The sequence below is a fragment of the Parabacteroides sp. merdae-related_45_40 genome, assembly GCF_001915675.1.
The window spans coordinates 1-45,432 of record NZ_MNQY01000035.1 but is presented as its reverse complement, the minus strand read 5'-3'; the positions used below and the strand labels follow the sequence as shown (position 1 = coordinate 45,432).

The 45,432-nt window shown below is 44.0% G+C and carries 38 protein-coding genes and 2 tRNA genes; 13 read left to right on the top strand and 27 right to left on the bottom strand.

Annotated features, from left to right (window positions below; all coding sequences use genetic code 11):
- Positions 1 to 117 precede the first annotated feature (117 nt).
- From BHV83_RS02965 to BHV83_RS02955, 3 genes are read right to left on the bottom strand one after another with little or no spacing between them, the layout of a single operon-like run.
- Entirely contained in the window at positions 118 to 1,425 is a 1,308-nt protein-coding gene (locus BHV83_RS02965) for a glycoside hydrolase family 57 protein (RefSeq protein WP_005636409.1), read from the bottom strand.
- A gap of 16 nt (positions 1,426 to 1,441) precedes the next feature.
- The gene (locus BHV83_RS02960; protein WP_005636407.1) at positions 1,442 to 2,710 is read right to left on the bottom strand and encodes a glycosyltransferase; all 1,269 of its coding nucleotides are present in this window, start codon (positions 2,708 to 2,710) and stop codon (positions 1,442 to 1,444) included.
- 14 nt (positions 2,711 to 2,724) lie between these two features.
- Positions 2,725 to 4,665, bottom strand: coding sequence for a glycogen debranching enzyme N-terminal domain-containing protein (locus BHV83_RS02955; RefSeq protein WP_286756170.1), 1,941 nt, complete (start codon positions 4,663 to 4,665; stop codon positions 2,725 to 2,727).
- A gap of 321 nt (positions 4,666 to 4,986) precedes the next feature.
- Here BHV83_RS02955 and BHV83_RS02950 point away from each other — a divergent pair, with 321 nt between their 5' ends.
- The 4 genes from BHV83_RS02950 to BHV83_RS02935 all read left to right on the top strand — a co-directional run bounded on the left by BHV83_RS02950 (position 4,987) and on the right by BHV83_RS02935 (position 9,856).
- Positions 4,987 to 7,077 carry a M3 family metallopeptidase gene (locus tag BHV83_RS02950; protein WP_286756168.1) on the top strand — a complete coding sequence of 697 codons (2,091 nt, stop codon included), beginning with the start codon at positions 4,987 to 4,989 and terminating at the stop codon, positions 7,075 to 7,077.
- A 139-nt stretch (positions 7,078 to 7,216) separates the two neighbouring features.
- Entirely contained in the window at positions 7,217 to 7,651 is a 435-nt protein-coding gene (locus BHV83_RS02945; RefSeq protein ID WP_022321553.1) for a dCMP deaminase family protein, read from the top strand.
- 11 nt (positions 7,652 to 7,662) lie between these two features.
- A complete protein-coding gene (locus BHV83_RS02940; protein WP_286756164.1) occupies positions 7,663 to 9,396 on the top strand; it encodes a S41 family peptidase in 1,734 nt (577 codons plus the stop codon).
- Positions 9,341 to 9,856 carry a 5-formyltetrahydrofolate cyclo-ligase gene (locus BHV83_RS02935; protein ID WP_229034071.1) on the top strand — a complete coding sequence of 172 codons (516 nt, stop codon included), beginning with the start codon at positions 9,341 to 9,343 and terminating at the stop codon, positions 9,854 to 9,856. Before BHV83_RS02940 ends, BHV83_RS02935 begins: the two co-directional genes overlap by 56 nt.
- 1 nt (position 9,857) lies before the next feature.
- On the opposite strand, the gene BHV83_RS02930 is transcribed toward BHV83_RS02935, so the two are convergent.
- From BHV83_RS02930 to recF, 3 genes are read right to left on the bottom strand one after another with little or no spacing between them, the layout of a single operon-like run.
- Complete coding sequence (locus BHV83_RS02930; protein WP_119215465.1) at positions 9,858 to 10,253, bottom strand: YkvA family protein; 396 nt, start codon at positions 10,251 to 10,253, stop codon at positions 9,858 to 9,860.
- 15 nt (positions 10,254 to 10,268) lie between these two features.
- Positions 10,269 to 10,562, bottom strand: a complete 294-nt coding sequence (locus BHV83_RS02925) for a DciA family protein (RefSeq protein WP_005636393.1) — start codon at positions 10,560 to 10,562, stop codon at positions 10,269 to 10,271.
- Entirely contained in the window at positions 10,559 to 11,662 is a 1,104-nt protein-coding gene (gene recF / locus BHV83_RS02920) for a DNA replication/repair protein RecF (protein ID WP_005636391.1), read from the bottom strand. The genes BHV83_RS02925 and recF overlap by 4 nt, the downstream gene beginning before the upstream one ends.
- Before the next feature lie 135 nt (positions 11,663 to 11,797).
- On the opposite strand from recF, the gene BHV83_RS02915 reads away from it, so the two are divergent.
- The 5 genes from BHV83_RS02915 (at position 11,798) to BHV83_RS02895 (ending at position 13,886) form a co-directional block, all read left to right on the top strand.
- Positions 11,798 to 12,484 carry a tetratricopeptide repeat protein gene (locus BHV83_RS02915; protein ID WP_005636389.1) on the top strand — a complete coding sequence of 229 codons (687 nt, stop codon included), beginning with the start codon at positions 11,798 to 11,800 and terminating at the stop codon, positions 12,482 to 12,484.
- A gap of 76 nt (positions 12,485 to 12,560) precedes the next feature.
- Positions 12,561 to 13,043, top strand: a complete 483-nt coding sequence (ribH, locus tag BHV83_RS02910) for a 6,7-dimethyl-8-ribityllumazine synthase (protein ID WP_005636387.1) — start codon at positions 12,561 to 12,563, stop codon at positions 13,041 to 13,043.
- 55 nt (positions 13,044 to 13,098) lie between these two features.
- A tRNA-Tyr gene (locus tag BHV83_RS02905) sits at positions 13,099 to 13,181 on the top strand.
- A 10-nt stretch (positions 13,182 to 13,191) separates the two neighbouring features.
- A tRNA-Gly gene (locus tag BHV83_RS02900) sits at positions 13,192 to 13,264 on the top strand.
- A gap of 298 nt (positions 13,265 to 13,562) precedes the next feature.
- Complete coding sequence (locus BHV83_RS02895; RefSeq protein WP_005636380.1) at positions 13,563 to 13,886, top strand: hypothetical protein; 324 nt, start codon at positions 13,563 to 13,565, stop codon at positions 13,884 to 13,886.
- Here BHV83_RS02895 and BHV83_RS02890 read toward each other — a convergent pair.
- The 20 genes from BHV83_RS02890 to BHV83_RS02795 form a co-directional block, all read right to left on the bottom strand.
- Positions 13,883 to 14,086, bottom strand: a complete 204-nt coding sequence (locus tag BHV83_RS02890) for a hypothetical protein (RefSeq protein WP_005646539.1) — start codon at positions 14,084 to 14,086, stop codon at positions 13,883 to 13,885. The genes BHV83_RS02895 and BHV83_RS02890 overlap by 4 nt on opposite strands.
- A 428-nt stretch (positions 14,087 to 14,514) precedes the next feature.
- On the bottom strand, positions 14,515 to 14,826 hold the full coding sequence (locus tag BHV83_RS02885) for a DUF4491 family protein (protein WP_005636376.1): 312 nt from the start codon (positions 14,824 to 14,826) through the stop codon (positions 14,515 to 14,517).
- Positions 14,827 to 15,003: 177 nt separating this feature from the next.
- A complete protein-coding gene (gene secG / locus BHV83_RS02880) occupies positions 15,004 to 15,375 on the bottom strand; it encodes a preprotein translocase subunit SecG (protein WP_005636375.1) in 372 nt (123 codons plus the stop codon).
- Positions 15,376 to 15,382: 7 nt separating this feature from the next.
- The gene (locus BHV83_RS02875) at positions 15,383 to 16,150 is read right to left on the bottom strand and encodes a DUF8458 domain-containing protein (protein WP_286756154.1); all 768 of its coding nucleotides are present in this window, start codon (positions 16,148 to 16,150) and stop codon (positions 15,383 to 15,385) included.
- A 2-nt stretch (positions 16,151 to 16,152) separates the two neighbouring features.
- Positions 16,153 to 16,665, bottom strand: coding sequence for an LptE family protein (locus tag BHV83_RS02870; RefSeq protein ID WP_005636371.1), 513 nt, complete (start codon positions 16,663 to 16,665; stop codon positions 16,153 to 16,155).
- A gap of 3 nt (positions 16,666 to 16,668) precedes the next feature.
- Complete coding sequence (locus BHV83_RS02865) at positions 16,669 to 17,856, bottom strand: sigma-54 interaction domain-containing protein (protein ID WP_122122237.1); 1,188 nt, start codon at positions 17,854 to 17,856, stop codon at positions 16,669 to 16,671.
- A 99-nt stretch (positions 17,857 to 17,955) separates the two neighbouring features.
- Positions 17,956 to 18,783: a lysophospholipid acyltransferase family protein gene (locus tag BHV83_RS02860; RefSeq protein WP_005636368.1), complete on the bottom strand. Its 828-nt coding sequence runs from the start codon at positions 18,781 to 18,783 to the stop codon at positions 17,956 to 17,958.
- 6 nt (positions 18,784 to 18,789) lie between these two features.
- Positions 18,790 to 19,677: a CDP-alcohol phosphatidyltransferase family protein gene (locus BHV83_RS02855; RefSeq protein ID WP_005636366.1), complete on the bottom strand. Its 888-nt coding sequence runs from the start codon at positions 19,675 to 19,677 to the stop codon at positions 18,790 to 18,792.
- A gap of 7 nt (positions 19,678 to 19,684) precedes the next feature.
- The gene (locus tag BHV83_RS02850; protein WP_022321985.1) at positions 19,685 to 20,413 is read right to left on the bottom strand and encodes an SDR family NAD(P)-dependent oxidoreductase; all 729 of its coding nucleotides are present in this window, start codon (positions 20,411 to 20,413) and stop codon (positions 19,685 to 19,687) included.
- An 8-nt stretch (positions 20,414 to 20,421) separates the two neighbouring features.
- Entirely contained in the window at positions 20,422 to 20,892 is a 471-nt protein-coding gene (locus BHV83_RS02845; RefSeq protein WP_005636362.1) for an FAD synthase family protein, read from the bottom strand.
- A 311-nt stretch (positions 20,893 to 21,203) separates the two neighbouring features.
- The gene (gene pdxA, locus BHV83_RS02840) at positions 21,204 to 22,304 is read right to left on the bottom strand and encodes a 4-hydroxythreonine-4-phosphate dehydrogenase PdxA (RefSeq protein ID WP_286756146.1); all 1,101 of its coding nucleotides are present in this window, start codon (positions 22,302 to 22,304) and stop codon (positions 21,204 to 21,206) included.
- 87 nt (positions 22,305 to 22,391) lie between these two features.
- Positions 22,392 to 23,423, bottom strand: coding sequence for a DUF4837 family protein (locus BHV83_RS02835; protein WP_022321987.1), 1,032 nt, complete (start codon positions 23,421 to 23,423; stop codon positions 22,392 to 22,394).
- Positions 23,424 to 23,481: 58 nt separating this feature from the next.
- On the bottom strand, positions 23,482 to 24,513 hold the full coding sequence (gene rlmN, locus BHV83_RS02830; RefSeq protein ID WP_286756143.1) for a dual-specificity RNA methyltransferase RlmN: 1,032 nt from the start codon (positions 24,511 to 24,513) through the stop codon (positions 23,482 to 23,484).
- A gap of 111 nt (positions 24,514 to 24,624) precedes the next feature.
- A complete protein-coding gene (locus BHV83_RS02825; RefSeq protein ID WP_122205776.1) occupies positions 24,625 to 26,763 on the bottom strand; it encodes a peptidylprolyl isomerase in 2,139 nt (712 codons plus the stop codon).
- A gap of 97 nt (positions 26,764 to 26,860) precedes the next feature.
- Positions 26,861 to 28,117 carry a hemolysin family protein gene (locus BHV83_RS02820; protein WP_122205777.1) on the bottom strand — a complete coding sequence of 419 codons (1,257 nt, stop codon included), beginning with the start codon at positions 28,115 to 28,117 and terminating at the stop codon, positions 26,861 to 26,863.
- Positions 28,117 to 28,857: an LPS export ABC transporter periplasmic protein LptC gene (gene lptC / locus BHV83_RS02815; protein WP_005636349.1), complete on the bottom strand. Its 741-nt coding sequence runs from the start codon at positions 28,855 to 28,857 to the stop codon at positions 28,117 to 28,119. Before lptC ends, BHV83_RS02820 begins: the two co-directional genes overlap by 1 nt.
- A 2-nt stretch (positions 28,858 to 28,859) precedes the next feature.
- Positions 28,860 to 30,224, bottom strand: coding sequence for a tetratricopeptide repeat protein (locus BHV83_RS02810; RefSeq protein ID WP_005636348.1), 1,365 nt, complete (start codon positions 30,222 to 30,224; stop codon positions 28,860 to 28,862).
- Positions 30,225 to 30,253: 29 nt separating this feature from the next.
- A complete protein-coding gene (gene bamG / locus BHV83_RS02805; protein ID WP_005636347.1) occupies positions 30,254 to 31,543 on the bottom strand; it encodes a BamG family beta-barrel-assembly machinery protein in 1,290 nt (429 codons plus the stop codon).
- Complete coding sequence (locus BHV83_RS02800; RefSeq protein ID WP_081446981.1) at positions 31,530 to 32,309, bottom strand: type III pantothenate kinase; 780 nt, start codon at positions 32,307 to 32,309, stop codon at positions 31,530 to 31,532. The genes bamG and BHV83_RS02800 overlap by 14 nt, the downstream gene beginning before the upstream one ends.
- A gap of 75 nt (positions 32,310 to 32,384) precedes the next feature.
- Positions 32,385 to 36,407, bottom strand: a complete 4,023-nt coding sequence (locus BHV83_RS02795) for a glycoside hydrolase family 2 TIM barrel-domain containing protein (RefSeq protein ID WP_286756127.1) — start codon at positions 36,405 to 36,407, stop codon at positions 32,385 to 32,387.
- A 761-nt stretch (positions 36,408 to 37,168) separates the two neighbouring features.
- Here BHV83_RS02795 and BHV83_RS02790 point away from each other — a divergent pair.
- The 4 genes from BHV83_RS02790 (at position 37,169) to BHV83_RS02775 (ending at position 44,311) form a co-directional block, all read left to right on the top strand.
- Positions 37,169 to 38,368 carry a lipoprotein N-acyltransferase Lnb domain-containing protein gene (locus BHV83_RS02790; protein WP_005646511.1) on the top strand — a complete coding sequence of 400 codons (1,200 nt, stop codon included), beginning with the start codon at positions 37,169 to 37,171 and terminating at the stop codon, positions 38,366 to 38,368.
- A complete protein-coding gene (locus BHV83_RS02785; RefSeq protein ID WP_119215468.1) occupies positions 38,341 to 39,966 on the top strand; it encodes an alkaline phosphatase family protein in 1,626 nt (541 codons plus the stop codon). The genes BHV83_RS02790 and BHV83_RS02785 overlap by 28 nt, the downstream gene beginning before the upstream one ends.
- Before the next feature lie 102 nt (positions 39,967 to 40,068).
- Entirely contained in the window at positions 40,069 to 43,428 is a 3,360-nt protein-coding gene (gene secA / locus BHV83_RS02780) for a preprotein translocase subunit SecA (RefSeq protein WP_005636340.1), read from the top strand.
- 145 nt (positions 43,429 to 43,573) lie between these two features.
- On the top strand, positions 43,574 to 44,311 hold the full coding sequence (locus BHV83_RS02775; RefSeq protein WP_005636339.1) for a tetratricopeptide repeat protein: 738 nt from the start codon (positions 43,574 to 43,576) through the stop codon (positions 44,309 to 44,311).
- A gap of 136 nt (positions 44,312 to 44,447) precedes the next feature.
- Here the strand turns inward: BHV83_RS02775 and BHV83_RS02770 are convergent, their stop codons facing one another.
- Entirely contained in the window at positions 44,448 to 45,266 is an 819-nt protein-coding gene (locus tag BHV83_RS02770; RefSeq protein ID WP_005651037.1) for an MBL fold metallo-hydrolase, read from the bottom strand.
- Positions 45,267 to 45,432 lie beyond the last annotated feature (166 nt).

Below are 45,432 nucleotides of genomic sequence, written 5' to 3'. Positions count from 1 at the left end.
CTAAAGATACAAAATCTTCAGGTTATAACAAAGCCCCAGCTTGTGAAAGTCGGGGCTTTGGGCATAAAAAAGAAGGTGAGAATTTTGACACACCTTCTTTCATTTATTACTTTACCTTTATTCAGCAGCCGTTTTTTTCGCTGCTTTTTTCTTATACTTATCAAGCTCTTTCTGTAACTTTTCAATCTCTTCACCCTGGTTCTTAATCGTTGTAAGAAGCGAATTCAACTCTTCGTTCTCTATCTCAACAGGATACAAAGCATCTACACGGCTGATAAAATCACCTAATATATTCATATAATTGGTAAACGCATCATACGGAGAATCATAAATACCACGATTAAGCCAAATTCCAGTTTTCTTGGTTGTCATAAAACGGAAGTTATTGCTTGCCTGCAAATAGTCCCAGTCCTGCTTGATGCGGCGATCATCACATAAATGAACACGACCAGCCACACTATACAATTTATTAAACGCCTCACGCTGCATCACATTACCCAGCCAACAACTCGTATCTCTTTCCTCATCGGCCCATGACATCGGATAAGGAACATCGACTTGATCTACAGACTTGAACTTTGTCACGATTTCAGACGGAGTCGAGAATGAAATGCCCTTTTCTTTCGCACAAGCCGGCAAAGCCTTCATGAACTGCAGGATATTCGAAGACAACGGTTGTGCAATACCCAAGGCAGAAAGCTCCATAAAAATATTGATAACCTGTTCTTCTTCCGGTAACCCCGCAATCCAACCGATATATTTATCTGCAAATAACGGATATTCGCTCCAATCCGAATTAGAGAAACGCAGACTAATGTCGTCCGACAGTTTGAAATCACGAAGCAAAATCTTCAAATTAGGATTATAGGCACAATGGTACACATAATGCGGGCTCTTCCATCCCAACACATGTTTGGCACCTTCGGTCAAAATACCCTTAAATCCCATACTTGCAACAACCGATCCAATCTCATTCGAATAAATCAAGCTGGAATTACGGAAAACCTTGGGAGTTTGTCCAAAAACTTGTTTGATCTTCGCACTCATTCTGGAAACTTCTTCACGGAAACATTCTTCATTAGCCAAAGAAGAAAGCCCATGAGAATAAGGTTCGCACAAAAATTCGCAACAACCTGTGTCATTCAATTGATGCAACAGGTCTATCACAGCGGGAGAATAGATCTCCAACTGTTCCAAAGCCACACCCGAAATAGAAAAAGCGACTTTAAAAGCTCCTCCGTTATTCTTTACCATTTCAAGCAAAGTGGTCAATGCCGGAATATAAGAACGCTCTGCAATCTCCGTGATACTGCGTTCATTTTCATAATCATCATAATAGTAATGATCCGTACCGATATCGAAACAACGATAGCGTTTCAGATGTATGATTTGATGTATTTCAAAATAAAGACAGATTGTTTTCATATCTAATGTTGTTTTATTATTTACCGTAATTCTTTAAGACATTCTCATAAAGAGCGCGAATACGCAAGCCGACTTTTTCCCATGTGATGCCATCGACCTCTTTCTTTCCTTCCACCTGAAGATATTCGAACAAAGACGGATTCGTGCAGATCGAATAAATAGCGTCAGCCATTGCATGAATATCCCAATAGTCCGTCTTAATCACCTTGTCGAGAATTTCCCCACAACCGGACTGTTTGGAAATAATGGAAGGTGTTCCGCACTGCATGGCTTCCAACGGGGCAATCCCGAACGGTTCGGAAACAGAAGGCATCACAAAGACGTCACTGTTCTTGTAAGCTTCATATACCTGCCTTCCACGTTGAAACCCGGGAAAATGGAAACGGTCGGCAATTCCACGCTCGGCGGCCAAATTAATCATAGCGTCCAGCATATCACCCGAACCTGCCATAATGAAGCGGATATTACGTGTACGTTTCAAAACAAGCGCTGCTGCCTCGACAAAATATTCCGGTCCTTTTTGCATGGTGATACGTCCCAGGAAAGTCACGACCTTTTCCTTTTTATGCTCCGGACGAGGAATGTCCAAAAGTTCTTGCGACAACGGATAAACCGCATTATGCATGGCAAAACATTTCCGCGGATCCTGATGATACTCCCGGATAACCGTCTGCCGTGTCAATTCAGATACACACATAATACAATCCGCATAATCCATACCGTTCTTTTCCGTTGCGTATACGGTCGGGTTAACCTTTCCGCGTGAACGGTCGAAATCGGTTGCATGAACATGAATGCAAAGAGGCTTACCACTCACCATCTTAGCATGCACGCCAGCCGGATATGTCAACCAATCGTGGGCATGAATAATATCAAATTGCTGCTGGCGAGCAACGACACCCGCTATAATCGAGAAATTATTGATCTCGTCATGCAGGTTAGCAGGATACCCTCCGGCAAACTCCATACACCCCAAATCATTTACATTCAGATATGAGAAATCGGCATAGATATGGTCACGGAAAGCATAATATTGCTCCGGCGTCATATAATTGGGAAGCCTGGACTTCAAATAATCATAATTGACATCTCGCCATACGACAGGTACTTGATTCATACCTATAATATTCAGGAAACCTTCTTCTTCACCGGTAGGCTTCGGCAAACAGAAAGTCGTTTCCACATCATTCTGCAGACTCAGACCTTTAGTAATACCATAAGAGGCAACCGCAAGACCGCCATATATTTTGGGAGGAAATTCCCATCCAAACATTAACACTTTCATACAGGCTCCTCCTTTCAATAGTTATATTTGCTTAATAAGTATAATATTCTCAATATTTCTGCAACATTCATTGCGAATGATATAGCTCCACGCCCCTTGAACGGAGGATTACCGTCAAACAATTCTGAAATGGACCCGATACAATGAGACGACATTTCATCTTCGTACCCAATCAGATAACGTTCGATAAACCCTATACCGCTCATCTTATAGATACGAAGATATGCCTCAAAATAGAAACCTGCCAGCCAAGGCCAGGCCGTTCCCTGATGATAAGCATAATCACGCTGGATCTGAGGACCGACATAATTAGGATTATACCCACCGCTCTTCGGGCTCAAGGAACGGAGTCCTTTAGGAGTAAGCAACTCTTTCGTCACAATATCGAGTACACCTTTTTTCTGGCTGGAATTCAAAGGAGAATAATCAAATGCCACGGCAAATATCATATTCGGACGCACACTCCACTCCATCATGTTACCATCGACATAATCGAGCAAATAGCCATATTCATTCAAGAACACATTGACAAACGACTTCCCGCTTTTCTCGGCCAAAGCTCCCAATGATTCAGCCAAAGCATTATTTCCGGCCTCACCCGACAATTCTCCTGCAAATCGCAAAGCGTTATACCACAATGTATTGATCTCAACAATATATCCTGTACGCGGAATAACGGGATGTCCGTTAACCGTCGAGTTCATCCATGTTACAGCCCTATTCGTCCCATAGGTATAAAGCAATCCATTATCATGCAGAATCAGATTCGGATGTTTATCCTGACAGAGGAACCTCATGATATCTTCCAACAATACACCATATTTCTCGCGGCATGCCTCACGTGAAACCATTTTAGCATATTGCTGAATGCACCAAACAGTCCAAAGCAAGATATCGGGATGCTCCATTTCATAAATCTTGATCTGGCTCGGTTCATTACGGATAAAATTATAAATCGCCTTACGGGCCGTTTCCATTACCATTTCAAACTTGGAAACCTCATCGATAGCCAAAGTCAGCCCCGGCAAAGAAATAAACAAATCGCGTGCCCTGCACTTGAACCACGGATAACCAGCTAAAATATAAAATTCATTTTCCTGCTTATTTAAGAATTGATGTGCTGCATTGATCAGGCAATGTCGGAAAGTATCGCGAGGTGTACGTTCTTCAACCTCGTCTTCAAAAGTCTTTTTCAACGAACGGGTTCCTATTTCAGAAACCCCACCGGAAAAGACGATGCTTTCCCCTTTCTTTATCTCAACTTCAAAATATCCGGGAACATACAGATCTTCGTTAAAGTCATAGCCTCTCTCCTGCTCTTTCGGATATTCGATACCCCGATACCAATCAGGCAGATAATGAAACTCATTCTTTTTGTTCAGTTGCATATACAATTCAGGATAGCCCGGATACATACAGGTTTTGATACCATTCGACACAACCTGATATTCGCGACTGGCCTGGGCATTCTCGTGTGTATATTCACGGACACTGCGAAACGCTAAAAACGGACGCAAGCGCAATGTTGTTGCCGAATGGGCATCCAACAACGTATAACGGATCAAGATTCGATTCTCATGATGCACAAACAACTTCTCTTTTTTCAGAATAACACCTCCTACACGATAGATCGTCGTAGGAACTTTCTCGCACTCGAACTCACGAATGTACTTATGACCTCTCGGACTGTAATTATCCCCCTGATACTTATGAAGCCCCAAGTTAAATTCGGCACCATGCTGTATGACAGTTTCATCCAATGACGACAACAATACGTGATTCTCATCATCCAGTTCCGGAACCGGAATCACAAGTAATCCGTGATATTTCCTTGTGTTGCAATCAACGATAGTTGTACAATGATAGGCTCCCGAACGATTTGTACGAAGAATTTCTCTTGGTAGCACTTCTTCCAGGTTCGTCATAAGAGTCTTGTCAAATTTAAGATAACTCATATTTTTATATTTGGTTTTAAGTTTATGCTTTAACGTGATAACAAATAAATTGCTTTTGTATCCTGACCAAAAGTATCACTTAAAAAATAAAAAAACAAATCTGCTTTCATATTTATTTAGAAATTTCATTTTTTACGATTTAAAAACAGTTTGACTGATAATCCATTACAAATATCTAAAGCATATATATGTGTTGTCAAACACATGCCAAGCTGTTAAAAACTTCCAAATCCGGTTGTTTGGCATCGTCCGGCTATCAATGCATTTTTATTTGCCGATTATTCCGTACCTTTGTTATAGAATAAATCAACACAAAAGAACATGAAACAAAATAGAGAAAATCCCTTTTTCGAGACTTATCGGACTCCGTTCGGAACTCCTCCGTTCGACCAGATCAAAACAGAACAGTATGAACCGGCTTTCGACGAAGGAATCCGGCAATTGGACAAGGAAGTCCGAGCCATTGCCGACAATACGGAACTTCCTACAATCGAGAACACAATCGTAGCACTCGAACGCAGCGGCAAGCTGCTGGATAAAGTCAGCTCGGCCTTCTTCAACGTATTGAATGCAGAAGCAGACGACGAGATGATGGATATCTCGCAACGAGTATCCCCCAAACTGTCGGAAAGCTCCAACAATATTTATTTGAACGAACAACTATTCGCACGCGTAAAAAGTGTCTACGACCAGAAAGAAGAACTGCATCTCCCGACGGAAGACGCACGTCTGCTGGAGGAGACATTCGAAGCTTTTTGCGTACGTGGCGCCGCACTCGGACCCGAAGAGAAAGAAAAATACCGTAAACTCAGTTCCGAGTTAAGCCTTCTTTCCCTCACATTCGATCAGAACGCATTGAAAGACAAGAACCGCTACGAACTGTTGCTGACAAAAGAAGACGAACTGGAAGGACTACCGGAAAGCATACGCGAAGCTGCCGCACTCAGGGCTAAAGAAAAAGGAAAAACCGGATGGCTGTTCAATCTCTCGGCCCCAAGCTACATGCCTTTCATGCGTTACTCAGCTTTGCGTGAGTTACGGGAAAAGATGTATCGGGAATATATGAACATAGGTAACAAAGGGGATGAATACGACAACAAGGAAATCATACGGAAAATCGTCAATATCCGCCTGGAAATCGCAAGACTGATGGGATATGCCAACTATGCCGACTACAAATTGAAACATACGATGGCCAAAACTCCCGCACGCGTCTATAAACTGCTGAATGAGTTATTGGATGCCTACAAGCCGGTAGCCCGGAATGAATACGAGACCGTACAAAGATTTGCTTCGGAAACGGAAAAAGAAAACATAACGGTCATGCCTTGGGATTGGAGCTATTATTCCGAAAAACTGAAAGACATCCGTTTCAACGTGAATGATGAAATGACGCGTCCCTATTTCGAACTGAATCATGTAAAGAAAGGCGTGTTCGGTCTGGCTACGCAATTATATGGCATCACTTTTAAAGAGAATAAAGAGATTCCGGTTTATCATCCCGAAGTAGAGGCATACGAGGTCTACGATGCCGACGGGAAGTTTCTTTCCATATTATATACAGACTTTCATCCGCGCGACGGGAAACAGTCGGGTGCCTGGATGAACAGCATAAAGGAACAATACCGGGATCAAGACGGCAAAGACAGCCGGCCCCAAATCATTATCGTAATGAACTTCACACGTCCGACCGAGACGAAGCCTTCTTTGTTGACTTTTGACGAGGTCAACACGCTGTTGCACGAATTCGGGCATGCCCTGCACGGTATGTTTGCCGAAGGATCATACGCGAGCCTTTCCGGTACAAATGTCTATCGTGACTTTGTGGAACTTCCTTCCCAACTGATGGAAAACTGGCTGACAGAGAAAGAGTTTCTGGATCAGATCGCCATCCACTACAAAACCGGGGAAAAAATCCCGCAAGAATTAGTACAGAAATTAATAGACGCTTCCAATTTCAACGCAGGATATGCCTGCTGCCGTCAACTGAGCTTCGGTTTCTTAGATATGGCCTGGCATACCCGGACAGAACCATTCGACGAAGATGTAATCGCTTTCGAGAAGGAAGCCTGGAAACAGACCGTGATCGTCCCCGAAGTTCCCGGAACCTTGATGAGCAGCAGTTTCGGACACATCTTCTCCGGTGGATATTCAGCCGGCTATTACGGCTATAAATGGGCAGAGGTCCTGGATGCCGATGCTTTCTCGGTCTTCAAAGAGACGGGAATCTTCAATCGGGAAACAGCCCGTTCTTTCCGTAAAAACATCCTGTCGAAAGGCGGAACCGAAGATCCGGATATCCTGTACAAACGTTTCCGGGGAAAAGAGGCGGAAATCGGCGCCCTGTTGAAAAGAAACGGAATAGAACCTGACGGACCATCCACATCCGTCCAGAGCCGGATGCAAGTCTGATTTGTTTTCGAGGTTGCCTTCTATGGTATTTTATGATACACGCTTGAACAAAAAAACTTCGAACCTATTCCATTTATCCCAAATATATGTACCTTTGCCTACTATTTATATAATTTAAGGTATATAAAATCAGAAGACGATGTGCGATAAGAAGGAAAAGCAACTCGAATTGGATAAGCGCTATCTCAGAATGGCGGCCGTATGGGCTGAAAATTCGTATTGCAAGAGACGCCAGGTTGGGGCACTGATAGTAAAAGACCAAATGATTATCTCTGACGGATATAACGGTACGCCATCCGGTTTCGAGAATGTTTGCGAAGACGAGAACAATGTTACCAAACCTTACGTTCTGCATGCGGAAGCCAATGCCATTACGAAAGTGGCCGCTTCGTCCAACAGCAGTAAAGGTGCAACGATCTACGTCACCTCCGCCCCTTGCATCGAATGTGCCAAGCTCATCATCCAGTCTGGGATCAAGCGAGTGGTATACTCTGAAAAATATAGGGTGGAAGATGGTTGCAACCTATTACGTCGCGCTGGTGTTATTATAGATTATATAGAAATAAACGACTAAAGATACGTTTTATGGACAAGAACAAAAGGCTGGCTGTATGGTTGCCTGTGATTATAGCATTAAGTATTGCTCTCGGGATATTTGTAGGGAATCATTACCTCAGACTGACACAAGGAAAGAGGCATATTTATTCCAGTGGAAATAAAATCAATGCCATCCTCGACATTATCGACGAACAGTATGTCGATACAGTCGATATGAAACAATTAGTGGAAGATGCCATTCCTAAGGTCTTCAGCGAACTGGACCCGCATTCCGTGTATATACCGGCAAAGGACGCCCAACGGGCAAATGAAGACCTGGAAGGATCGTTCAGCGGCATCGGGGTTTCATTCAATATGCAGACCGATACCATTCTGGTTATCAACGTCATTCCGGGGGGACCTTCAGAGAAGGCCGGCTTGAAGCCCTTCGACCGTATCATCACGATCAACGACTCCCTGTATGCCGGCAACAAAAGTGACCAGGAAGTCATCATGAAAACTCTGCGTGGTGCGAAGAACAGTACGGTCAAGTTAGGCATAAAACGTAAAAACGAACCGGAACTGTTGTATTTCGACGTGACGCGCGGCGATGTCCCCATCAGTTCGGTCGACGTGTCTTACGAGGTAAGCAAAGGAATCGGCTACATCAAGGTAAGCAAATTCGGCCGTACCACTTATAATGAATTTATCACAGCAATCGCCAAGCTGAAACAGGCAGGTTGTACCTCATTCGTGATCGACCTTCGCGGTAACACGGGCGGTTATATGGATGCCGCCATCAATATGGTAAACGAATTCATGCCGGAAGGCCGCCTGATCGTATACACGGAAGGAAAAGCATTCCCGCGCAACGATGTCTATACGAACGGCACAGGTACTTGCCAGGATGCTCCGATTGTAGTCTTGACAGACGAGTTCTCGGCTTCCGCCAGTGAAATCTTCTCCGGAGCTATCCAAGACAATGACCGCGGGCTGATTATCGGCCGCCGTACTTTCGGAAAAGGCTTGGTCCAGTCGCCGATCCAGTTAAGCGACGGTTCGGAAATCCGCCTGACGATCGCACGCTATTACACGCCGTCTGGACGTTGTATCCAGAAAAAGTACGAACTGGGTAAAGACAGCGAATACGAACAGGACATCTACCAACGTTTCATGCACGGTGAATTTGATTCAGCCGACAGCATCAAGCTGAACAACAGCGAAAAATACGAAACCGTGATGGGACGCCCCGTTTACGGCGGCGGCGGTATCATGCCGGATATCTTCATCCCGCGTGACACAAGCGGTGTGACTTCCTATTTCTCCAACGTAGTCAATTCCGGTATGTTGAACCTATATGCACTCGAATACTCGGATCGCAATTACGACAAGTTGGCTTCTTTCAAGACCTATCAGGACTTACACAAATACCTGCAACAACAACCACTGCTTTCCGATTTCACCAATTATGCCGCAGCAAAAGGAATCAAGAAACGTCCGCACCTGATCAACATATCAGGCAAACTGATCGAGAAACAGATCCAGGCCTACATCGTCCGTAACTTCTTCGACGAAGCCGGCTTCTATCCAATATTCCAGAACGATGACATCACGCTGAAACGCGCCGTCAAAGTCCTGAACGAAGGCAAATCATTCCCGACACTGGAGAACAAAAACAATACGCCCAATGGAATTGCGCAAAGCCAAACAAACGCTTCGAGAGGATATGGCTTCCTTAAAGAGATCATATACGAAGACTACATTGCTGGATCTCTCTGCTAAGATAATGGATCGGCTGGAAGAGACAGACCTCTTCCAGCAAGCTTCGTGTATTGCACTATACCATGCCATCCCCGGCGAAGTGCAGACTGCCGGACTGATCGAAAAATGGTACCGGAAAAAGAGATTATTGCTCCCTCTTATAAAAGGGAATGATCTTCAATTGCTCTTGTATGCAGGAAAAGAATCACTCAAAACGGGTGTTTTCGGGATATTGGAACCAAGCGAAGATTGTGAAGCCGTACCGGAAAGCGAAATAGACCTGATCATTGTTCCGGGTGTCGCTTTCGACCGCCAGCATAACCGCCTCGGACGGGGAAAAGGATTTTATGACCGACTGCTTTCGACACTGGATGTTCCTAAAATCGGAATCTGCTATGACTTCCAGTTAAAGAATCAGATTCCGGCCGAGCCGTTCGACCGGAAAATGGACTTGATCATAACTGAAAAAGAAATATTGTGATTCAGATCTTATCCGTTTGCAACAGCTCCATGACCTTAGCATCCGCCTTGGCTCTTATCTCCGGTGTGATGCTATCCTTCACGATTTTCAGGACAAGTCCCATCACAGCTACATCGTCAGTAAAGCCGATCACCGGAAGAAGACCTTCCGGTATCAGGTCGAACGGCAGAATAAAATAGCCTAAAGCACCTATGATATAAGCCTTATGTTGTAACGAAACATCTTTATCGTGCAGCAGATAATAAAGCTGGAAGACAGGACGTATCACCGTCGCACCGACTTTCTTTGCAACCCGTTGTACTTTTTGCCAGAATTTATTTTCAGAATAGTATGTGCCATACTTTTCCACTTCATAAACCTCTTCAAACGGAACTTCTTCTATCTTTTTTGCATCCATAATGATTCAACTCTTTTATCTGATAACTATATCTTGTATAACTTCCGAACCGGCATAATCGTTCAAGCTCTTCACCAGACGTTCCCGGCACAACACCAATTCACTTCTCAAGACGGAAGAAGTGAGGGAAACATACAGCACTTTGTCTTTTACATATATATTACGAGTGTACTGAGCGACCATCGGCCCCAGTATCTCGCCCCAGGCCCGCATGACACGGATTTCCAGTATCTTCCCCCTCAACTCAGCATTATCCTCGAAAAACTCCCGGATCGCATCGCCCAACGTCTGTGCATTCCGGTGCATCATTCCGCTTCCTCCATCGGTTGCACTTCACCCTGTTCGACCCTGAACAGAGCGTAGCCGTGATTGATCGATTGCAGGATGGCGTCCAAATATTTCCGGTTCGTATCAGTAATGAAAATCTGCCCGAACTGGTCGCCGCTCACCAGTTTGACGATCTGCTCCACCCGGTCGGCATCCAGCTTGTCGAAAATATCGTCCAACAGAAGGATCGGACGCGCTTGCCCCCTGCAGGAAAGAAACACATACTGAGCCAGCTTGAGGGCAATCAGATACGTCTTGTTCTGCCCTTGCGAACCGACACGGCGGATCAGGTGGCCGTTCAACGTCATCTCCAGTTCATCCTTGTGAATGCCGGTCGAGGTATAACCGAGTATGCGGTCACGTTCCCGATTGGCAGCCAGCATATCCGCCAGGCTCCCCTTCTCCAACTGGGAGATATACCGCAAACCGACCTGTTCGGTCGAACGGCAGATCGTCTGGTAATATTCGTTGAAGATCGGGATAAAATCATTCACCAACATCTGCCGCTTCTCGTACACCATCCGGCCGTACATGTCCAGCTGCATTTCCAGCACTTCATAAAGGGAAGCGTCGATACACTGGTCCTTCAACAGCGAATTCCGCTGAAGCAAGGCTTTATTATATTGTATCAACGCATGCAGATAAGGCTTGTCCTGCTGCGAAATAATCACATCGAGAAAGCGTCGACGTTCTTCGCTCCCGCCTTGTATCAGTTCCGAATCGGCTGGCGAAACCATCACTAATGGCAACAGACCGATATGCTCCGACAGTTTGTCGTACTCTTTTTTATTCCGCTTGAACTGTTTCCGTTGCCGGCGACGGATAGCACAAAAGATCTCCTCTTCACGCCCCTCATAGTCATAGTTACCTTGCAACACGCACATATCCTGACCGTTGTTGATCAGCTGGGAATCGGGCGTATTGATATGGCTTTTGCAAAAAGAGAGATAATGAACGGCATCCAACAGATTGGTCTTTCCCATTCCGTTATTCCCGAAAAAACAATTTATTTCGGGAGAGAAAGAAACTTCTGCCTGAAGAATGTTTTTATAATTGAGTATAGAAAGCTTTTTAAGTATCATCCACGCTATATTAGTTGCACAAAATTAAAAAATATACTTCTAAGTATAGATTTTCTCAGTAAAAAAAACTACTTTTGCGACTTGAATTGCCACAGGCATAAAACAATGATAAAATAATAACAACTATAAAACATTATGGCTACTAAGGAAAAAGACACCAACAAAGAGTTAGAGGTCGAAGAAATTGTTTCGAGATCGGAGCAGTTCATTGAAAACAATTCAAAGAAAATCATTTATGGTATTATAGCACTCGCTCTCGTTGTTGGAGCTGTTTTGGGTATCAAGCACGGATATTTGATTCCGCAGGAGAAAAAAGCCGCAGCAGCTATGTTCAAAGGCGAACAATATTTTGCAAAAGACTCTTTCAACCTGGCACTGAACGGAAACGGTGCGGATTATGAAGGATTCGAAGCTATCATCGACCAATACGGAAGCACATCGGCCGGTAACTTGGCAAAGGCTTATGCCGGTATCTGCTATTTCAAGATGGGCGACAATGAAAAAGCATTGGATCTGCTGAAATCTTTCAGCGGCAGCGACGACATGATCTCGCCGGCTATCACGGGCCTGATCGGTGACTGCTATGTAAATATGGGCAACGTAAAAGAAGGTATCAGCTATTTCGAAAAAGCAGCCAAGCAGGCAAGCAACGAAGTGATCAGCCCGACTTACCTGAAGAAAGCCGGTATCGCTTATGAAAGCCTGAAACAATATGGTGATGCTGTTAAGGCATACACGACGATTAAGGAAAAATACTTCAATTCAATGGAAGCTTCCGATATCGATAAATATATCACCCGTGCTTCGGCATTGAACAAATAACGTATACACATTATTATAATCATATAAGAGGATGTCTCGTCAAACAAGGCATCCTCTTCTTTTAAGAACAAAAAATATGGCAACAGCTTATCAGAATTTATCGGAGTACGACTTTAACAGTGTTCCTGACGGATCGGAAGTGACTGTCGGAATCGTCGTAGCGGAATGGAACAAGCACATCACCGAAAAGCTATTGGAAGGCGCCTGCAACACATTGGAAAAACATGGCGTCAAAGCCGAAAACATATTTGTAAAACGAGTACCAGGCAGTTTCGAACTGACTTTTGGCGCAAAAAAAATGGCTGAAACAAAAGAAGTGGATGCCGTTATCGTTTTGGGCTGCGTCGTAAGAGGCGATACTCCTCATTTCGATTATGTCTGTTCAGGCGTTACGCAGGGCATTACAGAATTAAATCTTATGTACGATATTCCGTTCATTTTCGGCTTGTTAACGACAGACACTATGCAACAGTCCGAAGACCGTGCAGGTGGCAAGTACGGAAACAAAGGCGATGAAGCGGCAGTAACCGCTCTTAAAATGGTAAATTTTTCTGCCTAAACGCTTGCAGGTTTCAAAAATAATCGTACCTTTGCACTGCAATTGAAAATAACGGGGGCAGTTACCAGAGTGGCCAAATGGGGCTGACTGTAACTCAGCTGGCTTTCGCCTTCGGTGGTTCGAATCCATCACTGCCCACAAATTAATTGCGGAAGTAGCTCAGTTGATAGAGCATTAGCCTTCCAAGCTGAGGGTCGCGGGTTTGAGCCCCGTCTTCCGCTCTCAAGAAGAGGAAAATCGAAAGGTTTTCCTCTTTTTTTATTTGGCAGTCTGCATTTATTTACATTCCTTTGGAAGGATCCATCCATCATCTATTGGGGCGATATCCGAAAAAGAAAAGAAAAAAAACTATATGCCGTAGACGGAGACACTGAAGATGCCATATATGTATATGACTTGCCCACCCCTTGATTGGTTTCATCTTTCATTTTCTAAAGATATTGAAGTAAAAACACTCCTTTCTTCAATGAATATCACTACTTTTGTCATTGTGTTTACTAACTACAAAAACAAGGATATATGAAAAAGATGAAATGGCTGTATGTACTACTGGCCACATTCCTGCTGACAAGTTGCGGAACGCTCATGCAACCCTATCAAATGGATAGTAAGATGAAAGACATCGAATTAGGCATGACCAAAAAGAAAGTGATCTCCATATTGGGAAAAGATTTCGAATCGGCAGGTGCCCGCATGACCTCCGAAGGTTCGATCGAAACCATCAGCTACAAGACAGCTTCCATGACTGAAAATACGGAAGGGTATTACCTGTTAAGTTTCAAAGACGGAAAATTGGTTGAGTGGTTTAAGGAAAAATATCCGGTACACAACCACCAGCACTAATTGTCGCAAACGACAATGTACAAATAAGGCAGATGCCTCCGGGCATCTGCCTTATCTCTTTTACGGTTATAAACCTTTTTCGATACATGTACCCGGTTGAAACTGACCGGATGACCGTGATTCTCAATCTCCGCTTCCCTACTTCCTTTTCGGTTCGCTTTGATGTAATCCATAAATGAATCTTTTTTCTTTGTTTTCATACGAATAATATTTAACGTGACAAAGGTACGGATAATATCTGAAGTTGGTTCAGTCTTTCCTGAAATGTACGGAAATACATAAAAAGCCCCGACACTATCGCCTGTTCTCATGGAGCAACTGATCCGTAACATACCGTAAACTATCTCAAAAGTCATAGTAAACTAATTCAAGACATACTTCATATTATTCATATGTAGTACTACCAATAGACGATACGTAGTACCACATATCGTCTATTGGTAGTACTACGTATCGTCTATAAATAGTAACTACCAACAGATACTTTACGATATGTTATCATTTAGTTTCTGGGGTGTTTTGACTTAGTTGATGGCATGAAACGGCTTAGTCTACCGGTTACCTGAGGATTGGTTTTAGGCGGTGTCGGTAAGATATCGTAACCAGTTCTTCTGCTTGAAAAGCCTGATTAAGGCTTTTGCTCCGGATAAGTACGTTTGGGATTCTTTGGAAACCAGCCTTTCAAGACGCGCTCTTCCTGCTCGAAAACTTCCTTTATCGTCCAGAAAGAGGAAAAGGCAAAGACGCCGCAGATAGCCGAGACGAAAACGCTTTCAACCAGCAGGGAAGCGACAGTTCCCGCTATTCCCAAAACAAGAAAGATCCACCAGCATTTCGTGCCCCAATAATATTCCGCTTTCACCACAACCGGATGAAAAAGCCCGATAATCAAAAAGGTAGCAATACCTATCAACAATCCATCAAAGTTAATCATGTCCATATTTGTTTACGATTTAAGACAGGCCTATCTGCCTGTAATGACAAAGATACGAAGAAATATGTATCGTCCATGATAAATTATTTCTATCCACTTATCGATAATTCTATCAAACAAAACAAAAAAAGAGGCATCCTTGTTGCAGGAAACCTCTTCATTATATCGAAAATCCGTTTTCTATTAGTTAGCCGGAGCTTCTTCTTCAGAAGAAGAAACGGGAGCTGTCGCAGGTTGCTGGGCAGTGCCAAAGTCAGGAGCAACCGTATTCGGATCGATTGTTACGGCATTATTTATCTGTTCTTTGATTTCAGACTGATTCGCGTGCTGAGCTCTCGGAATAAAAGCAGTAATCACAATACTTAAAACAACAACAGTGCCGGCAAGAGTCCAGGTTGCTTTTTCAAGAAAGTCTGTGGTTTTGCGTACCCCCATAATTTGGTTGGAAGAAGAGAATCCTGAAGCCAGACCTCCACCTTTCGAGTTCTGAATCAATACAATCAAGATCAATAGTATAGATGCGATCAGGATTAAGATAGAAATAAATACGTACATCTTTGTTTTATTTTTTAGTGTTAATAATCAACTTTTCCAGAAATCTGATTTGGTCTGCAAAGTAAACATTTTTTTCTGGATATTTCAAGTTTAAGTTTTTAATTATTTGCAATGCCTTCTCATATCGCTTCTGTTTTACATAAATATGAGCTAATGTTTCCGTAAAATAGGAGTCATCCAGCGGTTTATGCTGGTTTTCCTCCAACTCCGCCAGATTTCCGGGAACAGGCGCTCCGGTTGTCTCCATATCCAGGTTCAGACCACTGCCGGGAGTCCGCTGTTCTTCATTTTTTATAAAAGAATCGATCAGATCGTGATGCTGCAAACGGACTTCTTCTTCCTCTTCTTTTTCCTCCACCTGCCCGTTTTCCTTCGTCAATGACCAATAGATGTAATCCGACGAAACGGACGGCTGGAACAGAAGAGACGCATCCGTCTTCGGTTCTTCCTCCTCACGATTGGACAGGAAAGCATCGATCAATGAAAAAGCATCTTCACGGGTTGGATTTCCCTCTTTCGCTGACTGGAGCTGCAAACCGAACCGTTCACCTTCTATCAGGGTGAACAACTTCCTACGGTCAGGGACATAGATTGCCATCTTCTTCAATTCTGCGCCAAAACGTATATCGTTCAAGACCGCCAGGTTCTTCAGGTAAAGCATCCGGGCAATCTGGAAATATGGGAACTCATCGACGATCTGCTTTAACTGCTGAAGTGTATCCTCAGTCAGCAGGGCCGGGCTCTCCATTAGTCGATATAGATCAGCAGCTTTCATTTTTACCAGTTGGCAACCGTTGCATTATAAATTTGATCGACAAGCTCGTCAATAATCTCTTCCGATAACTGGTCCTGTACCTGTTGCAACATCTGAGTCGCATCGAATTCACGGTATGCCGAAAAGCTCTGCTCAAAATCCTCATCCGGATTCACCCGGTTGGCATAACGAACCCGAACCGTAATCGTCAACTTGGTCTGCGAGGCATAAGCATCTTCTTTTACAGCCATAGGAGTCAGGTCATAGCCCGTAATTTCACCCTCCAGGTCCAAGTCGCCGTTGCTCCCCACCAACTGCAGACGGGTCTGACGGATATAAATATCCTTCAATGCTTCCGTAAACTTTTGCGAAAGGGGCGGATAGACTAACGGAGCCTGGTTCGGGAAATCCTTGATCGTGATCGTCTTGACCTTCGTATAATCAATAGAAGCTCCATTAAACTTATAGGAGATCGAACAAGCCGTCACAATCAGCCCGATCAGGCAGAAAAGCCATATCTTATTAATCTTCAACATCTTTTATTCCAGATTATATTCTTTTATTTTCCTGTAAAGTGTCCGTTCCGATATCTTCAGGTCGGCAGCGGCATTCTTACGGCGACCGTTATGTTTCTCCAAGGCCTTTCGGATCATCTCTTTCTCGACTTCTTCCAGCGACATGCTCTCCTCCTCTTCCACTGCTTCGGCTTCCTGAATAGAAGGAACCGGATGAACAGTATGGATCGGATGGGGATAAGCCGCCGGCTCTTCCGGCATCTCGATTGGCATCTTGCCTCCCATAATGTCGTGTACCAGCTTCTTAAGTTCGTTGACATCTTTCTTCATGTCAAACAGCACTTGATATAGAATCTCCCGTTCGCTATTGAATATCTTCTGATCGGAATCCTGTTTGACTAGGACCGGATATTTCTCGATATTCAGATCAGGTAGATACAAGCGAAGCACTGAAGCGGTGATATCCCGGTTTTCCTCGATAACAGAAATACGCTCCGTTATGTTTTTCAGTTCCCGGACATTCCCCGGCCAACGGTAGGAAAGCATCAACTGGCGGGCTTCCTCATCCAAACGGATCGGCGGCATCCGGTACTTCTCCGCGCAATCGCTGGCAAATTTCCGGAAAAGCAAGATGATATCCTCACCGCGCTCACGTAAAGGAGGAACCTGGATAGGCACCGTGCTCAGACGGTAAAACAAATCTTCACGGAATTTTCCTTCCGCTACAGCTTGCGTCAGATTGACGTTTGTCGCCGCGACGATACGGACATTCGTCTTTTGGACTTTGGATGAACCGACACGGATAAACTCTCCCGTCTCCAAAACACGCAACAAACGTGCCTGCGTAGGGGTGGGTAGCTCTCCTACTTCATCCAGGAAGATCGTCCCGCCATCCGCAACCTCGAAATAGCCTTTACGGTCAGACAACGCTCCTGTAAAAGAACCTTTTTCGTGTCCGAACAATTCCGAGTCAATCGTACCTTCAGGAATGGCACCACAGTTCACCGCTATGTATTGCCCATGTTTACGCGGGCTGTTCTGATGTATAATCTGAGGAAAAGTTTCTTTACCGACACCACTTTCACCGGTAATCAGCACAGACAAATCTGTCGGAGCGACCTGTAGGGCAACATCGATAGCCCGGTTCAGCCCGGCATTATTACCGATAATTCCAAAACGCTGTTTTATCTGCTGCACGTCAACCTTTATCATATTTCTTCTACTATCTGTAATTATTTCAGTTTTATCTGCCAAAATTACAAATCTTAATCCAATTAACCGAAATCCGAAGGCGGTTTCTATACAGGTTTGTTATTTTTTAGCAGCGTACGTACGTTGATATAAAAACTCGGCCAGGTCTTTGTCGTCGGCAATATTTTGGATTTCTTCTGGAGAAACAGGCTCACCGATATAAACATCGACCGTACGCCCGCGCTTGTTAAAGGCCTCGGCTGGTATGCGCAACGTACGGATACGCCAGTCAATCCGGCCCAGCCAATAGAAAAAGCGGGAATTCAGGAAATCGAAATAAACAGGATATACAGGCACTTTCGCTTTCCGGATCAGACGAATCACACTGTGCGTCCAAGGCAAATCCTGTATTTTCTTCGTCTTCTTATTATACATCGAGATCCCCCCGGCAGGGAAAAAACCCATCGGATGCCCCTCTTTCAGTTGTTGCAGGGATATACGGACCCCGTTTATATTCTTCAGATTAGCCCCCTGATTATTGGAGTCTGGCTTGACGGACACGAAATTATCTCCCATGGCCCCGATTTTGGTCAATACGCCGTTTACCATTACTTTGAAATCCGGACGGCGTGAAGCGAATATATCGATCAACATAATCCCGTCTATCGATCCGATAGGATGGTTCGAAACTGTAGCGAAAGCGCCTTCGGGCAGATGATCCAGCACCTCGGCGTTATGTAGATCATATTTAATATCGATCAACGGGTCGTTCAGCAAGGCTGTTGTGAACTCCGCTCCCCGCAAATGGCAGTTATGGGCATGAGCCTTGTTTACCTTATCGATACTCAACCATTTGATCAGCACTTTCCCCAGAAAAGAGCCGAAACGACTTTTAAAGAACGGGGCAGCTTCCTGTAAATCATGTATGTCTACAACGCTCTCTTTCATAAATTCTTATTTATAGAATGTTGCACACATCTGTTCATGCTTTCTCATGGCGAGCAACAAAACGATGTTCAATACGATTATCTCATACAAGAAATAAACCCAAACCTCACCGACCAGAACCACGACGAACATCACGATCGTACGTCCGTTAAAAGTCAAAAGGTCTACCATGTGCATCAGTTCCTTGCTTTGCTTGCGGAAACGGATACGGATATCTTCCGGAATATCATCTCCATACCGTGCATGCAAGCTGCGAAGCATACCCTGCAAGGACGGAGTAGCTTTCACCTGCAAAAGCGTATAGCCACGATAGAGGAAATAGAAAAATTTATTGATACCATATTTCATTTCCTTATGGCGGGCACGTACCTGTTCCAGCGACTGGAACTCCGCACCTTTATCCTTGCTGATGAAATACAAATGAAGTGTCTTGTAATAGTCCGTGATATTCGCCTGTACCAAATGTGACAAACCGGAAAGAACCGCCAAGGCAAAGAACCAGTCCGTTCCGTAATCATGAGACAGACGAAGGGCGAAACCGACATAAATACACGTAAACCAGATATCCCCGGCAAAACCATCCAAGATACGACCGATCGCCGATTTGATTCCCGTCAGGCGGGCCAACTGCCCGTCCACGCAGTCTAGGATATTTGCACATACCAGCAACAGGATACCGCAAACATTGTAAATCAGATCATCATGATAAAAAAAGAAACCGACTGCCGCCCCTACAAAAATAGAGACAACAGTCACCATATTAGGCGTAATACCTGTACCCCTTAACATACGGGCAATACGAAAACCGATAGGACGATAAAAAATCCGGTCAATCTTATTTTCTGTTTCTATCGACTTCAACGAAGCCTCGTACTCTTTATCCAAGTCGCTCATTTATCTTCTATTTATACGAATAACCGCCATCGACGACGATCACTTCGCCATTAAAATAACTATTTTCTACTAACATTCTATAAACTTCCGCCAGTTCCTCCGGATCACAGAAACGCCCTAATGAAACCTTGTTCTCTATATTACGACGTATTTCAGCGGGTTTCGTTTTCTGCCATTCGGTATCCACAAAACCGGGAGCCACAGCATTCACACGCAACTCATACGGAACCAGGAACTTCACCATATTCTTCACCAACGCATGCACGGCACTCTTCGTCACGCCATACACCAGTGAAACCGAATGGGGCTGTATCCCCATCAGAGAACCGGTAAAGACAATGCTTCCTCCCTTATTAATCAAACCGACAATGCGTTGCAACAGGAAGACAGGGAAATGCACATTGGCAAAAAACACCCGTTCCCATTCTACTATATCCAAATCCTCAAACGAGTCACGACAGGTCAGGCCGGCATTAAAGATCACCGCATCCAAGCGCATAGAGCACCCGGTTAGAAATGATTCTATCTTTTCGATTGATTTCCGATCGGAAATATCGGCCTGAAGCGTAAGAACCTCCACTTTGTATTGCTGCAGCAAACCGTCTGCCACCCGAAGAGCCTCTTCTTTATCCGAAGCATAAGTCAAAATCAGGCTGTAGCCAGCTTTTGCCAAACATTCGGCAACCGCTCTGCCTATCCCCTTCGTCCCTCCGGTAATCAATACCCTTTTTTCCATCATCACCCTTATTCTTTTTCACCGAAGCCTTTAACAGATTCAGGTTTGGATTGCCGTTGAGACTTCAAATTCGCTTCATATGAATCATGGATCGTTTTCTTCAAGTTGGAAGAGGACACTCCTGTCCCGTAAGGGAAATAGAATACCTGAACGCCCAAGTCTTTCAAATAATCATACTTGCCATACCAATCGTCTCCCACGACAAAAGCGTCGATATTCAGCTTTTTGACTATTTCGGAATGATCCAACGTATGTTGTGGAATGACAATATCGGGAGTTTTCAATGCTTCGATGATTTGCAGACGTTCCGTAAAAGGAATGATCGGCTTCGCCTTATAAGAAGACACCAATTCATCCGTACTCACCCCCACAATCAAAATATCCGCAAGGCTGCGGGCATAATTTATCATCCGAAGATGGTTGTAATGGAACATATCGAATGTTCCTGATGTATACACAATCGTTTTATCCTTAAACATAATACTTAATATCCTTTTGAAACCGCAAACTTACACAAACTTTTCCTATCAAAAAAAAAATGGCGGTAAAAAGGACTCTCGTCCTGATTCAGTTTGGGCATTCTCTCTCTCCGCCTCATATCCACAACTATATACTTAAGTAAAATACAAGAATGACACAACTTCAACTAACGAACGACTAAACAGGCTCTTACAACAAAAATACCTCTCTCTTACTTTTCGACTACGGACAAAAAACAAAAACCATTTCCTGCTTTATCCATAAAGCAAGAAATGGTTTTTTAGTATTCAAATGACTTCCGGGCTTCTGGTTATTCGTCTTCCTCTTTTGTCAGGTCGAGCTTTTCATTGTCACCTCCTTTATCGAAATACTGCTTGCGCAGAGGGTTGGCTGTTGCCTCACGATAACGGATACGATTCCGGTAAATATCCAATGCAGCATATAGGGCCTGGCGGAAAGATTCTTCAGAGGCCACATTCTGGCCGGCAATATCATAAGCCGTACCATGAGCCGGTGAAGTCCGTACGATTGATAGACCTGCCGTATAATTAACACCGTCATCCATCGCCAGCGTTTTAAACGGAGCCAAGCCCTGATCATGATACATAGCCAGTACACCATCGAATTTATCGTACACTTGCGAACCAAAGAAACCGTCAGCAGCATACGGTCCGAAAGACATTACTCCCTTCTTCTCTGCTTCCTGAATAGCCGGAATAATGATTTCTTCTTCCTCCTTACCTAACAATCCGGCATCTCCAGCGTGCGGATTCAAAGCAAGGACAGCTATACGGGGACGCACGATTCCGAAATCTTGCCTAAGTGACTGATTAAAAATACGCAATTTGGACACAATATCTTCAACAGTAATCTTTGATGCGACCTGTGCTAATGGGATATGTCCCGTTACCAAGGCAACGCGAAGATTATCTTTCATCAGAATCATCAATGCCTTTTTTCCCAAACCACCGAAACATTGTTCCAGATATTCTGTGTGACCGGGAAAATGAAATTGTTCATTCTGTATGTTGTGCTTATTGATCGGAGCCGTTACCAATACATCCACCGCACCGCGTTTCAAGTCGGTAACAGCAGCCTCCAAAGCCAGATAAGCGGCTTCACCGGCAGCAGTTGTAGATTGACACAACTCTACTTTAGTCTCGTCATCCACACAGTTGATAATATTCACCCGGTTTGCCCCGGCATCTTCAGTCTGTGCAATGATGCTTAAATTCACAGCAGGCAATTCCAAGACCTTCCGGTGATAAGCGGCAATCTTTGACGAGCCGTAAATGACCGGCGTGCAAAGTTCGGCTATACGAGTATCCGACAATGTTTTCAGTATCACCTCGTAACCGATACCATTTATATCTCCGTGGGTTATGCCCACCTTAACCAATCGTTCTTCCATATATTTTGATTTATGATTTATGATTTATGATTTATGATTTATTCCATCGCTGCTCTAAATCGTAAATCACAAACCACAAATCTTTTGTTACTTTTCTTCGGGAACATCCAGTTTCTCTACCTGTGTTTCTTCAAATTCACCAGGCAGACGCAAGGTATACAATGCTGATTCGACACGGCGGATAAAATTGCGCTTATCCGTCTCCGGGGCGAATACAAAGCCTTCAACGACTACAACCCGGTTGTTCTTTTCGTCCAAACGTGCATGACTGACAAATGGTCCTCCCATCATATCGCCTTTCATATGCCATAAACCGCGCAACACACCACAATATTTACCATTTACCGTTGTCGGATTATAAGTTACCCAAGCTGTATCCGTAGCCATATAAGATCCGGGAAACGTCCCCGGCATATTCAGCTTCATGACAGAGTCACGTTTTGCAATCAGATAGTCGGCTGTGAAAGTATCAGCATCCTTATATGGGAAATCATAGACAACAATATCCGTACGCCCAGTATTGGCATTATTGGAAGCCCAGAAAAAGCCGGTCGTGTCACGGAAATAGGTCATATTTGCCGGAGCACTCAACATGACGTTAAAACGGTCCTTCACGTGATCCATAACCACCGGACTATGTTCCTTCTCCAATTGTCCGATCGTACGGTTTCTTTCGCACTTGGTAAAAAATTCCACTATGTTCCGCGGATGAGCCTTTACGTATTCAAGAATGGCTGCATCGTCAGGAGCTGTCAATGTCATCACTACCTGACCTTTCGCCCAGCGATTATTCTCATAGTTCAGTGAAACTTTCGTATACTGAGACTTATCTATCCTAACAATCAAAACATTGCGCACATATGTTAACAAACCGTTAAACTGGTCAGGAGTCACATAGGTGATCTTAAAGGCAGGTTCAGCCTGTGGCAATCCTGGAATATCGGAAGTCAATTCGGCTTTGATAGCCTTTCCGGCAGGAGCATCCCAGTCAGCTTTATCCATCGTCACAACAATTTCATAGGCGAAACCGGTAGCATTTCTCATCACTGGGCCCGAACTACATGCTCCCATAATGACAAGAAGCATTAAAAAGCTGATCAATAAAGAATGTGTTTTCATACCCGTTTATTTTTTTGTTATACAAATATAGCTTCTTTTCCCTCAAAAGAAACCATTTCTATTCTTTTTGTTGGTTCTTCGCCGTAGAAAGCATCCCGCATGCGGCAAATATATCTTCTCCTCGTGATGCTCGGATCGTACAAACGATACCGGCTGCATTCAACGTGTCCCGGAACGCCTCCATTCTTGCCAAGTCCGAACTTTCCAACGACACATTAGGGATTGCATGAAAACGGATCAGATTGACTCTGCAGGGGACTTTATCTAATAAACAAACCAAAGCCTTCGCATGTTGAAGATCATCATTCAAATTTTTAAAAACAATGTATTCGAATGAAACACGACGTTGATGCGTAAAATCATATTGCTTGATCGTCTCGATAATATCACACGCAGGAAAAGCCTTTTCAACCGGCATCAAAGATCGCCGTTCGTCCGGATAAGGCGAATGCAAGCTGACAGCCAAATGGCAGTCGCTCTCTTCAAGAAACCGTTTTAACCCTTTGGCTACCCCTATAGTTGAAACCGTGATTCGCTTCGGACTCCAGGCGTATCCGTAAGAGGCGGTCAAGATTTCCAATACTTTGAACAGTTCATCCACATTGTCTAGAGGTTCGCCCATTCCCATAAAAACGATATTAGTCAATTCTTCCGTTTCCGGCAAGGATTGTATCTGGTTCAGAATCTCATTAGCTGACAAATTCTTGGTAAACCCCTGTTTACCGGTCATACAGAAAAGGCAATTCATTTTACATCCGACCTGGGAGGAAACACACAATGTCGCCCTGTCTTCCGTCGGGATGTACACGGATTCAACAAAATTACCAGGACCGGCAGGATACAAATACTTGATCGTCCCGTCCACCGACTTCATCAAGTCGGAAGGAGGTACGGCCCCCACCTCAAAGTTTTTCTCCAACAAGGCACGTTTCGCCGAGGCTATATTCGTCATCGCTGCAATAGAAGTCACTTTTTTTTTATACAGCCAGTCAGCCATCTGCTTAGCTGCATAGCCTGGAAGTCCGGCTTCAAAAGCCACTCCTTTCAGTTCATCCAAAGTCATTCCCAATAAACGTCTTTTCTCATTCATGATCCTTCTTGTGTTTCTTTCATGCAAAGATATAAAAAAACCGCCAATCGGTTGCGATTGGCGGTTCCCTATAATGGACGGCAGTCTCTCCTGCCGCAAACAGTTCAACGATCAATAAAAGCGGATACGGTTATCTTCCACATCAGCTTTGTTAACCAATGACTGAATAGCCTGGAAACCAAAACGGTAAGCATTAGAAGCATCCAATGCTTTGATTTCAGCAGCTTCGTCATAATTCTTGGCGTCCTTGTTCTGTTCGTATACCTTGAACACATATACACCGTTGTTGCCGACAACCGGAGCGCTCAACTGATCTTTCTGAGCCAAGGAAACCATTGCATTCAACTTCGGCTCAACCCCGATACCTGCGATACGGCGTGTTGCAAAGCTAACGAACTTAACAGAATCTGCAGAAGAATTCATAGCCTGAGCATAAGCATCGACAGAACTCAGATTTTTAGCAGACAGGTCTCGTGCGATCTTTTCACCCTTCTTCTGAGCGATCAACTCTGATTTCAACATCGGAGTAACAGATTCCAAAGAACGATAACCTTCCGGCAACGTACCCTGAATAGCTGCGATCACAAACTTATCGTCACATTCAAAAATTTCAGAAATATCGCCTTTGTTGTTCTGGAACGCCCAACGGATTACCGGACGGGAATTCTTGATAGAACCCAGCAACTGGTCGTTAGCAGTTACTGTCACATTTGACAACAAGTTGTAACCGACCTCTTTAGCGGCATCATCCAATTTATCTATATTCTGGTTCTTTGAAATGAACTGGTTCAATTCATTATAGATGTTACCATAAGTCTTTGTACTCGGAGATACGGTCATATCAATATCTGCTACTTTGTATTTGTCTACATTTGTAGTCTTATCGGTAACTTTGATGATATGTGTACCATACAAAGATTTTACAATTGAATAGTCATTGACCGGAGTCGAGAAAACAGCTTTTTTGAAATCATCATTTACACCTCTCAAAGCTGTCGCTTCAGTAAACCAGCCCAGTTCACCCCCTTTTTCAGCAGCCTGGTCAGCTGAATATTCCTTTGCCAAGGCAACAAAGTCACCACCTTTCTTCAGTACATTCAACAAACTATCGGCTTTTGCTTTGATAGCAGCTTCATCGCCTGTATTTGCCAACATAATATGACTGACCTTCACAGAGTCAGGAGCAACGGTTTTATCGACCAACTTAAACAATCTGTATTTATCGTTTTCAAAAACAGGGCCGTATACGTCACCAACATTTGCAGTCTTTACAAATTGCTTCATTTCAGGATCCAATGCATTCTCTGTAAAGAAAGCGTCCATATAAGGTATTTCAGAATTTTCCGTCACCAAATCAGCCACTTTTTCAGAAGTAGCCAACTCGCTCTTCAAAGATTCGATTTCAGCACTTGCTTTGTCGTAGTCTTCTTTGCTCGGACGGATATCGACAGCGATATATTTGATTACTTTTCCTTCTTTCTGCTTGAACAACTCCTTACGCTGATTGTACAGCTTTTCGATATCACTCTTGCTTACCTGTATAGTTGAATCAGGAATAGAAGCATAAGATTGCATTGCATAAACGATATCAGAGCTTACAGCCGAGCCATCGAAAGCATCTTTTGCATCCAGTTTGTTGGCAGAAACAGCCTTACTCAACAGAGTTGTATACTTCTGTTCCAAACGCTGACGTTTGATATTCTTTTCCCAGAACATCCAGAACTGACGCCCCTGCAACAACTGTGCCTGCTGGTCAGCGGGATAGTTGGCAATATTATCGTCGTCGATAGTCTTTAAGAAATTTAATAATGCAGTTTTGTCAAATGCACCTGTCTGCGGATTCACAAACATCTGCATCTGTTGGATCATCGGAGAAATGTTTTCACCCTGAACCATATCGAACAGTTCTTCCGGACCTACTCCCATTCCTAACTCGGAAGTTGCTTCATTCAAAACGATATCCTGAACCATACCATCGAATACAGACTGACGGATTTGAGTCTGGTATTCTTCGGGCAGACTGGTGGAACCTGTCTGCATTTTGTACATTTCAGTCATTTCGTCTACACGATCCTGAAATTCTTGAATTTTAATAACTTCTCCGTCTACCTCCGCAACCGTCTCCTGCGATTGTCTGAAATAAGTAGAACCGGAGTTTAAAAAGTCACCGATGATAAAAGCGAACAATGCCACCCCCACAACGAGTACCAGCAGTCCTGCTTTGCTTCTGATTTTTTCCAGCGTAGCCATTTATCTTTATCTATTTTAAAGTTTATTATTCCACATTTTAAGGGCACGAAGATACGAAAAAAAGAGATTGCCGCATCTTTTTATGCTTTTTTTTTAATTAACTCACTACTTTCATACGAACTAATTCGATTTTCGTAGCTGTCACTTTTACGATTTTAAAAGAATATTTATCAATTACAATCGTTTCATTCAACTTCGGAAATTTCTGATAAAAATGCAATATAAAACCGGCTATTGTCACATAATCGTCCGACTCCGGTAATTCCAAGTCAAACTTCTCATTCAGCGTATCGATCTCTATACGACCGGACAATAGATACTCGTCATCTCCCACCTTCTTGGCAACATACGACTTGATATCGTGCTCATCTTCTATCTCTCCGAATATTTCTTCCACCAAATCTTCCAAGGTTACGATTCCCGAAGTTCCACCAAACTCATCCACCACAACAGCCATACTTTTCTTGTCCTGCATCAAGACTTTCATCAATTTATTGGCAGCCATCGTTTCCGGAACAATCGAGACGCTTCGGATACTTTGTGTCCAATCTTCCGGGTTTTTAAACATTTCCGAAGAATGGATATATCCGACAATATCATCTATATTTTCATTATAAACAAGAATCTTAGAAAGTCCAGTCTCTACAAAACGGGAACGTAGTTCCTCAAGAGCAGCCGTCTTATCGCAAGCCACAATTTCCGTACGGGGAACGATGCAATCACGCAAACGCACATTCGAAAAATCAAGTGCATTCTGAAAAATCTTTACCTCCGTATCCATATCCGAATTTTGAGGCGCATCTTCAATGCTCTGCTGGATAAAATAATCAAGGTCGACTTTGCCCAGCGCCCGTTGCGTCGAACCGGTCACATTCTTTACACCAGCAATTTTCAGAATCAGGAAAGAAAGCAAAGAAGAAAATTTAGAAACCGGATACAAAACAACATATATGATTAACAAAGGTACCGAAAACAACGTAAGCGAAAAGTTCGGATTCAATTTAAAAACAGTTTTTGGAATAAATTCTCCGGTAAACAATATCAGGATAGTCGAGATAATAGACTGAGTCAAAACAATCAGTGCCTCGTTATTTACCACACGAGCAATAAGAGGTTCCAGTATAATCGCCATCTGCAAACCGTAGATCACCAACGCTATATTGTTTCCGACCAGCATTGTAGATATAAACTGATGCGGGTTCCGGTAAAATATATCCAGAATCTTACTCGTCAAGCTTTTTTCCTTTTTATCAAGTTCGAAACGTAACTTATTGGAAGAGATAAAGGCTATCTCCATTCCTGAAAAGAATGCAGAAAAAGCCAATGATATTAATATGTATGTAAGTGCACCCATTACTTCGTTTTATCCATCTCGGCCGGCACCAATTTTCGTGGAACCACTTTTTCCTTCTGTGCCGGTTGCTTCTGCGGAACAGTCTCCATAGCAGGGTTGGCAGCTATGGGCATAGAATCTACTGGAACAATATTTTGGGTTGAATCAGTCGTTACCGATTCACTGACAGGGAATACTCCTTGAGAATTAAATATTTTATATTGAGTCATATTCTGATTCGACTCGAATCCGATACCCGTTATGATTTTATCATCCTCTTGTATCCGAATGTATTTATCAGAATAGACCTTTTCCTCTTTCTGGTCCCAAAAAAGCAAGGAAGTTTCAAATTTTTTCCCTTCCAGATTCTCAACCCTCACATTGCCTATCAGCTTCCATAGTCCTTTCTTCTCATAATTATAAGCCGTATCCGCTTTAAGACTCGCTTCAATATTAAATAAAGTATCGAATTTTTCCACATAAATACCTTCAGGAAAATATGAGAACGGCTCTTTTGCCTTATCGAATTTCAAAAATTCTTTAGCGATAGCACGATAGCGTGTAATCCCCGAATCGGAGAACTGAGTAGTATAATCAGTAGTCCTCAACGTATAAGTTGTTTCAGGATCGAAAGCAACCACAACAACCTCCTTGTTATCTCCATTACAAGAGGCAGTAAATAAAAGAAGCATAACAACTACCGCAAAGATAGTTGTTATGCCTTGTTCGTTCGTTTTACAAAGAAAACGGTTCTTAATCATAATTATCTGATTGTGACAGTCTCACCAATCCATCCCCCGATTTTGAAAGCTTTTCCTTTTTCCAGATCCGGATGCATGAAAACTTCTTCCGTAGAAGGAAGGTGAGCACGATAAGTATTAGCCAATTTACCAGCGTCTTCTGCCACATTCTGATCTACCTGTCTTGCCTTTTCAAATTTATCGATAGCTGCATAGTAAACAGCTTTGGCCAAAACGGCATCATTCGGATAGATAGATTTTGCAGATTTAGCATACATATTGCCAATCAGTATATACGGCGCACCGTAATCAGGATTGGTTTCAATTGCTTTCTGACAATATTGTCTTGCTTTTGACATATTGTTCTGTTCGAACAACAGTACACCGATCAGATAATAGTCTTCAGCCTTTGAAACTGCATCTGTTTCCATATTGGCTGCTTCTTCAAAATACTGGATAGCCTTATCATAATCTTTAGCTTTTACAGCCTGTTTTGCAATACCCAGAGCGGCATCTGCACTCGGTTCCAGTTTATAGGCATAACCTGCAGCTGTATAAAAAGCATCGATTTCCTGACAACGAACACGTCTCAACAGAGATACGATTTCTTTCAACGCAGGCAAATCATCCTTTGCAGCTTCAACTTTGGAAGCATACATATTCTGCAACGTTTCACAATCGGCAGCACCACTACCTGCAAAACCACCATCAATGGCAGACTTGTAGGTAGTCAGGTTCTTTATCTCCTTTTCATTATTTGCTGCTTGAGCTGCGGCTAACTGAGTTGCAATGATCTTTGAACATTTCAAATAGTCCTCCAAATAAGTCTCTTTGAAATTAGGATCAGCCAACAGTTGACGGTGAGACCCCATCATATACAAAGATACTCCCATTGCTTCAGAGTTTTCACCAAACTCATTGATCACTTCACCCAACCAAGCATAATACACTTTCGGGTCTGCATTATCTCCCTTAAGGCGGATATAATCAGCAGCCTTACGAGCAATAATCCAATCCTTTCCATACTTTCGGTCATTACCGAAATATTTCACACGCGTATCATACACCTTCATCAAATCATCGATAAGAGCAGCTTTCTTAGCCGGATCTTTCTCGGTATTGATTTTCCAGTCCATGATCCTCACACCATACAAGTAGATATCCTTATGAGCTCCCGGACATTCGGTATAAGCCTGATACCAGAATTCATAAGCATCCTTGAAATTCCCTGCTTTGGCATAAGGGACAAATAAGCTGATATTGGTAATACAACGTACGCTATCTTCACCAGAACCGAACGGAGTACCAGTATCCACACCTTTTTGTGCATAAGCTCCGAACGACATCATAGAGCATCCGAAAGCCAATAATAATACTTTGATCTTCATATTTATTTCTATTAAAGTTAGCTATTTAGTTAATCAACCTTAAATTTCATAAACCATGCTTCATTGAACGTATAATTCACTGTAAAACGAAAATACTGTTCATCAATCATGTTCATCTTCACTTCCGGTTTCTTTTTCACATACTCAAACGATATGTTAATCAACGAACGGTTATCAATTAACGGCAATCCCAGACCAAGGCTTGCTCCGATCTCGTTATAACCGTCTCCGGAAGGATTGGCATCTGTCCGGTTCATACGCAAATAAGAATTGCCATAATGAACACCTGCGCGATAACGAATCCTACTGAAATATGATTTGCGCATATAATCCGGTATATATTCGCCACCAACCGCTACCCGATAACGATTCTTGAAATTATCTTTCTCCCCAAAGTAAGGCATTTTTCCCCAATCCTCATAGGAAAAATCGGCTGCTAACGTTAATTTATTTTGTTTCACATAAGAAAGCCCCACTCCATACGAATTTGGCAACGCAAACGCTTTCCCGCTGATAGTATCAGACTGAAGCACTTCTCCATCTGAACCAGAAGATGTATAAGACTGAGTCAATTGATAGGATTTTGCATGCAAACTTTTTTTAGGAGAAAAAACAAGACCTAACGTCACACTCTCCGTCTTGCTTAACGGATGTGTGTACTGCAATCCGAAATCCATTTTCAGGTCACGCACCCTCAATTCCTGATTACGGTTCGTATTATATGCTCCTGTTCCTTCACCACTCATGATTACAACTTGTTCATGCTTGATATTCCCAAACAGGAAACCGAAATTGGCTCCCACGGCTAAACGTTTTTTCCAGATATCAATAGAGACACCTCCATAGAAATCACTCAAACCGCCTGAGCCGTTATAAGTTTCCGTAAATGTAACTCCTTCGTCGTTACGCAAAGCACCAAACTTATAACCGACATAAGAATAAGGCAACAAACCGAAACTCAAGGCTATCCGGCGATGAATCGGAAACTGCATTGCAATATATTCCACGTTTCCGTTGATATCGTTCTGACGGGCATTTCCGTCATCAAACCACGACAACTGACCGGCTACACCAAAATCAAAGAGAAATGTCAGGGAGTCCATGCAACTGTATGATGCCGGGTTCATCGGATTTATTTGTTTCGGCGAACGTAATCCGTAACCGACACCGCCCATGGCTCGACCTGCGCCGAACGAACGTTCTCCCAAATCACCATACCCGAAACGGGTATAGGGCGAGTTTGTATTGTTTTGCGCCATCAAAGGCAACAGCATGAATATAAGAACGCTTGTTATTAGTACTTTATTAATCTTCAACATTATACTCTAAGATTCTGTTTAATCCTGTCAACACTAAATTAATGTCTGCAAAGATGGAGTTTTTTAGTCGTCTTTCAAAATAAAACGAATGACCGCCTGTTAAAAAAACCAAAAGGTTAGGATATTTTAGCCGAAGCATTTCGATATATCCATCCATCTCGCACACTATACCATTTACTACTCCAGCCTGGATGGCTGTTTCCGTATCCGTTCCGACCAAAGGAATGTATTCCTGTTCGACAACCAAAGGCAATTTCTCCGTAAACAGGTTCAATGCTCTGAACCGGGTTGTCATTCCAGGTGAAATATTCCCTCCTAAATAAGAACCGGAAGCATCGATCAGTTCATATGTAATAGCTGTTCCGGCATCTATCACCAGCAAATCCTTTCCTGGTTGCAGGTAATTAGCCCCGACAGCGGCAGCCAGCCGGTCTTTACCCAACGTTTTAGGCGTTTTATATTGCACCTTGATCGGAAGAGATACCGTTTCGTCCAAAAACACAAAATTCCGAAGATTGCTTCCCAGGTATTCAACCAATTCGTCATCTTTATCTATCACTGTCGAGAATATCCCTTTCGTCAGCGGGTACTTCTTAAAGATAGAAGAGACAACCTCCACGTCGAATTTCTTAAACACAAAAGAAGCCTCCATATGCCTCTTATTGTATACAGCCACTTTCGATGATGTGTTTCCTTGTTCTATAATGAGATTCACGTGTCTGAATTTTTCCGCAAAGAAAAACAAAAATGATGAGATAACAGACATATCGAAGGCACAAAGTATAAAAAACAGGAAAGGAATGACTTCCTCTCCTGTTCCATCACATAATATAAAGTTCAATTAATCAGCCAGAATCACCAATTCAGCACCCGATGCAAAATCCTGTCCGCGCTGCTCGCTCAATGCTGTAAAACGGATATAGCGGGCTTTGACCGGCTGATCGAACAGCACTTTCTTTTCCTTCTGGTTATTTTCAAAAGTACCTTTCAAGACCGGTTCACCCCAGTTTTTACCATCCAGGCTGACACTAATCGAATAATCCTTGACATGACCATTCGATCCGTCCTGCCGGGGAAGGAATGAAAAACCTTTAATCTGTTTTACTTCCCCTGCATCCAAATCCACCCAATGCGGATATTTGGCAACGGTAACGGAAAACATCGTATGCCAGATCGTATTCGGATCACCATCCGTCAGGTTCTTGGCATCTCCGTAACCGGACTCTTCGCTGCTTGTATAGACCACTTCCGTCTGAATACTCTCGATCTTGCTGAAAGAAGCCGTTGCATTGATTTTCGGATTATCTTTAAACCAGGCTTTTACGGTACCACCATTGCGGAATGGTATGGCTTCCGAATATTCCTTCGCTTTTCCTTTCCCGTCGGTCGTATAGCAAATCACAGCGTCTTTACGAGCCGATGAGAGCTCAACGGACCCGGCGCGATTACGCATGATTGTCAACGGCATTTCTCCGGCGGGTGCAACATTTGCCGTAACGGTTACATCTTTTCCGGCAGGACGGATTATAAAGCCCATGTCATGATGTCCGGCAAAGACGCGATCCTGTTCCAACGGTCCGCCTTGTCCGCAACTGTTACCACCCAACCCGGTCACAGCCGCATCCAGATGCAGATACGTATCCCCTGCAACCGGCAACTGGTAGGGATGAGAAGCCAGAATCAAATCCAATGCAGAATATTGAAGAGCCGATACAGACAAACGGTCGGTAGCCACAAACACAGCACCCTCGCCATCCGGATCGGTCAGGGCACACCAGCGTACATCCTCGTGGTTACCCATATCTTGCGGTTTCGGGAAATTCACAAACTCGCCAGCCACCGTATTCCTATGCTGTTCGATAAACTGTCCGCTCTTGCGGTCAGCATAGTTATCGATCGGGCCACGTCCGTAATAAGTGAAGTCTGCATACTGCTGCGGGACTTTCATTACATATCCTAGGCGTGGCAATACCAGACTCGGACGGTTAGAAGTGATGCTCGACTGCAACTCGACAGACCCGTCAGGATAAACGGTCCAGATTTGATTCGTCGTAAACTTGAAATCATTTTCCCCGAATCTCCTATCTGTCAGTTCCTCTATACTATTTTTTCCCGTACTGGTTCCACCTTTGATCTTAGCACCGTTCGGCGCCTGCGATTCGACGGTGAAAGCCAAGACGACCGTACCGTCGTTTCTTTCCAAAACCGTACTATTCGTTGCCCGATGTTGCAGGTTATGCAAGCCGTGTTCAAACCACTGCGAATAGAACCAGTTGTCGTTATTGGTAAAAGCGCGCAAAGCATCGAGCTTCGGACCGTTTCCATCGGTTATAATCGTCTTGCCTCCGTAGGCCAGGCTGTAAATCGTACCCGTCTCCATATCGAACTTAGCAACGAAACCGTCACCACTCACCGTTTTAATCGAAGTATCCGATTTATCCAACTTCACCTTTCCGGCAGAAGCCGTCACGGCACTGATGGAAGGACGCGCCATAGCTTCCTGCAACAAAATTTGTTCCTCCGCCGTCACAAATCCTTTTTCAGCCCACGGCATATCATCTTTAAGAAGGAACTGCACCTTTACAAAATATTCGGAATCATTCTTCAACTTGTCAAAAGGCATAGGTATTGACACTTGTGCTTTAGCACGGGCAGGAATCGTTCCGGAATTAACCAAACCGAATCGAATCTCCTTTCCGTCTTCATAAAGCGACCATCTTATATCATAATCCGAAAGGTCCTTAAAATAATATTTATTGAATATCTCAAAAAGTCCCTTCCTGACATCGACCGCTTTCACACCAATATGCTGATAGACTTTCTTCACTTCATAATACTGCGGTTTCGGTTCCAGATCACCGAACACAATGCCATTCATCACGAACTGACCGTCATTCGGAGTATCACCGAAATCTCCACCGTATGCCAGATATCGCTTACCGGTCTTTTTATCATAGTTATACATCGACTGGTCCACCCAATCCCAGATAGCACCGCCACAGAAAAAATTTGTCGATTCTATCGCTTCCCAGTAATCCACCAGGTTACCGCAGGCGTTCCCCATCGAATGAGCATATTCGGAAATATGGAACGGGTATTTGATATCATAATCACCTTTCACCGCACCACGCGTCCAGCCAATAGACGGATACTGGTTCGACCCCATATCCACTATATCATTATTACGTTCATATTGGACGGGACGGGATTTATCCACCTGCTTCAACGCATCATAAGCAGCCACGAAGTTTTCACCAGGTCCCGCCTCGTTGCCCAACGACCAGATCACGATAGACGGGTTGTTGATATTAGCATGAACCATCTCCATCACACGTGCGACATGCGCCTTTTTCCATTCTACCGGATGTGAAAGGGAGGCGGCCCCGTAATAATATTCATGCGACTCGATATTGGCTTCGTCTTCCAGATAAAGACCATATTTATTACATAAGAAATACCAGTAAGGATCATCCGGATAATGCGAATTACGCACATGATTGATATTGGCACGTTTCATCAGCATCACCTCTTTTTCCATCATATCGCGCGTGATGGCATGTCCGACCGCCGGATTCGATTCATGACGGTTCACGCCTTTCAGCTTGACGGTCTTACCATTTATATAATAGTAACGTCCCGCCAGCCCGAATTCATCTTCTTCAGCCGGTGTATCCTTGATCTCGACCTTACGGAACCCGACGATCGTAGAGGTTGTCTCCACCACTTTCCCTTTAGCATTCTTCAACTCTGCAACCAGCGTATAGCGATAAGGGAACTCTGCCGACCATTTCCGGGGAGCTTTTACATTCAAGACAGCTTTCGCGGTCTGTATCTGTCCGGGATTTACCACATCCACCGCTGCCGAAACAAGCACATTTTCCACTTTGACGTTTTCATCCGAATACAACTCATTGGCATACAACGCATATTCCAATTTATATTCCTTCGCAACCTTTTTATCCAAGTTGCATACATCGGCCGAGATTGCCAGCGAACCATCCATATAAGTCACATCCAAATCCGGAATCGCCACCAAATCGCGCACATACACTTTCGGAACCGAATACAGAGCGACCGTCCGGAAGATACCCGGCAGGCGGAACATATCCTGCGCTTCCAGAAAAGAACCGTCGGAACTGCGATATACTTCGGCGGCCACCACATTCGTCCCTTTACGGAGGTAAGGAGTGATGTTGAAATTAGCCGTATTGCGGGAGTTTTTGGAAAAACCGACATATTGACCGTTGATCCAGAGATAGAAGAAAGAATCGACTCCATCGAAACTGATAAAAACTTCGCGTCCGTCCCAATCCTGCGGTATCTCGAAATTACGACGGAAAGAACCGACTTCATTCCGGTGCTTGTAAGTCGTCCAGTTTGCTGGCGGAATACGCATCACACCTCCGCGCCAGTCATCGACCGCCACTTTATGCTGGAAGATTACCGGCTGGTTCACATAGATCGGAACTCCATATTTCAGGCTACCGTCTTTCTGGACTCCATAAATATTCCAACTGGAAGGAACCGGGATATTATCCCAGCCGGATACATCAAACTCCGTCTTATAGAAGTCTTTCGGCCGTGAATCGGGATCAGGCGCCCAATTGAACTTCCAGTCTCCATCCAAAGACTGCCAAAATTTACTGTTTTCCGGTAATACCTTACGAGCGCTTTCCACATCCTGGAAAGGGAAAATATAAGCATGCGGTTGTTCTTTGTTCAGAGCCAGGTTCTCAGGCGACTCCCACTCTTTACCGGTCGGCGCTTCCACCGGTCCGTAACTAAATCCCCCAAGCGGCAATTGATCAGCCATGCTATAGAAAGAAGCACAGCAGAGCGCTAAGGCTAACGAGATTTTTTTCATGATGTTCATTTTAGGAATAATAGATTTTATTTGTGTATTCATTCTTAGACATGCCAAATCGTTCACAAATATAAGAAATTAACACAGCATATAAAAGAACTTCCAGGGCAACCGCACCAAAATTCGGAAATCCCGTTTCCCACCCCTGCAAATCACTCTATTATTTTCTGCAAAAACGGCTATAAAATAGGTAAAACCGGATGGTTTTTATTGTCCGGCATGGTACTTTAGTTGCCAGACACCCCCATGTTGCCATCCTTTACACCCGGGTGTAGAGGGCCGGTACATCCGGGTGTAAAGGATGGCAACACGGGGGTGTTTACGGAATTATGTGCTTGTCTTTGCTAAAAAAAGAGAGGGCTTTTGTGAGATGAAGAACCGTATTTCACCTATTTAATACCTATTATATTCGTTTTTACATTTGTTTATTCGATTATTTTATATGTTTTCTCAAAAGCAAAAGAAGGTAACATATTAGCTATCAATTATATAATAAATTCCATATGTTTCAGAAGTGATAGAGGAGTGATAGAGGAAAACGTCCTGTATCACAGCCTCTAACGATTGAATATCAATAACTATAACCTTCGCAGTGATAGAGTGATAGAAGGATTTACAAAATGGCTCTTACGCTGTAATGTCTGTCTTTTCTTAAAATAATCTACATTCCCAATACATTTTCCTCCGGCCTGTCGTATATTTGTAGTTTAATAATTAGAAGCAATGGCAATTCAATTCAGCATACACATAACTTTCTGTTTATGAAAAAAAATATATTCCTACTCTTTCTACTCTTTACCGCCGTCTCGCTTCAGGCGCAATACCCGTTGCTCAGCAAAGATGCCGAGATCAGCCTATTGACAGTTTCGCCATCGGAAGACGAAGTGTACACGGTCTACGGACATACAGCTTTGCGGGTAAGAGATGCATCGAAAAAACTCGATACCGTATTTAATTACGGGATATTCGACTTCTCGAAGCCCAACTTCATCTATCGGTTTGCAAAAGGAGAAACCGATTACAGACTGGCAGCGCAATATACACGCGACTTCCTAATCGAATATGAGATGCGGGGAAGCGAAGTCACCGAACAAATCCTGGATATCGATTCCGCAGGAAAAGCACGGATATGGGAAGCGTTGATGATCAATAACCGGCCGGAAAACCGCGTATACCGTTATAATTTCTTTTTCGACAATTGTGCGACGAGACCCGCTGCCATTATCGAGAAGCTGGCAGGTGGAAAAATAGATTATAACATACCGTTCAAGCAGCAGACGTTCCGCGATCTCATCAACTACTGTACGCGTAACAAACCCTGGCTTACGTTCGGATGTGACCTGGCACTTGGCAGTCCGACCGACCGGATCGCGACTCCCCATGAAATGATGTTCCTACCGCCCTACCTGAAAGAAGCGTTCGGTACGGCAACCATTACCGGTGCAGACGGTTCTCGGAAGGAATTGGTAAGTTCAACCAAAACATTGATAAACGGACTCACCGATGACGTAAAACCGGATACGGGCTTCTTTACGCCGCTTGTCTGCTGTTGGGCCTTTTTCCTGGTTGTGCTGGCTGTCACATTCGTTGAATGGCGACATAAATCCTATTTCAGGATTGTTGATTGCATCTTGTTTTTCACAGCTGGAATAGCAGGAATCGTACTGTTTTTCCTAAGTTTCGTTTCGACACATCCATGCGTTTGCCCGAACTGGAATATTATCTGGTTACAACCTTTTGACTTAGCAGCTGTTATTTTGTTTACAGTAAAAAAGTTAAGAAAGGCCGCATATTATTATCATTTTATTAACTTTGCGGCGCTTACGCTGATGCTGGCTGGCTGGCATTTCATTCCGCAGCATTTAAATACAGCATTTATCCCGTTGGTAATGAGCCTTTGGCTCCGTTCGGGATATGGCGTTTACAGAAAAATATGGAACATCGGGTACGAAAAATATTAACATCGCTCATCGCAATTCTGGCAGCAACCAACCTGGAGGCTCAACAAAGCACTCCCAAATTGGTCGTGTGCATCACAGTCGACCAATTGCGGGGTGATTACATAGAATACTTTTATAATACATTCGGCGAGCGTGGTTTCAAGCGGTTGATGAATGAAGGACTGGTGTATAACAACATACGGTTCGAATTCTCAGACATAGATGAAGCCAGTGCCTTTGCCACCCTATTCACCGGAAGCAATCCTAACTTCAATGGAATAGCGGGAAAGAATATCTACGATTTTGACAAGGAAAAGGAAGTTTCGGTCTTATATGACCCGGACTATATCGGCAATTATACGAAAGAGCATTATTCTCCCCGGAAACTGATCAGCTCCACAATCGGAGACGAACTGAAAATCGCTTCCAAAGGCAGAAGTGACGTATATGCCATTGCTCCCAACCCCGAAAGTGCGATCCTTTCTGCCGGACATGCGGCAAACGGTGCTTTCTGGATGGACGATTACAACGGCAAATGGGCAACAACGACCTACTATAAAGGGCTTCCTTGGTATGTGGACCGCTACAACAACGGCCCGGAATCTCTGTCGGCACGTTTGGAGCAGATGACTTGGACTCCCTCCCTGTCACTGGATAAGTTCAATGCATTTCCGTACGTGTTAGATGAAATTCCTTTCAAATACACATTCAAGGAAAATACAAACGAGTGTTTCTTCAACTTGAAGACATCCCCTTTTATCAATAAGGAAATCAATCGCTTGGCGCTTCAGTTCCTCGAATACGGGGCTTTCGGTACACGTTCCTGTCCGGATATGCTTGCCATCACTTATTATGCAGGCAATTATCGCGGCAATATGCATAAGGAATACACCCGCGAGATACAAGACACCTATTATCAGTTGGACAAGGATCTGGAGCAGTTGTTGGACAAGATCGACAAGAAGGTCGGACTGAACAACACGCTGATCGTCTTTACCGGTTCAGGATATTATAAGAGTGAAGAAGAATATCCTGACGGCATGCAGCTGACAAATGGCGAATTCCATCCGAAACGTTGCGTCGCCTTACTCAATATGTACTTGATGGCGATCTACGGCCAACATACGAATTGGGTAAAAGGATTCTATAACAACCATATCTATCTGAACCGCAAAGCGATAGAAGACGCGAAGCTGGAACTGACGGTCATACAGGAAAAGGCGGCCGAATTCTTGCGCGAATTCAGCGGCGTGCAATTCGTTGCAACCGAGAATGTCCTTCGTACGGGCAACTGGAATGAAAAGACTTCCAAATACCTGCACGGCACCCACCTTTCAAGCCGTGGCGACCTGATCATCGAGTTACAGCCCGGATGGACCATCAACAACGACGATCCGAAAGCGAAAGTAAAAGTAATACGAAATAACGCAGTTATAACCCCGTTGGTATTTATGGGCAACGGTATCAAGCCGGAACATATCTACCGCGAAGTAAAAGCCACAGAGGTAGCCCCAACGGTAACCCATGTGCTGAGGATCAGGCCACCCAATGCGTCCCTCAGTCTACCACTTAGAGAATTGACAATTGGCAATGGACAATTGGCAATTCCATCTAAATAAATATCCATTGACAAATACAAACAAATAAAATTAGTAACCATCCAATTGAAATCGTCAATTGCATTGTCAATTGTCAATTGTCAATTGTCAATTTAATAAGTTATGGGATTTAATGAATTTATGACGAAGCTGTTCGGCAATAAGTCGCAGCGTGACCTGAAAGAAATCACCCCGTATGTGGACAAGATCAAGGCCGTATATCCGTCAATCCAAAAGCTCTCGAATGACGAGCTTCGTGCAAAAACTGATGAAATCAAACAACGTATCCAGGATTACGTAGCCGATGAACGCGCTAAAGTGGAAGAACTGCGCAAAGGCATCGACAACAAGGAACTGGAAGAACGTGAAGCGATCTGGGCAGAAGTTGACAAGATCGAAAAGAATATCACTGAAAAGATGGAAGTGGTACTGGAAGAGGTACTTCCAGAAGTCTTTTCTATCATGAAAGATACGGCTCGCCGTTTTTCTGAAAACGAAACGATCGAAGTAACGGCAAATGACTTCGACCGTAACCTGGCTACCAAATACGACTTTGTGGAAATCAACGGCGACAAGGCCATCTATCACAACCATTGGGTAGCAGGTGGCAACGAAATCACCTGGGATATGGTCCACTACGACGTACAGTTGTTCGGTGGTGTCGTACTGCACAAAGGCAAGATTGCCGAAATGGCGACCGGTGAAGGTAAAACATTGGTGGCTACTCTGCCGGTATTCTTGAACGCATTGACCCGCAACGGTGTACACGTAGTAACCGTGAACGACTACCTGTCAAAACGTGACTCGGAATGGATGGGCCCGTTATATATGTTCCACGGACTGTCGGTAGACTGTATCGACAAGCACCAGCCGAACTCTGATGCCCGCCGTGCCGCTTACAATGCCGACATCACATTCGGTACGAACAACGAATTCGGTTTCGACTATCTGCGTGACAATATGGCGATCAGCCCGAACGACCTGGTACAGCGCAAACACAACTACGCCATCGTCGATGAGGTCGACTCCGTGTTGATCGACGATGCCCGTACACCGTTGATTATTTCCGGTCCGATCCCTCGCGGCGAAGAGCAGCTGTTCGAACAGTTCCGTCCGAACGTGGAAGTAGTCGTAAACGCACAGAAAGACCTTTGTTCCAAGATGCTGATCGAAGCCAAGAAGAAAATGGCAAGCAGCGATCAGAAAGAGGTGGAAGAAGGTTCTATCCAACTGTACCGTTCCTTCAAAGGATATCCGCGCAACAAGGCACTGATCAAATTCCTGAGCGAACAAGGCGTAAAAGCCCAGATGTTGAAGACGGAAGAATATTTCATGTCAGAAAACATGCGTCACATGCATGAAGCGACAGACGAACTGTACTTCGTGATCGACGAAAAAAATAACAGTATCGAATTGACCGATAAAGGTATCGACTTGCTGACCGGCAAGACCGATGATCCGACATTCTTCGTATTGCCGGATATCACCTCCCAGCTTTCCGAACTGGAACATATCCAAAACGAAGAAGAAAAACAGGCTAAGAAAGACGAATTGCTAGCCAACTATTCCGTCAAGAGCGAACGCGTACATACGATCAACCAGTTGTTGAAGGCTTACACTTTGTTCGAGAAAGACGACGAATATGTCGTGATGGACAACAAGGTCATGATCGTCGACGAACAAACGGGCCGTATCATGGACGGACGCCGCTACTCCGACGGTCTGCATCAGGCTATCGAGGCAAAAGAACGTGTGAAAGTGGAAGCTGCAACACAGACATTTGCAACAATCACCCTGCAGAACTACTTCCGCATGTATCACAAGCTGTCAGGTATGACCGGTACGGCAGAAACGGAAGCCGGTGAATTCTGGGATATCTACAAACTGGATGTTGTCGTAATCCCGACAAACCGCCCGATCGCCCGTAACGACATGAACGACCGCATCTACAAGACGAAACGCGAAAAATATAACGCCGTAATCGAAGAGATCGTCCGGTTGACCGAAGCAGGACGTCCGGTACTGGTCGGTACGACATCCGTCGAAATCTCCGAATTGTTGAGCCGTATGCTTACTATGCGTAAGATCAAACATAACGTCCTGAACGCGAAATTGCACCAGAAAGAAGCTGAAATCGTAGCGACTGCCGGACAGAGCAGTACGGTGACGATCGCCACCAACATGGCCGGTCGTGGTACCGACATCAAGCTATCGCAGGAAGTAAAAGCAGCCGGCGGTTTAGCCATCATCGGTACGGAACGTCACGAAAGCCGCCGTGTAGACCGTCAGTTACGTGGTCGTGCCGGACGTCAGGGCGACCCGGGTTCTTCCGTATTCTTTGTTTCTCTGGAAGACGATTTGATGCGTCTGTTCGCATCTGAAAAGATAGCCGGATTGATGGACAAATTAGGGTTCAAGGAAGGTGAAGTGTTGGAACACAGCATGCTGAGCAAATCTGTTGAACGTGCTCAGAAGAAGGTGGAAGAAAACAACTTCGGTATTCGTAAACGTCTGTTGGAATATGACGATGTGATGAACTCGCAACGTAACGTAATCTATACCCGCCGTCGTCATGCTCTGATGGGAGAACGTATCGGTCTGGACGTATTAAATACAATTTATGATACATCCGTTGCAATCGTCGACCAGCATGCCGATGGTGACTACGAAGGTTTCAAGCTGGAACTGTTCAAGACTTTCGCAATGGAATGTCCGTTCACGGAAGAAGAATTCAAGAACGGCAAAGCCGACAAGCTGGCCGATAAACTGTTCGATGAAGCGTTGCAGCTGTTCAAACGCCGCATGGAACGTATGACTCAGGTTGCCAATCCGGTGATCAAACAAGTTTACGAACATCAGGGTGCGATGTATGAAAACATCATGATCCCTATTACGGACGGTAAACGTATGTATAATGTTTCCTGCAACTTGAAAGAAGCTTACGAAACAGAAAGCAAAGCTATCACGAAAGCATTCCAAAAATCGATCGTCCTGCATACTATCGATGAAGCTTGGAAAGAACATTTGCGTGAAATGGACGAACTGCGTCACTCGGTACAAAACGCCAGTTACGAAAATAAAGATCCCCTGTTGATCTACAAGTTAGAGTCTTACAACCTGTTCAAGAACATGGTGGATATGATGAACCGTAAGACTGCTGCCGTCCTGATGCGCGGGCAGATCCCTGTTCGCGAAGAACCGACCGAAGAAGAAAAGCAGGCTATGGCTGCCCGTCAAGCAGCTATGGAAGAGGCTGCCCGTCAGCGTATCGCTATCCAAAGAGCTGAAGCCGAGCGCCACCAGGACATGAGCAAATATCGTACTGAGAAGACCGATATCTCCGGTAACAACAATCCGGAAGAACGTGCCCAGCAACAACCGCGCCAGGAACCAGTTCGCGCCGAAAAACGCGTAGGTCGCAACGACCCCTGTCCTTGCGGAAGCGGTAAGAAATATAAGAATTGCCACGGGCAAGGTTTATAATCCTATCCTGTAAGATCAAAACAAAGGCGGCTCTGAAGGTCGCCTTTGTTTTCTTTATAAATCTAAAAAAACATAAAATCCTTTTGTCTCTTACATTACACTTACTACCTTAGTCGAACTAATTTAAATATTACATTTAATCACCATGAAGAAAATTATCTTATTACTGGCTTTTTGCCTGAGTGTAGGCAATTTATTCGCACAAGATGCGAACGCAGACAAACTGCGTGAAGAAGGAGACGCAGCCATGACTGCAAAAAACTATCCCGAAGTTGTAGCAAAGTACAGCGAATACTTGAAACTTACAAACTATGAAGATGAAAGCCGTATCTTTAACTGTGCATTTGCAGCTTACAATGCCAAAAAGTATGACGATGCCATCAAGTTCTACGACATGGCCATTCAAAAGGGCTATAAAGCGGACGACGCCTATGTAGGCAAAGCGATGTCTTTGCGTAGTCAGGACAAAGCTGCTGATTTTACAGCAACTGTTGAAGCAGGTCTGAAAGCAAATGCCCAAAACGCAAACCTCGAAAAACTTCTGTATGCTTATTGCATGAAGAAAGGACAAGCAGCCCAGAAAGCAGGTAAGACAGAAGAAGCAGAAGAACTGTTCAAAGACGTATTAGTTGTAAGTAACGCCAAATATAAAGGCAATGCTCTGTACAGCCTTGGCGTTATGTTCTACAATGCAGGTGCAAAAATTCTGGCCGATGCCAACCCGATCGCAACATCCGATCCAGACAAATACGCTGCTGAAAAGAAAAAAGCAGATGCTCAAATGGCAAAAGCAAAAGGTTATCTGGAACAGGCAGTCGCTTTGAACGCAGCCGATGCTAATTCCAAAAAGATTCTGGATGCTATCAATGCTGCTGCAAAATAAAATATAACGCAATAATTAAAAAGAGGACTTCGGTCCTCTTTTTTTATTTATACAAAAAGCGAATCATATAAATCCGTACGACAGAGATCCGGCATAATATCAGCCACACTCGGAACAACTATCGACCGGTGTTTATTCAAATGTTAATCCTTTCCAAATCGTCCGGTACATAAACGGTTCCGGAGAATGCTTGTGCAGCTTCACGCATATAAGATTGCTTGCGGGTATCCAAGTTACGGTCTTCGGTGTGATATAAGACCAAATTCTTCACTCCCAATTCCGCAGCCAATCTCCCGGCGTCCAATGCCGTACTGTGGTGCTTCTTATAAGGTTGGAAAACTTCCCGATCCTCATACAAGCAAAAGGCTTCGCATAAAAGCCAGTCCGCATTTTCCACATAAGAGCGGTTTATCACATTATAAGGTTCGTCTCCCAGACAGACAAACGACTGTCCGTCCGGCAGCTGCGTTCGAAATCCGAACTGTTTTTCTTTGGTGGATGCGATATCGAAACATTGCAGGCATAAACCTCCGGCTTCAAAGGTCTCTCCATCCTTCACCTCACGAAACTCGACTGCGCTCCCGATCAATGCGACGATCTTTGCCGGCAGCAATTTCCGGCAGATCCAATCCAGCACTTCCAACACCTTATCATGTCCATACACCCGGAAAGTGCCCGTATATTGTCCGGACAGCATTTTCTGCATAACGATACGGACCATCCAGACAGCCCCCAATATATGGTCGGTATGAGCATGTGTCACAAACATATCATGTATCTCGCTTATCGCGATTCCCGCTTTCTCCAACTGTCCCAATATACCGTTGCCACCTCCGGCGTCGACCAGTAAGATGTTCTTTCCGGTCTTAATCGTGAAACAGGTGTTATAACATTTTGTAACGGTAGCATTACCTGTTCCGAGCATAGTCAGTTCAGTAGTCATATTTTCAATCATAAATGTAGGTTTATCTATATTTTATTACAGTTACTTATTATCATTCCGTCCGGTCAAGCCTGTAAGTCCGATACTACTCGAACAAAATTCTAAACCTCGTCAATCCGTCCGCATACGTCCTAAGAGAAAAAGAACAGTTGTGTTTTTGAAGCACTTCGCGGATAAA

Excerpts from the sequence above, each read along its gene's own strand:
- BHV83_RS02950 (WP_286756168.1), top strand. The coding sequence starts at position 4,987 with ATGAAACAAAATAGAGAAAATCCCTTTTTCGAGACTTATCGGACTCCG.
- BHV83_RS02890 (WP_005646539.1), bottom strand. The coding sequence starts at position 14,086 with ATGAAAACAAAGAAAAAAGATTCATTTATGGATTACATCAAAGCGAAC.
- BHV83_RS02810 (WP_005636348.1), bottom strand. The coding sequence starts at position 30,224 with ATGAAGATCAAAGTATTATTATTGGCTTTCGGATGCTCTATGATGTCG.
- BHV83_RS02775 (WP_005636339.1), top strand. The coding sequence starts at position 43,574 with ATGAAGAAAATTATCTTATTACTGGCTTTTTGCCTGAGTGTAGGCAAT.
- BHV83_RS02960 (WP_005636407.1), bottom strand. The coding sequence starts at position 2,710 with ATGAAAGTGTTAATGTTTGGATGGGAATTTCCTCCCAAAATATATGGC.
- secG (WP_005636375.1), bottom strand. The coding sequence starts at position 15,375 with ATGTACGTATTTATTTCTATCTTAATCCTGATCGCATCTATACTATTG.
- BHV83_RS02845 (WP_005636362.1), bottom strand. The coding sequence starts at position 20,892 with ATGTTTAAGGATAAAACGATTGTGTATACATCAGGAACATTCGATATG.
- lptC (WP_005636349.1), bottom strand. The coding sequence starts at position 28,857 with ATGATTAAGAACCGTTTTCTTTGTAAAACGAACGAACAAGGCATAACA.
- pdxA (WP_286756146.1), bottom strand. The coding sequence starts at position 22,304 with ATGGAAGAACGATTGGTTAAGGTGGGCATAACCCACGGAGATATAAAT.
- BHV83_RS02955 (WP_286756170.1), bottom strand. The coding sequence starts at position 4,665 with ATGAGTTATCTTAAATTTGACAAGACTCTTATGACGAACCTGGAAGAA.
- BHV83_RS02850 (WP_022321985.1), bottom strand. The coding sequence starts at position 20,413 with ATGGAAAAAAGGGTATTGATTACCGGAGGGACGAAGGGGATAGGCAGA.
- recF (WP_005636391.1), bottom strand. The coding sequence starts at position 11,662 with ATGATACTTAAAAAGCTTTCTATACTCAATTATAAAAACATTCTTCAG.
- BHV83_RS02930 (WP_119215465.1), bottom strand. The coding sequence starts at position 10,253 with ATGGATGCAAAAAAGATAGAAGAAGTTCCGTTTGAAGAGGTTTATGAA.
- secA (WP_005636340.1), top strand. The coding sequence starts at position 40,069 with ATGGGATTTAATGAATTTATGACGAAGCTGTTCGGCAATAAGTCGCAG.
- BHV83_RS02795 (WP_286756127.1), bottom strand. The coding sequence starts at position 36,407 with ATGAAAAAAATCTCGTTAGCCTTAGCGCTCTGCTGTGCTTCTTTCTAT.
- BHV83_RS02855 (WP_005636366.1), bottom strand. The coding sequence starts at position 19,677 with ATGAGCGACTTGGATAAAGAGTACGAGGCTTCGTTGAAGTCGATAGAA.
- BHV83_RS02895 (WP_005636380.1), top strand. The coding sequence starts at position 13,563 with ATGAAAAAGATGAAATGGCTGTATGTACTACTGGCCACATTCCTGCTG.
- BHV83_RS02915 (WP_005636389.1), top strand. The coding sequence starts at position 11,798 with ATGGCTACTAAGGAAAAAGACACCAACAAAGAGTTAGAGGTCGAAGAA.
- BHV83_RS02835 (WP_022321987.1), bottom strand. The coding sequence starts at position 23,423 with ATGAAAACACATTCTTTATTGATCAGCTTTTTAATGCTTCTTGTCATT.
- BHV83_RS02875 (WP_286756154.1), bottom strand. The coding sequence starts at position 16,150 with ATGAAAGCTGCTGATCTATATCGACTAATGGAGAGCCCGGCCCTGCTG.
- bamG (WP_005636347.1), bottom strand. The coding sequence starts at position 31,543 with ATGTTGAAGATTAATAAAGTACTAATAACAAGCGTTCTTATATTCATG.
- BHV83_RS02925 (WP_005636393.1), bottom strand. The coding sequence starts at position 10,562 with ATGATGCACCGGAATGCACAGACGTTGGGCGATGCGATCCGGGAGTTT.
- BHV83_RS02870 (WP_005636371.1), bottom strand. The coding sequence starts at position 16,665 with ATGTTGAAGATTAATAAGATATGGCTTTTCTGCCTGATCGGGCTGATT.
- BHV83_RS02940 (WP_286756164.1), top strand. The coding sequence starts at position 7,663 with ATGGACAAGAACAAAAGGCTGGCTGTATGGTTGCCTGTGATTATAGCA.
- BHV83_RS02800 (WP_081446981.1), bottom strand. The coding sequence starts at position 32,309 with ATGTCTGTTATCTCATCATTTTTGTTTTTCTTTGCGGAAAAATTCAGA.
- BHV83_RS02770 (WP_005651037.1), bottom strand. The coding sequence starts at position 45,266 with ATGATTGAAAATATGACTACTGAACTGACTATGCTCGGAACAGGTAAT.
- BHV83_RS02965 (WP_005636409.1), bottom strand. The coding sequence starts at position 1,425 with ATGAAAACAATCTGTCTTTATTTTGAAATACATCAAATCATACATCTG.
- BHV83_RS02865 (WP_122122237.1), bottom strand. The coding sequence starts at position 17,856 with ATGATAAAGGTTGACGTGCAGCAGATAAAACAGCGTTTTGGAATTATC.
- BHV83_RS02785 (WP_119215468.1), top strand. The coding sequence starts at position 38,341 with ATGGAACATCGGGTACGAAAAATATTAACATCGCTCATCGCAATTCTG.
- BHV83_RS02825 (WP_122205776.1), bottom strand. The coding sequence starts at position 26,763 with ATGGCTACGCTGGAAAAAATCAGAAGCAAAGCAGGACTGCTGGTACTC.
- ribH (WP_005636387.1), top strand. The coding sequence starts at position 12,561 with ATGGCAACAGCTTATCAGAATTTATCGGAGTACGACTTTAACAGTGTT.
- rlmN (WP_286756143.1), bottom strand. The coding sequence starts at position 24,513 with ATGAATGAGAAAAGACGTTTATTGGGAATGACTTTGGATGAACTGAAA.
- BHV83_RS02885 (WP_005636376.1), bottom strand. The coding sequence starts at position 14,826 with ATGGACATGATTAACTTTGATGGATTGTTGATAGGTATTGCTACCTTT.
- BHV83_RS02860 (WP_005636368.1), bottom strand. The coding sequence starts at position 18,783 with ATGAAAGAGAGCGTTGTAGACATACATGATTTACAGGAAGCTGCCCCG.
- BHV83_RS02790 (WP_005646511.1), top strand. The coding sequence starts at position 37,169 with ATGAAAAAAAATATATTCCTACTCTTTCTACTCTTTACCGCCGTCTCG.
- BHV83_RS02945 (WP_022321553.1), top strand. The coding sequence starts at position 7,217 with ATGTGCGATAAGAAGGAAAAGCAACTCGAATTGGATAAGCGCTATCTC.
- BHV83_RS02820 (WP_122205777.1), bottom strand. The coding sequence starts at position 28,117 with ATGGGTGCACTTACATACATATTAATATCATTGGCTTTTTCTGCATTC.
- BHV83_RS02935 (WP_229034071.1), top strand. The coding sequence starts at position 9,341 with ATGGCTTCCTTAAAGAGATCATATACGAAGACTACATTGCTGGATCTC.